We start from the raw sequence: 54339 nt of genomic DNA on the forward strand, positions 1-54339 counted from the left end.
TAGACCATCGGGGTGTACACCGGGCCGGGGGCGATGCAGTTGACGCGGATGCCGTCGCGGCCGTGATCCACCGCCATGGCCCGGCTGAGCGCGATCACCGCGCCCTTGGAGGCGGAGTAGGTGGTGAGGCCGCGCGGGCGCAGGGCCGAGATCGACGAGATGTTCACGATGGCTCCGCCCTTGGCGGTGCGGATCATCTCGGGGATCACGGCCCTGGAGGCGAGGAACATGGTCTCGACGTTGACCTGCATCACCCGCCGCCAGGTCTCGGGCTTCTCCTCGACCACGCTGCCCTTGCTGCCGATGCCCACGTTGTTGACCAGGAAGTCGACGCGGCCGTAGCGGCTCGCCGCCTCGCGGGCCATGGCCGCGCACTGCGCCTCGTCGGTGACGTCGCCCGCGAGAGCCGACGCGGTGCCGCCCTCCGCGGCGATCATCTCGGCGGTGCGCGTGGCGAGGCCCTCGTCGCGATCGACGACGAGCACGCGGGTGCCGCTGCGGGCGAGGAGGATGCAGGCCGCGCGTCCGTTGCCGATGCCGTCGCCCGCGGCGCCGCCGCCGGTGACGATGGCCACCCGTCCCGCCAGCTCCGGATCGTCTTCGGGCCGCGTGGCGGCCGGGGCTGCGCTCATGTCGTCCGCCTTTCGTCGTGGGCTCGCCGGTGGCTCGCGGCGACTCCGGGCGCGGCGCTCCCGCTCACGCGCGCCTCCGGCTCAGATGACGGGTGCGGGGGCGTGCGGGGTGGCCTGCCACTGCGCGGGATCGTGCCCGTAGAACACGGTGGCGCCCGCCTGATCGCGCAGCCGTCGCAGCGTGGCCAGCGACTCGCGCATGATCGGCGCGCTCCACAGGACGCGCGGCAGCACGTCGCGGTCCATGTTCTCCCGCGTATAGCAGGCGTCGGCCGCGCAGACCAGGTCCGGGCCCTTCCCGGCGCGCACGCGCAGCGACTGGTGCCCCGGCGTGTGGCCGAAGGTGGGGAACAGGAGCACGGTGCCATCGCCGAAGACGTCGTGCTCGCCGTCGACGAGCCGGTAGTCCAGGGGATGGTCGAAATCGAGCGGGCTCGGATTGTAGCCGGGGGCGAAGCCAGGCCGCCGCGCCGCGTCCATCTCCGCCTTCTGCACGAGGAAGGTGGAGCGGGGGAAGAACTCGTTGCCGCCGCAGTGGTCGAAGTGCAGGTGCGAGTTGGCCACGTAGCGCACGTCGTCGGGGGCGAGGCCGAGGAGCGCCAGCTGCGGCACGATGTCCTCGCCCGCCTTCGACCGGTCGGTCAGGCGCTTGGCCCGCTCCGGGCCCATGCGCGAGATCGGATCGACGCGGACCTGGCAGTGCACGCCGGTGTCGAAGAGCAGGCGGCCCTTCGGATGCGCGACGAGGACGCTCATCACCGGCACCGTCCACGGCTGGCCGGCCGGGAGATCGTCGAGCATGCTGGCGCGGTCCAGCTCGAGCGCGCCGCTGCAGAGCGCGAACACGGAGATCACGGCGGCTACCATAAACCGTCCCACGCCGGTTGTCAGGTGGAAATCGCCCCTCTCCGAATTTACCCCCGGTAGTTCTCGTTCGGCCGCTTCATCTCGAAGATGTCGTGGATGTAGGCGTACTGGTGCCCGGCGAGACGGCCGACCGGCTTCAGGCGTCCCACGTCGATGCGCCCGGTGCCCGCGTCGTAGACGTCCTCGCGCACGTGGAAGTAGACGATCTCGCCCAGGACCAGCTGGTGGGGGCCGTGGCCCACCGGGATGATCTGGGCCACGCGGCACTCGAGGCTGACCGGAGCCTGCAGCACGCGCGGGGCGCGCACCCGCACGCCCGGCGCGGCGGTGAGCCCGGTCAGCGCGAACTCGTCCACCTCGGGCGGGTACTCCCCCGAGCTCAGGTTCATCTGCTCGGCGCGGTCGTCGTCCACGATGTTCACCACGAAGTCGCCCGTGTGCTCGGCGTTGCGCACGGTGTCCTTGCGGTCAGTCGCGCGCGGGCCCGAGGAGAACGCGATGGTGGGCGGGTCCCCGCAGACGCCCATGAAGAAGCTGAACGGGGCGAGGTTGTGGACGCCGTCGGCGCTCACCGTGGAGACCCAGGCGATCGGCCGCGGCACCACGCAGCCGATCAGCAGCTTGTAGGTGGCCTCCGACTTCATCGTGCGCGGATCGAGCTGCATGCGAGGCTCCTCTCTCTCGGGGACGACGGGGTCAGGTGCCGCTGCCGCCGCTGATGCCGGGAGCGGGCCGGCGGATGCCGATGCGCTCGCCGATGCGGCCCCAGCCCGCGGCGGTGCGCAACCGCCAGCGCTCCAGGAACAGGTAGATCACGGGGGTCGTGTAGAGCGTCAGCAGCTGGCTCAGCAGCAGCCCGCCCACGATGGACACGCCGAGGGGCCGCCGCAGCTCCGATCCGATGCCGGCGCCCAGGGCCAGGGGCAGAGCGCCGAGCAGCGCGGCCATCGTGGTCATCAGGATGGGCCGGAGCCGCTGCAGGCACGCGTGGTAGATCGCGTCGTGGGGGGCGCGGCCCTCGCGCCGCTCGAGGTCGAGCGCGACGTCGATGACCAGGATCGCGTTCTTCTTCACGATGCCGATGAGCAGGATGATGCCGATCAGCGCGATGATCGACAGCTCCATGTCGAAGGCCATGAGCGCGAGCAGCGCGCCCACGCCCGCCGACGGCAGGGTGGACAGGATGGTGAGCGGGTGCACGTAGCTCTCGTAGAGGACGCCCAGCACCACGTACACCGTCAGCAGCGCGGCCAGGATCAGCAGGGGCTGGGTGGCCAGCGAATCCTGGAAGGCCTGGGCCACTCCCGCGAACTTGCCCTGGATGCTCGCGGGCAGCCCGATGCGGCGGGCCGCGCCCTCGACCGCGGTCACCGCGTCGCCCAGCGCCACCCCGGGGGCCAGGTTGAAGGAGATGGTCACCGCCGGGAAGAGGCCCTGGTGGTTGACCTGCAGCGGCGCCGCGCTCGGCTCGAACCGGGTCAGCGCGGTGAGCGGCACCTGGGTGCCGGCGGTGGAGCGGACGTAGATGCCGCGCAGGGCGTCGGGGCTCTGCCAGAACTCGGGGGCCACCTCCATCACCACGTGGTACTGGTTCAGCGACGTGTAGATGGTGGACACCTGCCGCTGGCCGAAGGCGCTGTAGAGCGTCTCGTCGATCAGGCGCGTGCTCACGCCCAGGCGGGCCGCGGTGGCCCGGTCGATGGTGAGCGGCACCTGCAGGCCCGCGTCCTGCTGGTCGCTCGACACGTCACGCAGCTGGGGCAGATCGCGCAGGGCCGCCAGCATGCGCGGCGCCCACTCGCTCAAATCGCGAAGGCTGTCGGCCTGGAAGGAGTACTGGTACTGCGCGTTGCCGCGGCGGCCGCCCAGCCGGATGTCCTGCACCGCCTGCAGGTAGAGGGTCGCGCCGGCCACCCGCGCGAGCTTGGGCCGCAGGCGCGTGATGATCTGGTCCGCGCTCGCGTCGCGCTGGTGGCGCGGCTTGAGCGCCACGAACATGCGCGCGGTGTTCACGGTGGTGCCGCGTCCGCCGCCGCCGCCGGTGTAGGTGGTGGCGGTGGCCACCCCCGGATCGGCCTGCACGATCGCGGCGAGCCGGGTCACCTTGTCGCGCATGGCCTGAAAGGAAATGTCCTGCGAGGCCACGATCGAGCCGGTGAGCCGGCCGTTGTCCTGCTGGGGGAAGAAGCCCTTGGGGATCACCACGAAGAGGTACGCGGTCAGCCCCAGGGTGACGGTCGCGATGAGCAGCACGGTGCGCCGGTAGCGCAGGGACCAGCTCAGGCTCCTCGCGTAGCCGCCCTGGATCCGGTCGAACACCCACTCGCCGGCCCGGTAGAGGCGGCCGCGGGGCCGGTCGGCGTGCGAGCGGAGCAGGCGCGCGCACATCATCGGGGTGGCGGTGAGCGAGATCACCAGCGAGACCAGCACCGCGACCGAGAGCACCACCGCGAACTCGCGGAACAGCCGGCCGATCAGGCCGCCCATCAACAAGATCGGGATGAACACCGCGACCAGCGAGATCGACATGGAGAGCACGGTGAAGCCGATCTCGCGCGCGCCGGTGACCGCGGCCTCCAGGGTCGACATGCCCGCCTCGAGGTGGCGCGTGACGTTCTCGACCACCACGATCGCGTCGTCCACCACGAAGCCGGTGGCCACCGTCAGGGCCATCAGCGACAGGTTGTCGATGGAGTAGCCGATCAGGTACATGAACGCGAAGGTGCCGACCAGCGACACCGGCACCACCACGCCGGGGATCGCGGTGGCCCGCCAGTCGCGCAGGAACAGGAACACCACCAGCACCACCAGGGCCACCGAGATCATCAGGGCGTGCTCGACGTCTCCCACCGAGGCGCGGATGGTGACGGTCTGATCGAGCACCGGGGTCAGCGTCACGTCGGCGGGCAGGAGCGCGTGCAGCTCGGGGTCGGCCTCGCGGATCCGGTCCACCGTCTCGATGATGTTGGCGCCGGGCTGGCGGAAGATGATGATCAGGGCGGCGGGCTTGCCGTTGGCGATGCCGACCGCGCGCAGGTCCTCGACGGAATCCACCACCTCGGCCACGTCGGACAGCCGCACCGCCGCCCCGTTGCGCCAGGCCACCAGCAGTGGCCGGTACTCGCTGGCGTGGCGGAGCTGATCGCTGGTGCGCAGCTCCCACGCCCGCTGCGTCCCGTGGATCTGACCCTTCGGGCGGTTGACGTTGGCGCTGGCCAGAACCGCGCGCACGTCCTCCAGGCCGATGTTGTAGCGGGCCAGCGCGTGCGGGTTCAGCTCCACCCGCACCGCGGGCAGCGAGCTGCCGCCCACGAAGACCTGGCCGACGCCGTCGATCTGGGCCAGCTTCTGCTGGAGGATCGTCGAGGCCATGTCGTAGAGCTGCCCGGTGCTCGCGGTGGCCGAGGTCAGCGCGAGGATCATGATCGGCGCGTCGGCCGGATTGACCTTCCGGTAGGTGGGATTGCTCGGCAGGTTCGACGGCAGCTGGCCGCTCGCCGCATTGATGGCCGACTGCACGTCGCGCGCCGCGCCGTTGATGTCGCGCGAGAGATCGAACTGCAGGGCCACGCTCGTCGAGCCGAGGAAGCTCGTCGAGGTCATCTCGTTCACCGCGGCGATGCGCGAGAACTGGCGCTCGAGCGGGGTGGCCACCGCCGAGGCCATCGTCTCCGGGCTCGCCCCGGGAAGACCGGCCGAGACGCTGATGGTCGGGAAGTCCACCTGGGGCAGCGGCGCCACCGGCAAGAGCCGGAAGCCGATGGTCCCGGCCAAGACCAGCGCGAGCGTGAGCAGCGTGGTGCCGACGGGCCGCCGGATGAACGGGCCGGAGAGGTTCACGGCCGCGAGGGCTCGACGGGCGCGCCGGCGGGGACCGCGCGCCGGCGGACCGCGGGCGAGACGAGGCGGTCGAAGGCCAGGTAGATGACCGGCGTGGTGTAGAGCGTGAGGAGCTGGCTCATGATGAGCCCGCCCACGATCGCCACCCCGAGCGGCTGGCGCAGCTCGGAGCCCACGCCCTGGCCCAGCGCGAGGGGCACGCCACCCAGGAGCGCGGCCATGGTGGTCATGACGATGGGGCGGAAGCGGAGCAGGCACGCCTGGTAGATCGCCTCGGGGGCCGGCTTGCCCTCGGTGCGCTGGGCGTCCAGCGCGAAGTCGATCATCATGATCGCGTTCTTCATCACGATGCCGATCAGCAAGATGATGCCGATCAGCGCGATCACGCTGAGGTCCAGACGGGCCGCGAGCAGGGCGAGCAGCGCGCCCACCCCCGCCGAGGGCAGCGTGGACAGGATCGTGACCGGGTGGATCCAGCTCTCGTACAGCACGCCCAGCACGATGTAGACGCACACCACCGCGGCCAGGATCAGGAGCGGCTCGTTGGCGAGCGAGGCCTGGAAGGCGCGAGCCGCGCCCTGGAAGCTGGCCTCGATCGAGGCGGGCATCCGGATGTCGCGCCGGGCCTGCTCGATGGCGTCGACCGCCTCGCCGAGCGAGGTGCCGGGGGCGAGATTGAACGAGACGGTCACCGCCGGGAACTGGCCCTGGTGGCTCACCAGCAGCGGGCTGGCCCGCTCCTCGAAGGTCGTGAAGGTGGAGAGCGGCACCTGCCCGCCGGTGCTCGAGCGCAGGTAGATCTGGTTGAGGGCCGCGGGATCCTGCCGGAACTCGGGCTTGACCTCCAGCACCACCCGGTACTGGTTCAGCTGGGTGAAGATCGTGGAGATCTGGCGCTGGCCGAACGCGTTGTAGAGCGCGTCGTCGATCATCTGCGGGGTGATGCCGAGGCGCGCGGCGGTATTGCGGTCGATGCGCACCGAGGTCTCGAGCCCCTGGTCCTGCTGATCGCTCGCGACGTCTCGGAGCTCGGGCCGGCCGCGCAGGCGCTCGACGAGGCGGGGCGCCCACGTGTTCAGCTCGGCCAGGCTCGGCGTCTCCAGGCTGTACTGGTACTGGGTGCGGCTGACCCGGTCCTCCACCGTGAGGTCCTGCACGGGCTGCAGATAGAGCGTGATGCCCGGCACCTGGGCCAGGCGCGGGCGCAGCCGCTCGATGACGTCGCGCGCGCCCACCCGGCGCTCGTCGAGCGGCTTGAGCGTGATCAGGATGCGCCCGCTGTTGAGCGTCACGTTGGTGCCGTCCACGCCGATGAACCCGGAGAGCGTCTGCACCGCCGGGTCGTCCAGGATGGCCCGGGCGAGGGCCTGCTGGCGCTGGGCCATCGCGGGGAACGACACCGACTGCGGCGCCTCCGAGATGCCGAGGATCACCCCGGTGTCCTGCACCGGAAACAGGCCCTTCGGCACCACGGTGTAGAGCACGAGGGTGAGCCCGAGGGTCGCCACCGCCACGACCAGGGTCAGGGGCTGGTGATTCAGGACGGCGCGAAGCGTGCGCGCGTAGAGCGCGAGCACGCGACTGAAGACGGCCTGCGAGGCGCGGGCCACGCGCCCGGCCTCCTGCGCCGGGCGATGGTGCAGCAGCTTCGCGCAGAGCATGGGGGTCAGGGTCAACGACACCGCGGCCGACACCAGGATCGCCGCGCTCAGGGTGATCGCGAACTCGCGGAAGAGGCGGCCCACGATGTCGCCCATGAACAGCAGCGGGATGAGCACCGCGATCAGGGACACGGTCAGGGAGAGGATGGTGAAGCCGATCTGCGCGGACCCCTTGAGCGCGGCCCGCAGCGGCGGGTCGCCGGCCTCGATGTAGCGCGCGATGTTCTCGATCATCACCACCGCGTCGTCCACCACGAAGCCGGTGGCGATGGTCAGCGCCATCAGGGAGAGGTTGTTCAGGCTGAAGCCCAGCGCGTACATGACCGCGAAGGTGCCGATGATCGACACCGGCACCGCGATCGACGGGATGAACGTGGCCGCGGGGCTGCCCAGGAACAGGAAGATCACCAGCACCACCAGGATCACCGCGAGGGTCAGCTCGATCTGCACGTCGTGGACCGAAGCCCGGATGGTGATGGTGCGGTCGGTCAGGACCGACACCGTCACCGCCGAGGGCAGGGTGGACTCGAGCGTGGGCAGGAGCCGCTTCACCCGGTCCACCACCTGGATCAGGTTGGCGCCCGGCTGGCGCTGGATGTTGACGATCACCGCCGGCTCGGTGCCCATCCACGCGGCCTGGCGCACGTTCTCCGCGTCGTCGATGGTGTCGGCCACGTCGGAGAGATGCACCGGCGCGCCGTTGCGATAGGCGATGACCAGGTTGCGGTACTGCTCGCTCGAGACGAGCTGATCGTTGGCCCCGATGGTGAAGGCCTGGCGCGGGCCGTCCAGGCTGCCCTTGGCCTGGTTGACGCTGGCGCTGGCCACCGCGGCGCGCAGGTCCTCGAGGGTGAGCGAGTTGGCGGCGAGCCGCGCCGGGTTCGCCTGGATGCGGATGGCCGGCTTCTGCCCGCCGCTGAGCGACACGAGCCCGACCCCGGGCAGCTGGGAGATCTTGGGCAGGAGCCGCGTGTCGGCCAGGTCCTGCACGGTGGTGAGGGGCAGCGCCTTCGAGGTGAGCCCGAGGGTGAGGATGGGCGCGTCCGCCGGGTTCACCTTGCTGTAGATCGGCGGATTGGGCAGATCGGGGGGCAGGAACGAGGTCGCCGCGTTGATGGCCGCCTGCACCTGCTGCTCGGCGATGTCGAGCGCCAGGTTCAGGTCGAACTGCAGCGTGATGATCGACGCGGTGCCCGAGCTGGTCGAGGTCATCTGCTTCAGCCCGGGCATCTGGCCGAACTGGCGCTCGAGCGGGGCGGTGACCGCGGAGGCCATCACGTCGGGACTGGCGCCCGGATAGAACGTCTGCACCTGCATGGTCGGGTAGTCGACCTGGGGCAGGGCCGAGACGGAGAGGAGCCGGTACGCGACGAGACCGGCCAGGACGATCGCGGCAGTGAGGAGAGAGGTGGCGACCGGCCGCAGGATGAACGGCCGCGACGGGTTCATTTCGCCGGGCGCGCCCCCGCCGGGCGCTCGCGCACGGTCGGCTCCACGCGCGAGCGCTCTTGCACCTTGTCGACGCCGTCGACGATGAGGGCGTCGCCCGCGGCCACGCCCTCGCGGACCGCGGTCACGTTGCCCTCGGTGGGGCCGAGCGAGACCTTCCGCAGCTCCACCGTCTTGTCCGGCTTCGCCACGTACACGAACGGGCCCTGGGCTCCGCGCTGGACGGCGTCGTTCGGCACCAGCACCGCGCCCTTGAGCACGTCGACCTGCACGCGGGCGTTGACGAACTGGTTCGGGAACAGCTCGCCCTCGCGGTTCTCGAACGAGGCCTTGAGCCGCACCGTGCCGGTCCCCACGTCGATCTGGTTGTCGATCGCCACCAGCGTGCCGGTGGCGATCTTCGTCCGCCCCTCGCGATCGTACGCGTCGACCGGCAGCGCGCCGCCCTGGCGCTGGCGCGCGAGCACCGCGGGCAGGTTGTCCTGGGGAATCGTGAAGATCACCGCGATCGGCTGCACCTGGGTCAGCACCACGAGCCCGCCCGGATCGTTGGCGTGCACCATGTTGCCGGGATCGACCAGCCGCAGTCCGGCGCGCCCGGTGATCGGGGCGAGGATCTCGGTGTAGGTGAGCTGCAGGCGGATGCTGTCGATCTGCCCCTGGTCGGACTTGATCGCGGCGGACAGCTGCGACACGGTCGACGCCTGCGTGTCGAGCTGCTGCTGCGGGATGAAGCCGCCCTTGACGAGCGAGCGATACCGCTCGAGGTCGAGCCGCGCGTTGTTCAGCGCGGCCTCGTCCTTCGCGAGCTGACCTTCCGCCTGGGTGAGCTGGGTCTCGAAGGGGCGCGGGTCGATCTCGGCCAGGAGATCGCCGGCCTTCACGCTCTGGCCTTCCTGGAACAGCGTCCGCATCAGCTGGCCGTCCACGCGGCTTCGCACCGTCACCGTGCTGAGCGGCGTGACCGAGCCGATGCCGGACAGATACACCGCGAGATCACCCGACCGCGCCGGACTGACCACCACCGGGACCGCGCGCGGCGCGGCCGGCGGGGCGGCGGACTGCGCCCGCCCGGGGACCTTGAGGGCCACGTAGGCGCCGATGCCGAGAAGCCCGGCCAGAGCCAGGCAGATGAGCCAGATCCGTCGGGAGGTCCGGCGGGTGGGGGATGACCCCTCCATCTCCGCGGTTTTGCTCGTCTCGACCGACATGCCGGGGCTTCCTCCCGTGTGGCTCCGCTTGTAGCATACTTCGACGCGGCGCTTCGCCCGATCATTCGATCGACCCGTATTCCCGGCCCGCGCGCGCTCGAGCCACGCGCTCCGAGACGCCGATGTCGCACCACGTGCACGGCGGCAGGCGCGCGACGGCCAACCGGGGCAGCGTCGACGCGAGCACGGAGCGCGAGAAGTCGGCGGCGGGAGCGAAGAGGTAGGCCTGCCGCACCGCCCACCCCTCGAACTGCGTGCCGGCGAACACGGCGAGGCGGACCAGACGGTCGTGGAGCAGCGGCACGCACGCCCGGCCGGCCTCGATCAGCGCGGCGACGCCGGCGATGAAGCTGAACGTGCTCCACAGGCCGCCGAGCGAGAAGAGGCGGCACGCCGATTCCCGGCTCGGCTTCTCGCGGAATGCCCGCACCTGGTGGACCGCGCCGCCGCCGGCCCAGCCCAGGCGCGGGCCGGGCTCGATCCAGCCGTAGTCGGGATCGGGGTCGGTGGGCGGCGCGCCGAGCAGCACGAGCCAGTCGGGATGCGCGCGCACGTAGTGGACCACCTCGGCCACCTGGCCCAGGAAGACCGACTCCGCGAGGATGACGTGATCAGCGGGGAACACCGCGACCATCGCGTGCGGGTGGCGCGCACGGATCCAGTGAGCGGGCAGCAGGACCGAGGCGGCGGTGCCGCGGTCGGATGGCTGAGTCAGGACGTGCACCGCGGGCCGGCCGGCCAGCTCGGCGCCGACGAGTCGGGCGTGGTCGGCCTGCGTGACCACGACGGTGCGATCGGGTGGCACCAGCAGGGCGACGCGCGCGAGAGTCTGGCGCAGGAGCGATCGGGAGGCCCGCCGCCGCAGGCCTTCGCCTCCGGCGAGCACGATGGCCCAGAGGTCACCGCGGGACCGCAGATCGGGAGTCGAGGTGAGGGCCGTGGTGGTCATTGGGCGGCCCTCCTCAGTTCGCCATCTCGACGACCCACTCAGCCCGGGCTGGCGGGATTCCGAACATCACGACGCTCGCGAACAGCACCGCGCAGAACTTGAGCATGGCATCCTCCTCATCTGAAACAGGGTGCGTGACGACCACGTGCGCGCCGCGCGGGTCGATGCGGGGAACGGAATCGAAGAGGCTAGCGGGTGGGCGGGGCGCGGGGCTGGGCGGTGAGGTCGGCGAGCGAGGCCGTCGCCGACTCGGCGCAGGGCACGAGGCCGAGGACCAGCGCGTGCAGCGGGCGCAGGTCGGCGGGGGGGCCCGAGGCCACGTCGCCGGCGGCCGACGTGACGCGCACGATGACGTCGTCGGAGTCGGCGTCATCGTAGACGCCCGCGATCCATGTCGAATCGGGCGGGCTCGCGTGCGCGAGGGCGGGCAGCGCGATCGCGGTCGTGAGGACCACCGCCAGCAGCGGCGCGCGGAGAGAAGGCCACATCGCAGTCGGTGGACGGTCGGCGGGGGCCACCTATTCGCGAAGCGCCGAGCTCAGGGATGGGCCGGCTGGGTGAGCTGGCGCATCTCCTCGCGAAGCTGCTTGAGGCGCTCCCGGATCTGCGCGGCGCGGGCGAGCTGCTCCGGAGTGAGCACCGCGCGCACCTCGAGCACGGCCTGGGCGCTGTCGAGCGCCAGGTTGTCGCGCAGCTGGCTGATCCGGAGCAGCAGCGGCTGGATGTCACCGGTCTGCACCGCGCCGGGAGCGAGCAGCTTGGCACCCAGCTCCTGCTGGGCGGCGCGAAGATGCTCGATCAACGGCCGCGCGGTGGTGCGGTGGGCGGAGAGGATCGCGCGCACCTTGGCCTGCTGCTCCGGGGTGAGGCTCGCCGAGCGGATCATCAGCCACAGCTCGCCGTCCGGGCGGCCGATGCCCCCGTGCATGCCGGGCTCGTGGCCGGGCGGCGGGCCCGGCGCCTGGGCGAGGGCGGGCCCGCTCGCCGCCGCGGTCAGGACGAGGCCGCCGAGCAGTCCGATCAGCGCGTCGCGAATCGCGCGCGCGCGGGTCGTCATGGCTCACCGCCCATGAGCGTGCTGTCGAGCTCCTGCGCCATCGCCTCGAGCGTGAGCGGCTGGTCGTCCGGCCCGTCCACCGCGGGCAGCGTCGGCGCGGCGCCGACGGGGCCGCCGGTCAGCGAGAACAGCGACGCGGAGACGTCGGCGAGGATGGCCCCAACCTCCTGCGGCTGCATGGTGGGCGGGACCGGAGTGACCGCGCGCCACACCGCCACCTCGATCCAGAGCAGCAGGACCAGCGCGGCGGCCGAGAGCCCGACCGCGGCGGGCAGCCAGCGGCGGCGCAGCACCGCCGCGCGCGGCCGGGGCTCCGGGGTATCGTGGAGCACGGCGGCGATCGTCGTGAGATCGTGGCGCACCCGGCGCGCGCGACGCGCGCACGCGGCGCAGGAGGCCGCGTGGGCCCGCTCGGCGTCGGTGGCCAGCTCGGCCACCACGCGGGTGAGCGCGTCGTCCGACAGGCAGCGGCTCATGCCGGCGCCCCCAGCGCGCGCCGGAGGTGACGGATCGCGCGATAGAGATGACGCTTGACGCTGCCCGCGGTCAGGCCGAGGGCGGCGGCGACCTCCTGCGTGGATTGCTCCTCGACGTAGCGCAGGGCGAACACCTCCTGCTGACGCCGGGGCAGCGCGCGAAAGGCCTCCCAGATCCGCCGCCGCGTCTCCGCCCCGACCGCGGCGTCGCCGGGACCGAGCATGTCCGCGGCCAGCGCGGTGTCCTCGACCGGCGTGCTCCAGAACCGGAAGCGCATCCAGCCGCCGGCCCGCCGTCGGTCGTGACAGGCATTCACCGCGACCCGGGTGAGCCACGCGCCCCAGTCCATCGGAGGCCGCCCGAACCGCGCCGCCTCGTGGGCTTTCAGGAACACGTCCTGCACCACGTCCTCGGCCTCCTCCGGATCGCCCAGCAGCACGCGACAGAGTCGGCGCAGCCGCCCGTAGTGGGCGTCGACGAGTGACTCGGGGCTCCTCGAGGCTTCCACGCCGCTCTGACGGTTGTCCCATGCCGGTTCATTTACTTTCCCTGTTCGTTCGACGAACCAGGCCGCCGGCCGGTTGACCCCGGTCAACCGTGACTGCCGATCGACGCGCTTCCTACGAGTGAGCAACTGCTTCCAAAACCGCGCCACCTCTGCTAAATTGACGTCGTGGGCCGCCAGTCCGGGCCCCGAAAGGTCGAGGTCAGGGCGTGGCGGGCAAGGGCATCCAGGATCTGGTCGGGCAAGTGATGATCGACAAGGAGTTCCTCGCCGATCTGGTGCAGGACCCCGCGCGAGTTCTGGCCGGTTTCGATCTGACCGGCGACGAGAGGACCGCCATCATGCACGCGCTCGGGAGCACGTCTCACGTCTCGGATCGCGAGCGGGCTCGCGCCATCCAGAACGTGATGCTCAAGCGCTGGGCCACCTGATGTCGGCGTCCCTCGGACGGAGCTGAGTGCCCAGCCTTCCCGACATCGGCTTCCTGCGGCGCGTCGTGTTGTTCAAGGACGTCGACGAGCCCGTCCTCCTTGCCCTGTGGCCGTCGTTCCGCGAGCGTCGCCTGCGCAAGGGGGACGTGCTCTTCCGCGCCGGCGACCCCGGCGAGGAGCTGTTCCTCATCAAGGACGGCAGCATCGTGGTCTCCAAGCCGGTGACCGGGCGCGTCGAGCAGGTTTTGTCGCGGCTCGGTCCGGGCGAGGTCTTCGGCGAGATGAGCGTGCTCGGCGACGAGCCACACCGGTCCGCCACGTGCCAGGCCGAGATCGACAGCGTGGTCTACAGCCTGGACCGCGACAGCCTGAACCGGTTCATCACGGGGAGCCCGCTCGCCGCCGCGAAGTTCTTCCAGCACATGGCCCAGGTGGCCTTCAAGCGCCTGCGCGATTCCTCCGACCTGGTCGCCGAGGTCACCCGCTGGGGGCTCGAGGCCACCGGCCTCGACATCGAGCACAAGTAGCGCCGCGGAGTCAGCGTGGGCGAGGCCTCGGACAAGACCGCGGAGAGCCGGCCGAAGCGCACGCGCATCGAGCTGCTCGTCCGCCAGAGCGACGGCGAGGGCTTCGAGACCCGCGAGATCGCGAGCGCGGTCGCCTACCTGCACAGCCGCCCGCAGCGCATCCCGGACGCCGACTGGGAGATGGCCCGACTGCCCTTCGCTCCGCAGGGCGTGGTGACCTACGCGCTCAAGAACCGCCGTACCGAGCAGATCATCCAGATCAGCGAGACCGAGAAGTTCCTGTGGGAGCAGATGGACGGCCGCGCCTCGCTGCAGGAGATCGGGACGTCGTACCTGCTGCACTACGGCTCGTTCGACTTCGAGGTCATCCCGACCCTCATCGTCAAGCTGCTCCGCGCGGACCTGCTCACCATGCGCCCGGTCTCCCGCCTGCGCGCGGTGCTCGCGCGTAACCGGCGCAACCCGGCCGCGCGGGCGATGGAGGGCACGCTCCACGCGCTGGAGCGGTTGACCGTGACCAGCCGGCGCTCCCACGTCTTCTTCGAGCGCGTGTACCGCTACGGCGGCTTCCTCCTCTTCACCCCGTGGGCCCTGATCGTGCTGGCGATCATGGTGGTGGTGGGCGGGCGCAGCGCCATCACGATCTGGCACGACCTCTCCGAGGTGACCCACGGGCTGGCCAGCCACCCGCTCATCGCGATCCTCCTCGTGAAGATCGTGTTCTGGCTCACCGTGGTCAATCACCAGATCATCCACGCGCTCGCCTGCGTCCACTACAAGCGGCGGGTGCGCGAATTCGGTTTCACGATCCTGCACGGCTTCATCCCGACGTTCTACGCCGACGTGACCGACATCTTCATGGCCACCCGGCGGGCCCGCGTGGTCAACGCGATCGCGGGGCCGCTGTTCCATCTCTTCCTGGGCTTCTTCTGCTTCTGGATCGCCGCGCAGCTTTCGCCCGGGCTCATGCAGGGCTTCCTGGCCGCCTCGGCCCTGCTGCAGATGCAGTCCTTCCTGATCAGCCTCTACCCGTTCTGGTTCCTCGAGATGGACGGCTACCACATCCTGGTCGAATGGGTCGGCGTGCCGACCCTCAACCACGATTCGGTCCGCTTCGTGCGCGAATCCCTCTGGCGGCGCATCCGCACCGCCACGTGGCTCACCCGCCAGGAGGCGATCTGCCTCGCCTACTTCACGCTCTCGCTGGCGTCGGTGGCCGGCTTCATCCTCTTCAACGTCTGGCTCTTCAGCTCCGCCGGCAAGTCGTAGGCGGGCTGGGGGTTCGGACTGCGCGCTTGGGCTGACACCGGGGAATTCTCTTCATCTGCGGGGGCCCAGAAATGGCCCCCGCACTCCCCCAGGCGGCGGACGCCCCGTGAGACAGGCGGCGGACAACCCGTGACACGTGAACCGCCCGCTACCCGCCGCCGCGAATCACGAGGCTGATCAGCCGGCCCACCGATTCGCCCACCGCTTCCGGCGGCTCCGGCACATTTTCCAGGATGCGGCGCTGCTCTTCCTCGCCGAGCGATTCGAGGTGGGCTTGGGCGCGCGCGCGCACCTCGGGGCCGAGCAGGCGCGCGATTTCCAGCACGAAGCGCAGCGCCTGCTCGGCGCGCTCCTGAGGTGACGCCGCACCACCCAGCGCCGCTTCCGCCGCCTCCCGCAGCCGGCGATTGAGCCGGATCCGCTGCCCGTGCGCGCGGAGGAGATCGCCGGGCACCGGTCCCCACTCGAGATCGAGCATCGCGGTGACGTCCGCGATGGAGGAGGCCAGGGCCGGGGCGCTCTCTCGGGCGATCAGGTCGCCGAGGGCGGCCCGCCACACCGGCGGCAGCGGAGACGGCGCGGTCGAGTCCGGCGGGGAGGCGGGCGTGTCCAGCACCTCGCCCCGGCGATCGAGCACGAGGCGGTCCTCGACCGAGCCGCCGAGGGCCCACAGCGAGCACACGAGGCGATCGCCGTCGTCGCGGATGACGCGGGGCTCCCGGCGGCGGATCTCCTGCCACTGCGCGCGGTAGAACATGACGCCGTCCAGCGTCACCTTCTCGACCTCGTGCCGGAGATGCACGACCACGCCCGGCGCCACGTGGTGCGTCTCGAACGGGGCCGGGTGCCAGTCGAGCGCGCCATCGGCCAGGAAACGCTCGAGCGGGAGGGCCTCGCGCGCGTCGTAGCGGAAGCACTCCAGCAGCGCGGTGAACAGCTGCTCGGTGGGATAGGGCCCGCGATACCGCACGGTGGCCACGCCGTGGTCCTTCATGAGCCCGGCGACGAGGTTCAGGAGCGCGGTGCCGCCGCCGGGCGGCAGCCGTCGCGGCTCGAGCAGCGGCGGAATGAAGTCGGGCCGGCGGTAGTCGAGCGCCTGGAAGAGCGTGATCGGCTCGCGCGGCGCCCATGGGGCGTCGGGCTCCAGGAGCCACACCTGATCCGAGGCGCCCCAGGCCGGGTGCGACGCCGCGGCCGGCTCGATGCCGAGCCAGCGCTCGTCGGCGAGCCGGCACTTGGCCCACGCGAGCGCGCCGTCCGATCGCCAGCGGCAGGCCGCGACCAGGTGGCCCAGACGATCGAACTGCGCGAGGCGCCGACGGGGGGAGCCGGGCCGATAGCCCACCAGCGTGCCGCCGCGTCCCACCGTGACCGGCGGGTCGTCCGCCGCGAGGGCGGCGCGCAGTGCCGCGACCCCGGCGGGATCGAGCGCGGCCACGTCCGGGCGCGCGAGCCACGCGGCGAGTCGCGCCCGAGCCGTCTCATGCATGGCCACGATGATACCGTCGCGGCCCGCCCGCGGTGGCGGGGAGAAGGGCGGGAGGTGAGTGTTACAATCCCGCGCGTGAGACCGAGTGCGATCGTGGCCGGCGCGGCGCTGTGGCTGCAGGCGTGTGCGTCCGCGGTGAACCCGATGCCGTTTCAGCCGTTTCCCGACCTGCCGACGCCCGCGGAGTGGACGCCGTACTCCGACGACTGGGCGATCATCCGCTCGCCCAAGGTCACCGCGGCGCGCCTCATCTACTTCAGCATGGGCAGCCTGGAGACGACGCTGGCCGACGGACGACGGCTGCTCGCCCGCGCGGGGTGGAGTGAGACGCAGAGCGAGCGCTTCGTCAACGCCGAGAACTTCCCGGGAGTGTGGGCCGAGTTCGGCAAGGGCGACGATCTGTGCCGCCTGACCATCATCGAGGGCAAGGGAGCGACTCACGTGGAATACACCGTCGCCCGCATCAACCCGGCCACGTGATGGCCGCCCCGGACCTCGTCTGGCTCCCCGCGCAGGAGGTGGCCGGCCTCATCCGCGCGAAGAAGGTCTCGCCGGTCGAGGTGGTGGACGCGGTGCTGGCCCGCATCGAGCGCCTGAATCCCGCGCTCAACTGCTTCGCGACGGTCACCGCCGAGGAGGCGCGCGACGCCGCCGTCGCGGCCGAGGTGGCGGTGATGACCGGCGAGACGCTCGGCCCGCTGCACGGGGTGCCGGTGTCGATCAAGGATCTGCTGTTCACCCGTCGGGTGTTGACCACCGGCGGCTCGCGTCTGTTCGCGGACCACGTGCCCGAGGAGGACGCAGTCGCGGTGGAGCGCCTCAAGGGGGCGGGCGCGATCATTGTCGGCAAGACCACGACCCCGGAGTTCGGCCACAAGGCGGTGACCGAGAGCCCGCTGCTCGGGATCACCCGCAATCCGTGGAATCCCGCCCTCACCTCCGGCGGCTCCAGCGGCGGGGCCGCGGTCGCGGTGGCGACTGGCCTCGGGCCGCTCGCGGTCGGCACCGACGGCGGCGGCTCGATCCGGGTGCCCGCCTCGTTCTGCGGGATCTACGGGCTGAAGCCGTCCTTCGGCCGCGTGCCGCAGGCACCGGGCTTCCCGGGCTGGGAGAACATCTCCCACACCGGCCCCATGACCCGCACCGTGCGCGACGCGGCCCTGATGCTCGACGTCATCGCGGGTCCCGACGACCGCGATCGCTACTCGCTACCCGCGACCGACCGGTCGTTCCTCGCCGCGTGCGGGGAGGGGATCGCGGGGTTGAGTGTGGCCTGGTCGCCCGACCTGGGATATGCGCGCGTCGATCCCGAGGTGGCCGATCTCTGCGCGGCGGCGGCGGAGCGCTTCGAGAGCTTCGGCGGCCACGTCGAGGTGGTGTCGCCTTCGTGGGAGGATCCGGAGGAGATGTTCCGGGTCACGGTGGGCGCCGAGACGTGGAGCGCGTGGGGCGACCGGCTCGAGTCCGACGGCGACAAGATGGACCGCTCGTTCCGCGCCTTCCTGAAGTTCGGGTCCACGATCACCAGCCCGCAGCTGCTCCGCGCCCTGCGCGGGCGCCACGAGCTCTGGACCGAGGTGCAGCGCTTCCTGGCCCGCTTCGACCTGCTGATCACGCCGACGGTGGCGGTGCCGCCCTTCGAGGTGGGGAAGCCGGGTCTCAACGAGATCAACGGCGCGCCGTCGTCGCCGCTCGGGTGGATGCCGTTCTGCTTCCCGTTCAACCTCACCGGTCAGCCGGCGGCGAGCGTGCCGGTCGGGTTCACGCGCGCGGGGCTGCCGGTGGGCCTGCAGATCGTCGGCCGCCGTCACGCCGACCACACCGTGCTCGCGGCCTCCGCCGCCTTCGAGGCCGCGCAGCCATGGGCGGATCGCCGTCCTCCGATCGACTAGGCCGCCGGTACCCGTCGCGGGCCCGACATGACGCGTTTCGTGCTGATCTGCTGCGGCGGGGCGGTGGGCACCGGCGCCCGATACCTGCTCGGCGGCCTCGCGGTGCGGTGGCTCGGTCCCGAATTCCCCTATGGCACGCTGATCATCAACGTGCTCGGCTCCTTCCTGATCGGCGTGGTCCAGCACGTCGGCCTGAGCACGTTGTGGGTCCCGGACACGCTCCGGCTGGTGCTCGCGGTGGGCGTCATGGGGGGCTTCACGACCTACTCGTCGTTCTCCTACGAAGCCATCAAGCTCATCGAGTCCGGCTCGTGGCTGGCCGCGACCGCATACGTCGTCCTGACGACCCTGCTGTGCCTCGGCGGCTGCACCGCGGGCCTGGCCCTGGGCGGCCTGCTCGTCGAGGGGAAGGGAGGCTGGTAGCCGTGCGCAAGCTGGATGGCGAACAGGTCCTGATGCGGGTCTTCATCGGCGAGAGCGATCGGTGGGAGCATCGGCCGCTCCACGCCGCGCTGCTCGAGCTGTTCCGTCGCGAGGGCCTGGCCGGGGCCACGGTGCTCCGGGCGGTGGCCGGATTCGGGCCCGACTCGGTGGTGCACACCGCGAACATCTTGCGGCTCTCCTCGGATCTGCCCCTGGTGATCGAGGTGGTGGACTCGCAGGAGCACCTGGATCGGGTCCTGCCCTCGGTCGACCGCATGATGCAGGGCGGCCTCATCACGATGGAGAAAGTGCGCGTACGAAAGTACGCCCAGGGTGGAGAGAGCTAGCGCTTCGGCGCCCCGGCCTCCCGCCGCTTCGCGGCCTCCATGAGCCGCGAGCGGTGCTCCTGTGCCACGCTTGATGGGCAGGGCACAATGGCGGGAGGGTCAGCGATGCGGCAAACCGTTGACGTCGTGGGTACCCGCCGCTCGATCGCAAGCGCGGGCTCGATCGCCATGCTGCTGGCCCTGCTGATCGCCGGGCCGGTCGGCGCCCAGATCACCGGGCGCGCGCTGGCGCCGGACCTGCGCGTGGAGTGGAGCGCGGAAGAAGACCGACGCGGCCGCACGGTGGTCAGCGGCTACGTCTACAACGAGCGCGCGGGCTCCTACGCCACCGGGATGCGCCTGCGCGTGGAAGCCCTCGACGGGTCCGGGCAGACGGTCGGCTCGACGACCGGCTACGTCCTCGGCGACGTGCCCCCATCCAATCGCTCCTACTTCGAGGTCAAGGCTCCCGCCAAGGCCGCCGCATACCGGGTGACGGTGCAGTCGTATACCTGGCGCGGCTACGGCGCGGGTGGAGGATGACGATGCGTGTTCGCCTGCTTCTCGCGTGCCTGGGTATGCTCTCGCTCGGACTGCCGGCCTCCGCTCACGCCGCTCCGCCGCTCGACGATCCGTACCTGGCCGGGTACGCGGGCGCGGTGCTCGAGCGCGAGTTCAAGGTGAGCCCGCGGGCGGTGACCGCGGCGCACGGCGTGCTGACGATCGACGCCACCCAGATCGACCCCGCGGCTCGCGACAAGATCGTGGCCACGCTCGCCACGCTGCCGGGCGTGATGCGGGTAGACGTGCGGCAGCCGTCACCGCCGCCGGCCGGCGCCGGACCCGAGGTGACCCCGCTGGCCACCTCGACGCTGCCGACCGGCGTGCTGCCCACCGGGCATCTCTTCCAGCCGCTCCTCGCCGACCCGCGGTGGCCGCATTTCGCGGCCTCGTACCGCTACTACCTGAACAGCCACGACGACTTCAGGAACGTGGGCGCGGTGAGCTTCGGCGAGACCATTCCGCTGTTCCGGGGCGGCGCCTTCGCGGACAGCCAGTGGGAGGCCGGGATCCAGGCCGGCGTGTTCTCGATGTTCGAGCTGGACGCGCCGTCGAAGGATCTGATCAACGCCGACTACTTCGCGGCCCTCTACGGAGTGTGGCGGCGCGGGCCGTTCTCCGCGCTCGGGCGCGTGTTCCACCAGAGCTCGCACCTCGGCGACGAGTTCCTGCTGCGCACGCGGGTCGATCGGGTCAACCTGAGCTACGAGAGCCTCGACCTGAAGCTGTCCTATGATCTGCCCTACGGCTTCCGGATCTACGGCGGGGGCGGCTGGCTGTTCGACCAGGATCCGTCGGATCTCAAGCCGTGGACGACGCAGGGGGGCGTGGAGTTCCGGAGCCCGTGGACGATGGCGGGCAAGTACCTCCGCCCGGTGGCCGCGGTCGACTTACAATCGCGGCAGGAGAACAACTGGAACGTGGACGTGTCGGTGCGCGCGGGCATCCAGTTCGAGAGCGTCCGCGTGCTGGAGCGGAGCCTCCAGCTCCTCGTCGAGTACTTCAACGGGAACTCGCCGGACGGGCAGTTCTACACGAAGCGCGTGGAGTATCTGGGGCTGGGGGCGCACTTCCACTTCTAGTGGGGCTCGAGGCCGGGCCCGTCGGAAATTCGAGCGCGCGTCGGCGGCTGCGGTAGACTCGATCAATGGCTTGCTCGATCGGCGTCGCGGGAGAGCGAGGCCCATCCACCACCTCGACTGACGCCATGACCGACGGACCGTGCCGCTCGTGACGCCCGTGCGCGTCGGCCTCGTCGGCGCCGGCTACGTCAGCGAGTTCCACGTTCGCGCCCTGCGCCGGCTGCCCCAGGTGCGCATCGTCGGCATCACCGACCTGCGCGAGGCGCGGGCCCGCGCGGTGGGCGAGCAGTTCGGGCTCGCCGTGCATCCCTCGCTCGCGGCCATGGCCGCGGCGGGCCTCGACGTGGTGCACGTCCTGACCCCGCCGGAGAGCCACACCGCGGTCGCCCTGGAGGCGCTGGGCCACGGCTGTCACGTGCTCGTCGAGAAGCCGCTGGCCACCACGGTGGAGGACTGCGATCGGCTCGCCGCGGAGAGCGCGGCCCGCGGCCGGCACGTGTGCGTGAGCCATTCGATGCTGGCCGATCCCGTCTTCGTCAAAGTGCTTCAGGCGGTGCGCGACGGGGCGATCGGCGACATCCTGACCGTCGACATCCTGCGCAGCTCGATCTTTCCGCCCTACCACGGCGGCCCCTTGCCGCCGCAGTACGGCGCGGGCGGCTATCCCTTCCGCGATCTCGGGGTCCACGCCCTCTACATGATGCGCGAGCTGCTCGGTCCGATCGAGCACGTCACCGCGGAGTTCAGCAGCGCGGGCGCCCGGTCGTCGGACCCCAACATCCACTTCGACGAGTGGCGCGCCCTCGTGCGCGGCCGGAAGGGGAGCGGCCACCTCCAGCTCTCGTGGAACGTGCGGCCGCTCCAGCACCTCATCATCGTGCAGGGCACCCGGGGCACGCTGCGCGCCGACCTCTACACGATGTTCGTGACGCGGCGGCGAAACACCCCGGCCCCCAAGGCCATCGAGCGCGTGCTCAACGCGGCCCTCGAGTCCGCCGGGGCCTCGGCCCAGGTCGTCGTCGGCGCCGGCCGCTTCGCGGCGGGCAAGGTCGTGCCCTATCAGGGCCTGCACGACTTCGTGCGCCGGTTCTACGAGGCACTCGCCTCGGGTGGCCGGATGCCCGCCACCGTCGAGGACGCTCGCGACATCGTGGACTGGACCGAGCGGGTCGCGCGGCGGGCCGACGCGGCGAAGCTCCAGGCCCGCCTGCAGGTGCCCTCGACCGAGCCGGCCATCGTGGTCACGGGCGCCAACGGGCTGCTCGGCCGCGCCCTCGTGCGGCGCCTGCTCGACGACGGCGAGCGCGTGCGCCTGTTCGTCCGTCGCCCGCCCGCGCCCGACATCCTCCCGCATCCGCGGGTCGACGTCGTCCTGGGCGAGCTGGGAGATCCGGCCGCGGTCGACCAGGCGCTGCGCCACGCCACCACCGTCTTCCACTGCGGCGCCGCGATGGCCGGGCCGTGGCCGGCCCACGAGAGCGCCACCGTGACCGGCACGCGCAACGTGGTGACCGCGTGCCTGGCCCACGGCGTCCCCAAGCTCGTGCACGTCAGCTCACTCTCCGTGCTGCACGTGACCGGGCTCGCCAACGTCACGGTCACCGAGTCGTCTCCTCTCGAGCCGAGCCCGGACGAGCGCGGCTTCTACACGCGCGCCAAGCTCGAGGCCGAGCGGATCGTGCAGGACGCGGTGCGAGAGCAACACCTGCCCGCGGTGATCCTGCGCCCCGGCCACATCTGGAGCGAGGCCGGGCCGCTGCTCTCGCCGTCGGTCGGCATCCGGGGTGGCAACCGGCTCGTGATGATCGGCGATCCGTCGCTGCGACTGCCCCTCGTTCACGTGGACGACGTGGTCGGCGCGATGCTCCTCGCCGCCAAGGCTCCCGTGTCGCCCGGTGAGGTGTTCCACCTCGTCGACGACGATCCGATGACGCGCGAGGAGCTGGCGAGGCTCTACATCGCGGCCCGCGAGCCCGGGCTGCGCGTGACCCACGTGCCCCTGCCCATGGTCACCTCGGCGGCGGCGGTGGTCACCGGGCTCACGCGACGGCTCGGCCGGCCCTTCGGGCCCTCGCCGTATCGGCTGCGCTCCGGCGTCACGCCGCTCCGCTTCGACTGCGCGAAGGCGCGCGACGAGCTGGGCTGGCGTCCGGCGGTGAGGAGCCGCACCGCGCTCCGCGCGCTCCTGGGGGCCGGGCCGTCGGGCGTCGGCGCGTGAGACGGAACGAGGCCGGGCCGCGCGCAGTGCCTCGACGCTGAGCACGCGGAGTTGTAAGATACCGCCCATGCCACGCATCCGCCGGATCCTGCACGCGACCGATTTCTCCGCCGCATCGACGCCCGCGCTGCGCTGGGCGATCGAGCTGGCGCGCGCCAATCGGGCCCAGCTCCTGGTGCTGCACGTCATGACGCCGCCGGCGCTGGCGATGCCCGGCGAGGGCTACGTGTCGCCCGCCCTCTACGAAAACCTGGAGAGCTCGGCGCGGGCGCAGGCCCGCAAGCGTCTCGACGCGATCGTGGCCAAGGCCCGCAAGGCGGGCGCGCGCGCCACCGGCCTCCTCCTGGAGGGCGTGCCCCACGAGCTGATCGCCCGCGCCGCGCGATCGCGGAAGGCGGACCTCCTCGTGATCGGCACGCACGGACGCAGCGGGCTCGCCAAGCTCTTCCTGGGCAGCGTGGCCACGCGCCTGGTCTCGATGGCGCCGCGCCCGGTCCTCACGGTGCGGGGCAAGTAGCGCGATGGCGACGGCCGAGCCGGCTCCGATCACCGCGGAGTCGAAGATCAACGACGTGCTGGCCCGTCATCCCGGGACCGCGCCGGTGTTCACCCAGGGCCGCCGGCTCTACGTGGATCAGAAGCACGACCTCTACGCGCGCTTCCCCGGCCTGACCGTGGGGGACTTCGCCCGCCAGAACGGCCTCGAGCTCGAGCCCATCCTGAGCCAGCTGAACGCGCTCGCCGAATCGGGGGACGCGGCCGGCGGCGTGCAGGCCACCGATGGTCGCGGCGAGGGTCAGTTCTCTCTCACGCTCGGCTACACCGCGAGCTACCGTCCGCGCGAGGACGCGCAGCCCGACAACGTCTCGGTCGTCGCGGTGCAGTCCGCCCGCGGCCCCGAGTAGCGCGCCTGACGAGCGCAGCCGACCCGACACCGCACGATCCGCCGGCCGCCCCGCCGGCGTCCGACCGCTCGCACTGGGGCAAGCAGACCGTCACGCCGGAGGTCGTCCGCTTCCTCCAGGGCCCGCAGACGCGCATCTTCGAGCTGGGCCGGGCCATCGGCATCTTCTGCGAGTTCATGCGGGGCTTCCGCGCGCTGCACTTCGTCGGCCCGTGCGTCACCGTATTCGGCTCCGCGCGCTTCAAGGCCGACCATCCGTACTACGAGCTCGGGCGCGAGCTCGGCGCGCGGCTGGCCCGGGCCGGGTTCACGGTGATGACCGGCGGCGGCCCCGGGATCATGGAGGCGGCGAACCGGGGCGCCCGCGAGGCGGGCGGCCGCTCGATCGGCTGCAACATCGAGCTGCCCCACGAGCAGCAGCCGAACCCCTACCTCGATCGCTGGATCACCTTCCGGCACTTCTACGTGCGCAAGGTGATGCTGGTGAAATATTCCTACGCGTTCATCGCGCTGCCCGGCGGCTTCGGCACCCTCGACGAGATGTTCGAGATCGCCACCCTCGTGCAGACCGGCAAGGTGCGCGAGTTTCCCATCGTGCTCATGGGGCGCGACTTCTGGGGCCCGCTCACCGCCTTCGTGCGCAATCGGCTCCTCGTGGAGGGCACCATCGATCCGGGCGACGAGCAGCGCCTGCAGCTGACCGATTCCCCGGCGGAGGCGGTGGAATGGGTGACGTCGGTGGCGATGCGCCGCTTCGGCCTCACCTACGGTCCCCGGGCCCGGCGCCGCTGGTACCTCGGCGAGTGATCTCGGCGCCCTCCCTTGACCGCCTGATCGTCGCTTGCTAGCGTGCTGACCGCGATGGATCGCGTCGCGATCGGCCCCGTCTCGCTCGCCGTCGAGCAGTGGCCCGGCCCCGCCAACGGACCCGCGGGATCGGCCATCGTCTGCATCCACGGCCTCACCGCGAATCACGTCTGCTGGGCGAGCGTGGCCGACGTGCTGTCTCCGGGTCACCGCCTCATCGCGTACGACCTGCGGGGCCGGGGCGAGAGCGACAAGCCGGAGAAGGGCTACAGCCTGGCTCATCACTGTGACGACCTCGACGGCCTGCTCGATCACCTCGGGCTGCGCCAGGCGGTCGTGATCGGCCACTCGCTCGGCGCGCACATCGCCCTGCGCTTCGCGGCCACCCGGCCCGCGCGGGTCTCCCGGCTCGTGCTGGTGGACGGCGGCATCGACGTGCGCGCGGAGGTGCTCGACTCGCTGCGGCCCGCGATCAACCGGCTCGGCGTCGAGTTCCCGTCGCTGGACATGTTCCTCGGCTTCGTCCGCATGCTGCCCATGTTCGAGGGCCGCTGGAACGACTACCTCGAGCGGTACTTCCGCTACGACGTCGAGGTGCTGCCCGCGGGCACGGTGCGGTCGAAGGCGGCGCGGCACGCGATCGAGGAGGAGATCACCAACCTCGAGCGCGAGCGGCTCTGGGTCTACCATCATCAGGTGAAGGCGCCGACCCTGATCTTCCGCGCGCCCGACGGGCTGCTCACGCCCACCGACTGCCTGATGACCGAGGAGGAAGGACGCGCGATGACCCACGCCATCCCGCGGGCGAAGCTGGTGATGGTGCCGGGCACCAATCACTACACGGTGCTGCTGGGTCAGAACCCCAAGGTGAAGACCGCGCTCCGGGCATTCCTGCGAGAGCCATAGCGACGGCACGGCTTTCGGGTATGCTGGGCCTCGAAATGCCCGCCCGGGATTACGACGCCATCGTGGTGGGGGCCAGCTTCGCCGGCCTCGCGGTGGCCCGCCAGCTCCGTGGTCACGTCCTCCTGCTGGATCGCCACGAGGTCGGCACCGTGCAGACCTCGGCCTGCGGCACGCCCCTCTGGGTGCCGGAGGCCCTCGGCGTGCGCGACAGCGTGCTGGACGTGCACGACTGGCTCGAGATCCGCACGCCCACGCGCACCGTGCGCTACGAGCTCTCGGGCGTGCCCTTCTGCACCTTCGACTACCGGGCCTTCTGCGAGGGGCTGCTGGCCCAGTGTCGCGTGCGATTCCTCCGCACGTCGGTGTCGGGCCTCCACGACGGGTCGGTCCTGACCGGCGAGGGCCGGTTCACCGCTCCGATCATCGTGGACGCCTCGGGCTGGCGGCGCGCGGTCACCGGCGGGCCGGGCCGCCACCGTCACTCCTTCGGGCTCGAGACCCACACCGCGCTCCAGGACCGGGGCCTGGCGTTTCTGCTGGACCGCCGGCTGATCCCGCAGGGGCTCGGCTGGATCTTCCCGGTCGGGCAGGGGAGCCTGGTCGGGCTGGGCTCCTACGCCGGCCACTCCAAGCTCAAGCCGGCGATCGAGCGCTTACTGGGTGACTACGGCACGGCCGCCGAGTCGTATCACGGCACCTATTTCCCGAGCCGTCTGCTCCCGCCGACGGTGGACGGGATCTTCGCGGTCGGCGACGCGGCGGGGCAGTGCTTGCCGCTCACCGCGGAGGGCATCCGCCCCGCGCTCTACTTCGGCGGCGAGTGCGGCCGGATCGTGCAGCGCGTCCTCGAGGGCCGCCAGTCGCTCGAGGCCGGGCTCGACCGCTACCGGCATCTGGTCGCGCGCTATCACGGCCCCTACCGCGTGCTGCGCTTCGCGCAGTGGATGGCGGCCCACACCCCGACGCGCTGGTTCGCCATGGTCACCCAGCTGGCCGCGACGCGGCCGTTCCGACCCGGCTGGTGGCCGCGCTACGGCCGGTTCGGCCACCTGGGCCGGTCGAGCGTGGCGCCGGCGACCTGAGCGCCGCCGATGCCGCTCCGAGGAGCACCAGCCGGATGAGCTCGCGCGTCGGCTGGGGCATCGCCATCGGGGCCAGCGCGCTGATCATCGGCGGCGGCGCGTGGCTCGTCTGGACCGACGCCCCCCTCTATCAGTTCCTGGTGAGGCTCTACGCGGACAAGCTCTTCCTCAAGCGGACGCTGCGTGAGTGGGGCATGCTGGCGCCGGTCATCTTCATCGTCCTGCAGGCGCTGCAGGTCGTGATCTCGCCGATCCCCGGGGAGGCCACCGGCATCCTCGGCGGCTATCTCTTCGGTCAGTGGCTCGGCCTGCTCTACTCCACCATCGGTCTCACCCTGGGCTCGGTCGCCGCCTTCGGGATCGGCCGGTGGCTGGGCGTGCACTACGTGAAGAACCTGGTGAGCACCGAGACCTGGAACCGCCTCGGCTTCATCGTCGAGGCGGAGGGCGCGGTGCTCTGCTTCATCGTGTACCTCATCCCGGGCCTGCCCAAGGACATCGTCTGCTACCTCTTCGGGATCAGCCCGATGCCGATCTGGGTCTTCGCGCTCGTGTCGGGCCTCGGGCGGATTCCCGGAACCTGGGTGCTCTCCGCTCAGGGCGCCCATACCGCGGCCGGCGACTATCTGCAGGTCATCCTGATCTCCGCGGTGGCGGTCGCGGTGGCCCTGCCGCTCTACTACTACCGGCACCGGATCACGACGTGGCTCCACGGCCGCCGGGTCCCCCCGTCCGAGGCCCCGGATCAGACGCCCAACGGGAGGCTTGACAGGGAGAAGCCGGGCCCGTAGACTCGGCGCACTTTGGAGGCCATGAGTCAGGTGCACACGACGGCAGCGGGAATGGGCGGCCACGGCGCGTGGCGGTCGTATTTTTACTTTCCCAACGTCCGCCACCTGGCTCCCATGAGCTGAACTCGAGGAGCCACGGGCGGACGAACCGGCCCGTGGCGCCAGGAACACGATAGACGCCGCGGGCAACCGGCCCGCGGCGTTTTAGTTTCTACGGCCGTCTCGACAAGGAGGAACCGATGATCATCGTGCTGAAGCCGGGCGTCAGTGACGCCGACATCGAGGACGTCTCACGACGGGTGCGGGAGTTCGGGTTCAAGACCCATCTCTCGCGCGGGGAGGTGCGCACCATCATCGGGGTGGTCGGCGACGACCGCGCCAAGGAGCAATTGCTCGCGCTGCAGTCGCTCGAATCGGTGGAGAGCGTGGTTCGCATCCTGCAGCCCTTCAAGCTCGCCAGCCGCGAGGCGCATCCCGACAACACCCAGTTCAAGGTGCACGGCGTCCCGATCGGGGGCCGCCAGATCGTGGTCATGGCCGGCCCGTGCTCGGTGGAGTCGCAGCCCCAGCTCAACGCGGTGGCCGAGGGGGTCAAGGCGGCGGGCGCCCACGTGCTCCGCGGCGGGGCGTTCAAGCCGCGCACGTCGCCCTACGCCTTCCAGGGGCTCGAGGAGGACGGGCTCGCGCTGCTGAAGGAAGCGAGCAAGAGCACCGGCCTGCCGGTGGTGACCGAGGTCATGGAGCCCGACAAGGTCGAGGTGGTCGCCCAGCACGCCGACATCCTCCAGATCGGTGCGCGCAACGTGCAGAACTTCTCCCTGCTCAAGCGGGTGGCCGAGTGCGGCAAGCCGGTCCTGCTCAAGCGCGGGATGTCCACCTCGATCCAGGAGTGGCTGCTGTCCGCGGAGTACGTGCTGGCCGGCGGCAATCCCAACGTGGTCCTCTGCGAGCGCGGCATCCGCACCTTCGAGACCGCCACTCGCTACACGCTGGATCTCAACGCGATCCCGGTGGTGAAGAAGCTCTCGCACCTGCCGGTGATGGTGGACCCGAGCCACGGCACCGGACACTGGGAGTACGTCTCCGCGATGGCCAGGGCGGGGCTCGCGGCGGGCGCCGACGGGCTCATCATCGAGGTGCACAACAACCCGGCCGAGGCGCTGTCCGACGGCCCGCAATCGCTCAAGCCCACCAAGTTCGCGCAGCTCATGGCCGAGCTGCGGCCACTGGCCCAGGTGCTGGGGAGGACCCTATGATCATCGTGCTCAAGTCCGGGATCAGCGACGCCGACGTCACCGACGTGTGCCAGCGCATCACCGAGATGGGCTACGGCCCGCACGTCATCCGCGGCGAGTTCAAGACGATCGTGGCCGCGGTCGGCGAGGAGCGGGGCCGTCCCGACCTGCGCCTGCTGGAGGCGCTCGAGACCGTCGAGTCGGTCATGCCGGTGCAGCAGCCCTTCAAGCTGGCCAGCCGCGAGGTGCGCCGCGAATCCAGCGAGGTGCGCATCAACGGCGTCTCGGTCGGCGGCCGCGACGTGGTGGTGATGGCCGGCCCGTGCTCGGTCGAGTCGGAGTCGCAGGTCCTGGAGGTGGCCGACGCGGTCAAGGAGGCGGGGGCGCGGATCCTGCGGGGCGGCGCCTTCAAGCCGCGCACGTCGCCCTACGCCTTCCAGGGCCTCAAGGAGCAGGGGCTGCGCTACCTGGCCGAGGCGCGCAAGCGCACCGGGCTGCCGGTGGTGACCGAGGTGCTCGAGACGGAGAGCGTCGAGGTGGTGGCCGAGTACTCGGACATCCTGCAGATCGGCGCGCGGAACATCCAGAACTTCACGCTGCTGCGGCGGGTCGGGGAGATCGGCAAGCCGGTCCTGCTCAAGCGCGGCATGGCCACCAGCATCCAGGAATTCCTCCTGTCCGCCGAGTACATCCTCTCCGCCGGCAATCCGAACGTCATCCTGTGCGAGCGCGGCATCCGCACGTTCGAGACGGCGACCCGCTTCACCCTCGATCTCAACGCGGTGCCGGTGATCAAGAAGCTCTGCCACCTCCCGGTGGTGGTCGATCCCTCGCACGGCACCGGGCACTGGGACCTGGTGGCCCCGATGGCGAAGGGCGCGGTGGCGTGTGGCGCCGACGGCCTCATCATCGAGGTGCATCCGCGGCCGGAGGAGGCGCTCTCGGACGGCCCGCAGTCGCTCAAGCCGTCGAAGTTCGCCCAGCTGATGCGCGAGCTGCGGCCGGTGGCGGAGGCGGTGGGACGCGGTCTCTAGCCGGCTAGACTAGACCGCGGCCGGTCGGGACAGGTCGAGCGTCTCGCGGACGCGGCCGACCAGGATCGCCGGCGTGAACGGCTTCTGCAGGAAGGCGGTCCCCGCGCCGAGGACGCCGTGGCGGATGACCGCGTCGTCGGTGTAGCCCGACATGTAGAGCACGCTCAGGTCGGGGCGCAGCGGGGTCAGCCGCTCGGCCAGCTCGCGCCCGCTCATGCGCGGCATCACCACGTCGGTCAGCAGGAGATCGAGCGGCCCCTGGTGCCGCTCGGAGAGCAGGAGCGCCTCCGCGCCGTTGCGCGCCTCGATCACGGTGTAGCCGGTGGCGCGCAGGATGTCGCGGGCCAGCTCGCGCACGCCCTCCTCGTCCTCCACCAGCAGGATGGTCTCGGTGCCGCCGGCGGTGTCCGGGGGCCGGCCGACGCGCTCGGCTCCCGGCGCCGGCACGTCCACCCGCGGCAGGTAGATGCGGAAGGTGGTGCCGCGCCCCGGCTCGCTGTCGCACTCGATGTAACCGCCGCTCTGCTTGACGATGCCGTACACGGTGGCCAGCCCGAGACCGGTACCCTTCCCCGGCTCCTTGGTAGTAAAAAACGGTTCAAAGATGTGGCGCTGGATCTCGCGCGGGATGCCGACGCCGCTGTCCGAGACCGCCAGCATCACGTGGGGACCCGGGCGCGCTCCCACGTGGCGGCGCACGTACTCGGCGTCGAGATCGACGTTCTCGGTCTCGATGATGAGATGGCCGCCCTGGGGCATCGCGTCGCGCGCGTTGACCGCGAGGTTCATCACCACCTGCTCGATCTGTCCGCGATCCGCCTTCACCCGGCCCAGCTCCAGGCTCGGGCTGGTCACGAGCGCGATGTCCTCGCCGATGAGGCGGCCGAGCATGTCGCGCATGTCGGCGGCCACCGCGTTGAGGTCGAGGACGGTGGCCTCCAGCACCTGCTTGCGGCTGAAGGCGAGCAGCTGGCGGGTGAGATCGGCGGCGCGGCCGGCGGTGCGCTGGATCAGCTCGATGCCCCGCCGCATCGGGTGCTCCGGCGGCAGCGGCTGCAGCAGCATCTCGGTCCGGCCGAGGATCACGGTCAGCAGGTTGTTGAAGTCGTGGGCCACCCCGCCGGCGAGCCGGCCGATCGCGTCCATCTTCTGGGCCTGCTCGAGCTGGCCCTGGGTCTGGGCCAGCTCGTCGTAGGCGCGCCGCGACTCGTGCAGCAGTCGGCTGTTCTCCAGCGCGATCGCGGCGTGCGAGGCGAACGCGGTGGCGATGGCCAGGTCCTCCACCGAGAATCCCTGCTCGCGGCGGGTGAGGAAGCTCAGCACGCCCACCACCCGATCCCCGATCTTCGCGGGCACCACGAGCACTCCCCGGTGACCCAGCCGGCGGACCGCTTCGGCGTGCTCGGGAATCACGCCGGGATGGTTGGCCGGATCGCGGAGCAGCAGCGGCTTGCCGGTGCGGGCGACCAGCCCGGCGAGGCTCTCCCCGATCTTGATCCGCGGCTTGAGCGAGAGGTGCGAGCCGGTCTCGAGCGTGCCCGCCACCACCAGCTCGTCTCCCTCCACGAGGCGAAACCCCACCCAGTCGGTGTTGACGAGGCGCCCGCACGCGTCCGCGATGCGGCCCAGCAGCGTGTCGATGTGCTGGATGCGCGACAGCTCGCCGCTGATCTCGACGAGGCTCTGCATGCGCGCCTCGCGGTGGCGGGCCTCGTGCAGCGAGTGCTCCAGACTGGCCGCCATCGAGTTGAAGGCCCGCACGGTGGGCCACATCTCGGTCAGGCGCGTCTCCGGCATGCGGGCGGTGAGGTCGCCGTGGCCGAGCCGGGTGGCGCTCTCCGCGAGCGCGCGCACCGGGCGCAGGCCGACCACGAGGATCACGTGGATCAGCCCGAGCAGGCTGATCAGCAGGACCCCGGTGACCGCGATCATGGTGCGGATCTCCGACCACAGCTCGGTCTCGAGGCTCTGCAGCGACGGGGTCACCCCGAGCACCCCGTAGACGACCGGCGCGGCCGCGATGGCCACGCGATGCTCCTCCAGTGGCACCGGGATCAGCTGCTTGAGCCAGCGCGGGGCGTCCGAGCGGCGCAGGTTGGTGGGGGAGGCGTCGAAGATGAGGCGGCGCCCGTCGCTCTCGTAGAGGGCGATGCGGCTCCACACCGACTCGCCGTTGAGATTGCGAAGGGTCTGCTCGGCCCGGGCCAGATCGCCGACCACCAGCGAGTCCAGCAGCAGCGGCGCCGCCGCGGTGGCCAGCCGCTCGGTCTGCTCGCCCAGCCGCACGCGGGCCGCGGTCGAGCGGTCACGGAGGTTGACCGCGAGGCCGCCGAGCGTCACCGCGACGATCGCGACGCTGCTGAGGCCCAGCAGGAGGGTGCGGAGGCTCGATCTCACTGGCCGATCAGGCGGTAGATGCGGCGGACGGCCTCGTAGTCGCGATCGCCGGCCGGGTCGAAGCCCTTGAACCTGGCGATCGCGAGCACCGGCGCCGCATGGGGGTCGCGGCCCATCGCGAGCAGGGCGCGGCGCACTCGCTCGACGGTGGCGGCGGGGACGCGGGGGTGCACGATCACCGCGAGGTCCGGAAACCCCTCGGAGACGAAGATCTCGCGGAACTGCACCTGCTCGCGCTCCGCGTACTGGGCGAGGAAGCGCGAGTTCACCGCGCCGGCTTCCACCCGCTTCGCCTTGAGCTGCGCGAGCGTGCCGTCCTGGTTGCCGCCGAACACCTGCTCGACCCGGACGCCCGCGTGCTTGAGCGCGACGAGCGGCACCGCGTAGGCCACGAAGGCGTCGGTGGAGGGGAAGGAGACGCGCTTGCCCTCGAGCTCGCGCAGATGACGGATCGGGCTGTCCGTGGGCACCGCGATGACCGCGCGAATCGGCTCGCCGGCCCAGCGCGCGATCACCTTGAAGCCCACCGCGTCGAACTCGGACTGGAAGTTGTGATTGGTGAACACGAAGTCGAACTCGCCGCGGCCCATCATCGCGTCCGTCTCCTGCACGGTGCGACCCATCTTCAGCTGCAGCGGCACGCCGCTGCCGACGCTCACGTAGTGCAGGATCGGATTCCAGCGCTCCGCGGTGAGGGCCGGACTCTGCTGGTTCAGGACCCCGAAGGAGTACGGGCCCGGCTGAGTCCCGCCGGCCCCGGCCACGAGCACGAGGGTGGCGAGCGCGAGGAGAGCTTTGATCAGGAGTCTCATGGGGTTGCCGCGCACTGTCTTCCAGTGGCGTGCCAAGTCTGCGCGCGGCTAAATCCGTGAAACGACGAGGAGGCGATTCCGCCCGACCCGGGTCGGGAGCGGGGCCGAGCCCACGGATGTCATCGCCGGGACGGATTTCGTCAGAGAAGCGGCCGGACGGAGGGCTCGTTCCCCGCCGGCCCCGGGATGACGGGCCGTGCCATAATTGACCGCGTGAAGTGGAGGATTCCGCTTCCCGAGGACCGCACCCAGCGCACGTTGGTGCTCGCCATCGTGACGTCGCTCCTCTTCCACCTCTTCGTCCTGGTTCCGTTCGTCGTCGTGCCGGGGCTCTTCCAGTCGTCGCCCTACGTGAAGCGAGGCGAGCCCCTCCTCGTGGACATCGCGCCCGAGCGGCCGGAGGAGAAGGCCCCGCTCGGTAACCCGTCGCGCCCGGCCGCGCCGCCGGAGAGCGTGGCGCGCGAGGCGCCGCCGGCGCCGCGGACACCGCCCGCCCCGCGGATGCCGCCGGCCCCGCCGCGGGTGGCCCCGGCGCCCCGGTTCGCGCCGGTCCAGCCGCCCGCGCCGCCCCGGGCCGTGGCGAAGTCGGAGCCGGCACCGCAGCCGATGGTGAAGACGCCCGAGCCGACGCCGCCCGCGCCCGAAACGGCGCCCGCGGAGACCGCGCAGGGTGCGCCGGCCCCCACGGCGCCCAGTCAGCCGCAGGTGGCGGCCGCACGGCCGCCCAGCATCTGGCGGCAGCCCGGCGGCGGGGGCGGGCTGCAGGGCGGCGGGCGCGGGGGCGTCGACGGAGAGCCGATCCCGCTCGACACGCCGGAGCCGAAGTACCAGGACTACTTCAACAAGGTGCGAGAGCGCATCAAATCGAAGTGGGTGTATCCGCGACCGGCCGGTGAGCGAGGCATCGAGGGCGAGCTGCTGATCGAGTTCCACATCGCCAAGGACGGCCGCCTGGAGTACATCGAGCTGCGCCACTCCTCGGGCACCCAGATCCTCGACGAGGCCGCCCTCACTGCGGTGAAGCTGGCCCAGCCGTTTCCCCCGGTGCCCGACGACATCGCCAAGCGCACGCTCGCGATCAACGGACAGTTCCGGTACCAGATCGTCAGCGGCTTCGTGAATCAGTTCCTCCGGTAGAGCCGTCGACGCCTCGAACGTTCGCCGCTTCGCGGTCGCCACGCTGCTCCTCCTGTGCGCGGGCTGCGCGGAGACGCGCTGTGCCGACCGCCCGCCGGTCCGCGTGCAGCTCCTGCTCGTCAACGACGTCTACGAGCTCGAGCCCGCCCAGGGTCGCGGCGGCCTCGCGCGGGTGGCCACGCTGGTGCGCGCGCTGCGGCAGGAGAGCCCCAACACGCTGTTCGTGCTGGCCGGCGACACGCTGTCGCCCTCGCTGCTGTCGACGCTGCGGCAGGGCGCCCAGATGATCGAGGGCTGGAACGCGCTCGGCCTCGACGCGGCCACCTTCGGCAATCACGAGTTCGACTTCGGTCCCGCGGTGCTCGCGCAGCGCATCGGCGAGTCGCGCTTCCCGTGGGTGTCGAGCAACGTGCTCGACGGGGCCACCGGCGCTCCCTTCGGCGGCGCGCGGCCCTGGCTTCGCCGGGACTTCGAGGGCGTGCGGGTCGGAATGATCGGCCTCACCACGGCCGATGCGGCCAAGACCTCCAGCCCGGGGCCCGGGCTGCGCTTCGAGGCACCGCTGGCCGCGGCGCGCGCCGCGCTGGCCGCGCTCGGCCCGGTCGACCTGCGGGTGGCCCTGACGCACCTGCCGCTGCGCGAGGACCGGGTGCTGGCCGACGCCCTGCCGATCGACGCCATCCTGGGCGGCCACGATCACGACCCGATGCTGCACGAGGCGGGCCGCACCGTGATCATCAAGGCCGGGGCGGACGCGCTCAACGTGGGGCAGGTGGAGTACGAGATCCGCTGCGGCGCGGTGCTCGGCCGTCGCGAGCGCCTGATTCCCATCGACGACCGGCTGGCCGAGGCGCCGGACGTGGTCGCGCTGGTGCAGGAGCAGGCGGTGCGGCTGGCGCGCGAGCTGGACAGCGTCGTGGCCACCGCCGCGGCCCCGCTCGACGCGCGCGAGAGCGTCACGCGCCGACAGGAGACGCCGGTCGGCCGTCTCTTCGCCGACCTGATGCGCGCGCGCGTGGGCGCGCAGGTGGGCCTGCTCAACAGCGGGGCGATCCGGGGCAATCGGGTGATCCCGGCCGGGCCGATCACGAAGCGCGACGTCCGTCAGCTGCTGCCGTTCAGCAATACGGTCACGCTGCTGGAGGTCTCGGGCGAGGCTCTGCGGGCCGCGCTGGAGCGCTCGGTGGACCAGCTGCCGCGGCCGAGCGGCCACTTCCTCCAGACCGCGGGGGTGCGGTTCACCGTGGATCCGGCGAGACCTCCGGGCCGGCGCATCGGCCACGTCGAGGTCGACGGCCGCCCGCTCGTTCCGGACGGGCGCTACCGGGTCGCGGTGCCGGACTACCTGGCCCGGGGGCGCGACGGCTACCCGATGCTGGCGGCCGCCCGGGTGCTGCTGGCCCCGGAGGACGGGCCGGGCCTGACCGAGACGGTGTTGGCCGGGCTCGCGGCGGGCCGCTCCCCTTGACGGGGATCGGCCGCTCCGGTAGGGTATTCAATGCTTTTGTGGGCATAGGCTCGTAGCTCAGTGGGAGAGCGCTACCTTGACACGGTAGAGGTCGGCGGTTCGAAACCGCCCGAGCCTACCATCCATGCTCTGGGGGGTGTGCATCGTCAGCCGGTCGAGCGTGAAGTGACTGAGGGGAGTTGCGAGCATCACCGGGCGCAGCCCTGTGATGCTTTTTTGTCTCCGTGAAAGGAATGTGGTGATCGCGTGTCCGCTGATTGGGGGAGTGCGGGGGCCATTTCGGGGCCCCCGCAGATGAACATGTCTGAGGAGTCTCGCCACCTGAGCTTCGCGGGGGAATTCGACTGCCTGCCCGAGCCCCTGCCGACCCTGCGGCACTCCACCTCCCACGTGATGGCCCAGGCGGTGAAGCGGCTGTTCCCCGAGGTCAAGGTCGCGATCGGGCCGGCCATCGAGGACGGCTTCTACTACGACTTCCTCAAGGCCGAGCCGTTCTCGCCGGAGGATCTCGCGCGCATCGAGGAGACCATGCGCGAGATCGTGAAGGCCGACTACCCGTTCACGCGCGAGGAGATGCCGCGCGAGGGCGCCATCGCCTTCTTCGAGGAGCGCGGCGAGCCGTTCAAGGTGGAGATCCTGCGCGGCATCGACGCGCCGGTGGTGTCCATCTACCGGCAGGGCGACTTCCTCGATCTCTGCCGGGGCCCGCACGTGGCGTCCACCGGTCAGCTGAAGGCATTCAAGCTGCTCTCGTCCTCCGGCGCCTACTGGCGCGGCGACGAGAAGAACCCGATGCTGCAGCGGATCTACGGCACCGCCTGGCTCACCCAGGAGGAGCTCGACAAGCACCTCTGGCGGCTCGAGGAGGCGAAGAAGCGCGATCACCGCAAGCTCGGGCGCGAGCTCGACCTGTTCGACTTCTACGACATCGCCCCCGGCGCGCCGTTCTGGCTGCCGGGCGGCATGGTGCTGGTGCGCGAGCTGGAGAAGTACGCCCGCGAGTCCCTCGATCAGCGGGGCTACCAGGAGATCTCGACCCCGCTGCTGGTGAACAAGAAGCTGTGGGTGCAGTCCGGGCACTGGGACCTCTACCAGGACAACATGTTCAAGTTCGAGGTCGAGGACGAGGTCTTCAGCCTCAAGCCGATGAACTGCCCCGAGTCGACCTTCGTGTACAAGCGTGCGCTCCGCTCCTACCGCGATCTGCCCCTGCGCTACTCGGAGATGGGCCGCTGCCACCGCAACGAGCGGTCGGGTGCCCTGTCCGGGCTGGTGCGGGTGCGCCAGTTCACGCAGGACGACGCCCATCTCTACTGCCGGCCGGAGCAGGTCCAGTCCGAGATCACCGACCTGCTCGAGCTGGTCCGGGAGTGGTACGGCACCTTCAACCTGCAGCCGTCGTACCGGCTGGCCACGCGGCCGCCCGACAAGCTCGGCAGCGAGCAGCAGTGGGACCAGGCGGAGGACGCGCTCCACCAGGCGCTACGGGCGAACGGGCTGACCTGCGACCTGGACAAGGGCGGCGGCGCCTTCTACGGCCCCAAGATCGACATCGACGTGGAGGACGCGCTGGGCCGCCAGTGGCAGCTCGCCACCATCCAGGTGGATCTGACGATGCTGCCCGAGCGCATGCAGTGCGAGTACATCGACGCGGACGGCCAGCCCAAGCGCCCGGTCGTGATCCATCGCGCGATCTTCGGCTCCTACGAGCGCTTCGTGGCGATCCTCACCGAGCACTTCGCCGGCGCGTTCCCGACGTGGCTGGCGCCGGTGCAGGCGCGGGTCCTGCCGATCAGCGAGAAGCACGCCGAGTACGGCCGGCGCGTGTTCGCGGCGTTGCGGGCCGCGCGCATCCGCGCCGAGCTGGACGACCGCAACGAGAAGCTGGGCTACCGCGTGCGCGACGCCCAGATCCGGAAGGTCCCCTACGTGCTGGTCGTGGGAGAGCGGGAGGCCCAGGCCGGCACCGCCAGCCTGCGCCGCCGCGGCGGCGAGGACGTGGGCGCGGTGCCGCTGGAGCGCATCGTGGCCGAGCTCACCGCGGAGATCGCCGGCCGTTCCGCCACCCTCACCGTGGGCCGCGCGGTCTAGCGCGCGCTCGCACCCAAGGAGCGCGCGCCATCCAGTCAAAGGACATCCGGATCAATGAAGGCATTCGGGTGAGGGAAGTGCGGGTCGTGAGCGCCGACGGCGAGCAGCTGGGGGTCATGCCGATCCAGCAGGCGCTCGATCTGGCGCGGCAGCGGGACATGGATCTGGTCGAGGTGGCCGCCGAGGCACAGCCCCCGGTGTGCCGGATCATGGACTTCGGCAAGTACAAGTACATGCAGTCGCGGCGGCAGAAGGACGCGCGGAAGAAGCAGACCACGATCCAGGTCAAGGAAGTCAAGCTCGGACCCAAGACCGACACGCACGACTTCGACTTCAAGGCCAAGCACGTGCGGCGCTTCCTGGAGGAAGGCAACAAGGCCAAGGTGACGGTGCGCTTCAAGGGCCGCGAGATGGCCCACACCGAGCTGGGCTGGAAGATGCTGAACAAGATGATGGAAGGCATGTCCGACATCGCGGTCATCGAGAATCATCCGCGGATGGAAGGCCGGATGCTGAGCATGATCCTGTCGCCCAAGCCGCACTAGCCGGAGACACGCATATGCCGAAGATCAAGACGAAGCGGGCCGCCGCGAAGCGGCTCAAGGCCACCGGGACGGGCAAGCTGAAGCGCAGTCGCGGCTGGAAGCGGCACAAACTCGAGGGCAAGGGGCCGAAGCGCAAGCGCCGCCTCCGCAAGCCGACGCTGGTCTCGAAGGCGGACCAGCCGCGTCTGAAGGCCCTCGTTCCGTACCTCTAACCGAAGGGGAGCGCACGTCATGCCACGGGCAAAGGGCGGGGCCAAGACCCGCCAGCGCAGGAAGAAGATCCTCAAGCAGGCGAAAGGCTACTTCGGCGGTCGCCGCAAGCTGTACCGTCCGGCCGCGGAGACGGTGCTGCGCGCCGGCGCCTTCGCCTACAAGGGACGCAAGCAGAAGAAGCGGCGCGCCCGCGCGCTCTGGATCATCCGGGTGAACGCGGCGTGCCGACAGCTCGGGCTGTCGTACTCCGTCTTCATGGCCGGGCTCAAGAAGGCCGGCATCGCGCTGGATCGCAAGATCCTGGCCGAGCTGGCGGTGTCCGACCCCACGGCGTTCGCCAAGCTGGCCGAGACGGCTCGCGCCCAGCGCGCCTGAGCGTGGCGGAGGACCCGCGGGTCCAGGAGGTCCTCGAGCGGGCCCTGGCGGAGGTCGCCGGGGCCCGCTCCACGTCCGACCTCGAGCAGGTGCGGGTGCGCGTGCTCGGGCGGGCGGGTCAGCTCACCGCCGTGCTGCGCTCGCTCGGCGGCATCCCGGCGGCCGAGCGGCCGAAGGTCGGCGAGCAGGCCAACCGGGCCAAGACCGAGATCGAGGCCGCCATCGCGGCGCGCCTCGAGTCGCTGAGGGCGGAGGAGCATCGCCGCACGCTCGAGATCGACCGGCCCGATCTCACGCTGCCCGGGCGGGGGCCCATCCCGGGGCCGGTCCATCCGATCACCCGGGTGACCGAGGAGATCATCGAGGTGTTCGAGGGGCTCGGCTTCTCGGTCGCGGAAGGCCCCGAGGTCGAGTCGGACTACTACAACTTCGCCGCGCTCAACTTCCCCGTCGACCATCCCGCGCGCGACATGCAGGACACCTTTCACCTCTCCGCGGACACGCTGCTGCGTACGCACACCTCGCCGGTGCAGATCCGCACCATGAAGGCACAGCGGCCGCCGGTGCGGGTGATCTGCCTGGGCAAGGTCTACCGGCGCGACATCCTGGACGCCACCCACTCGCCGATGTTCCACCAGGTCGAGGGGCTCGCGGTGGATCGGCACATCACCATGGCCGATCTGAAGGCCACGCTGCAGCTCTTCGCGCGCGAGATGTTCGGGCCGCGCTCGGCGGTGCGCTTCCGGCCGTCGTTCTTTCCGTTCACCGAGCCCTCCGCCGAGGTGGACGTGCGCTGCTTCAAGTGCGGCGGCGACGGGTGCCGCTTCTGCAGGGAATCGGGCTGGCTCGAGATCCTGGGCTCCGGGATGGTGCACCCCAACGTGCTCCGCAACGTCGGCTACGACCCGGAAGAGGTCACCGGCTGGGCCTTCGGCATGGGGATCGATCGCATCGCCCTGCTCAAGTACGAGATCGACGACATCCGGCTCTTCTTCGACAACGATCTGCGCTTCCTGCAGCAGTTCGCGGGGCTGCCCGGCCGGTGAAGATCACCTACCGGTGGCTTCAGGAGTTCGTCGAGACCGATCTCGACGCGCGCGCGGTGGCCGACCGCCTCACCAACGCGGGCATCGGCGTCGAGCAGGTGGCCCCGGTGGTGGAGGGCCTGTCCGGAGTGGTGGTCGGCGAGATCGAGGCGATCGAGCGCGATCTCGGGGTGAGCGCGGCCGGTCATCACAATCGGCTCGTGCGCGTGGCGCTGCCCGACCGCCACTTCTCGGTGGTGTGCGGCGCGCCCAACGCCGCGGTCGGCGGGCGGGCCGCCTTCGCGCCGCCCGGGGCGCGGCTGCCCGGCCTGGGCGAGGTGAAAGCGGCGAGGATCCGCGGCGTCGTCTCGGAGGGCATCCTGTGCTCCGAGAAGGAGCTCGGGGTCAGCGACGACCACAGCGGCATCCTGCTGCTGCCCGCCGAGGCCCCGCGGGGCGCGGATCTCTCGACCTACCTCGGGCTCGACGACTGGATCCTCGACATCGAGATCACGCCCAACCGCCCGGACGCGCTCTCGGTGGTGGGCGTGGCCCGCGAGGTGGCGGCCCTGACCGGGGCGCCGTTCCGCTTCCCCAAGGTCGCGGTCGCGGAGGGGGAGACCGAGGCGTCCGCGCTGGCCGCCCTGGACATCGAGGCCACCGACCTGTGTCCGCGGTTCTGCGCCCGCGTGATCACCGGCCTCACCGTGAAGCCGTCGCCGCCGTGGCTGGCCCAGCGCCTGCGCGCGGTGGGTCTGCGCCCGATCAACAACCTGGTCGACGTGACCAACTACATCATGTGGGAGATGGGCCAGCCGCTGCACGCGTTCGACCTCGACGCGCTGGCCCAGCACACCGTGGTGGTGCGCCGGGCCCGCCCGGGCGAGCGGATCAAGACCCTGGACGGCCAGGAGCGCGCGCTCGGCCCCGACATGGCGATGGTGTGCGATCCCGAGCGCGCGGTTGGCATCGGCGGGGTGATGGGCGGGGCCGATAGCGAGGTGACCGCGTCGACCACCCGCGTGCTCCTCGAAGCCGCGTACTGGGATCCGGGCTCGATCCGTCGGACGTCGAGGGCGCTCGGGCTCTCCACCGATGCCGCGTATCGATTCGAGCGCGGCGGCGATGTCGAGGCGCCGCCCGACGTGCTGGCCCGCGCCGCGCAGCTCATGGTCGATCTGGGCGGCGGCGCGGTCGCGCGCGGCGTGCTCGACGCCTATCCGGCGCCGCGGCCGCACCGTCGCCTCGGGCTCCGTCTGGCTCGGGTGGAGCGGGTCATCGGCGCGAGCCCCTCGCGCGAGGAGGCGGTGCGGATCCTGCAGGCCCTGGGCTTCGCGGTCGACGACTCGGGCGAGGAGCTGCAGGTGGTGGTGCCGAGCTTCCGCCGCGACGTCCACCAGGAGGACGACCTCGTCGAGGAGATCACCCGGATCTGGGGCTACGACAAGATCCCGCTCACCCTGGCCGGGGGCGGCGAGATCATCCCGGTCAAGCGTCCGCCGGGCCTGCGGGTGGCGCGGGCGATGAGCCGGGCGCTGAACGCGGCCGGCCTCTACGAGTGCGTGAGCTGGAGCTTCGTGGACCCGGACCGGCTCGCGCGCATGGGCTGGCGCGACCCGTCGGCGCTGATCCCGCTGCAGAACCCGCTCTCGGTCGAGCGGTCGGTGCTGCGGCCCTCGCTGCTGCCCGGGCTGCTCGAGATCCTCGCCATCAACGCGAACCGGCAGACGCCCGACGCGCGCCTGTTCGAGGTGGGCCACGTCTTCGCGCCGCATCGTCCGGAGGACGGCGACCGGCCCGCCCACGAGGATCTGCGCCTCGGCATCGCGCTGACCGGTCTGCGCGCGCCGCGCGCCTGGTTCAACCCCGCGCGCGAGCGGGTCGACGTCTACGACGCCAAGGGCATGGCGCAGGCCGCGCTGGCCGCGGCCGGGGTCACCGACGCCGACACCGTGCCGTTCGCGGACGATCGCGCGCCCGCGTACCTCGAGCCCGGGCGCGCGGCCCGGCTCGTGCGCGGCGGGCAAGAGCTGGGCTACTTCGGGGAGGCGTCGCGCGCGGCGCGCGAGGCGTTCGATCTGCCCGCGCCGGTCTTCGTGGCCGAGCTGTCGGTGACGACGCTGGCCGCGCTCCCGCCCGCGACCGCGCGCTACGAGCCGCTGCCGCGCTTCCCGGCCGTCCAGCGGGATCTGGCGATCGTGGTGGGCGCCGACGTGACCGCGGGGCAGGTGGAGGCGGCGATTCGCGGCATGAACCTGCCACTGCTCACCCGCATCAGTCTCTTCGACGTGTACACTGGCGGCCAGGTCGGCGCGGGCAAGCGCAGTCTCGCCTGGAGCCTCACGTTCCAGGCACCCGATCGCACCCTCACCGACGCGGAGGTGAACCGGCTGCACGAGCGGATCGTGGCCGAGATCGCGCGGCGCTTCCAGGCCGAGGTGCGCGGCGCATGACGGAGGAGGCGATGGCCGAAGGGCTGGTGGAGCGGCTCGAGCAGCTCGAGAAGTCGGTGCGGCGGGCCGCCGAGACGATCACGCGGCTGCGCAAGGAGCGCGACGGCCTGCAGGCCAAGGTGGCCGGCCTCGAGGCCAAGCTCACCGGCGCGGACGGCGATCGTGCCGAGCTGGCGAGCCTGCGGCAGGAGCGGAAGGAAGTGCTGGCGCAGGTCGACGGCATTCTCAAGGAGCTGGACCGCCTGGACATTCAGTAAGCTGCTTGGCGAGGTGCAGCCGAGGCGAGCCGAGCGAATACACAAAGAGGTTCAACGCCATGGCCGAGAAACAGCGCGTCGACATCGAGATCCTGGGCCAGAAGTATCCGATCCGTAGCGAGGAGGCGCCCGACTACGTCCGTCAGCTCGCGTCCTTCGTCGACCGGCGGGCGCGCGAGATCCGGGGCGACGCGCCCGGCCAGGACTCGGTGCGCGTGCTCGCCCTCGCCGCGCTCGACATCACCGACGAGCTGTTCCGCCTGCGCGACGAGCGGAAGGAGCAGGATGTCGACCAGAAGGACGTGAGCGCCCGTCTCGGCGCACTGCGGCAATTGCTCGACGCCGTCGTGCCGGAGAAGTGAACGGATTCGCTTGACCCGCCCGCGGGGCCGGGAGTACACAGAAGAGGCCCTGCGCTGTTCGTGATGTCGGGGGGAAGTTTCAACCTCGTTTAAAGATTGGGAGCCGCTCACGAGGGTGGTGCGCATGCCCCTCACGAGAGGGGAAGCCTGAAGCCCTCCATTTTGGCGCCCACCTGGTACATACCAGGTTCGAAACACCGTCGGCACACGGCAGAGGCGGGGCACCTTCCTCTCGGCCACCCGGAGCGTCCGTAACCGCGGCCACGCTCTCCCCGTTCGTTGACATTGCTCTCCCGCGGCGCCTATAATTCGTCAACTTTAGCGGCTATTTGCCGCTCGCCGCCTCGAGTGCACATGATCCGGACCGGGTCATTCCCGGGATGGAGTGATCGATGAACGCCACGCTGTGGCTGGTGGTCCTGCTTCCGATCGTCGCGATCCTGGGGCTCTTCGTCGGATATTTCGGCGCGCGCAGCGCCACCGCGCGCACCCTCGGCGATGCGGAGACCCGCGCCACGCGCATCGTCGACGACGCCAAGCGCCTGGTCGACCAGGCCCGCAGCGAGGCCGACGCCAAGCTCCGCGAGGCGGACACGAAGATCCGCGCGGCCGAGCTCGAGGCCAAGGAGCTGGCGCTGCGCGTGCGCGCGGAGCTGGACCAGGAATCCCGCCACCGGCAGCGCGAGATGCAGGAGGTCGAGCGCCGCGTCGTGCAGCAGGAGGAGCAGCTCGGTCGGCGGCTCGATCAGCTCGACCGGCGGGAGACCGACTTCCAGAACCGCGACCGCGCCATGGTCGAGCGCGAGCGGAGCCTCGGGGAGAAGGAGACGCGCCTCGGCTCCGCCCTGGAGGAGCAGCGCCGCAAGCTCGAGTCCATCGCCGGGCTCACCACCGAGGAAGCCAAGCGGCAGGTGCTGGCCCAGGCCGAGCTCGACGCCCGGCGGGAGGCGCAGCTGCTGGGCATGCGTCTCGAGGAGGAAGCCCGCCAGACCGCGCACGTGAAGGCCAAGGAGGTGCTGGCCACCACCATCCAGCGCCTGGCCCCGGACTACACGGTGGAGACCGCGGTGTCCATCGTCGACCTGCCCTCCGACGACATGAAGGGCCGCATCATCGGCCGCGAGGGCCGCAACATCCGGGCGCTCGAAGGCTTCACCGGCGTGGACCTGATCGTGGACGACACCCCGGAGGCGGTGCTCATCTCCGCCTACGATCCGTACCGCCGCGAGATCGCCCGGCTGGCCCTGCAGCGGCTCATCGCCGACGGGCGGATCCATCCCGCCCGCATCGAGGAAGTGGTGGAGAAGGTCAAGAAGGAGATGGAGCAGCACCTGCGCGAGGAGGGCGACAAAGCCTGCTTCGAGGTGGGCGTGCACGGGCTCCATCCCGAGCTGATCAAGCTGGTGGGGCGCATGAAGTTCCGCACCTCCTACGGGCAGAACTGCCTGCAGCACTCCAAGGAGGTCGCGTGGCTGGCCGGCATGATGGCAGCCGAGATCGGGGCCGACGTGCAGCTGGCCAAGCGCATGGGCCTGCTCCACGACATCGGCAAGGCATTGACCCACGAGCAGGAGGGAAGCCACCCCGAGCTGTCGCTGCAGGTGCTCACCAAGTACAACGAGTCCTCGCAGGTGATCAACGCGGCCCTGTGCGGCCACGAGAACGTCGAGCCCGAGACGATCGAGGCGGTGCTCACCGAGGCGGCCGACGGCATCTCCGCCGCGCGGCCGGGCGCCCGGCGCGACGTGCTCGAGAGCTACATCAAGCGCCTGGCCAAGCTGGAAGAGATCGCCATGTCCTACAAGGGCGTGGAGCTGTGCTACGCGATCCAGGCCGGGCGCGAGCTGCGGGTGATGACCAAGGCCGAGCAGATCTCGGATCTGGACGCCCATCAGCTCGCCAAGGACATCTCCAAGCGGATCGAGGCCGAGATGCAGTACCCCGGCCACATCAAGGTGGTGGTGATCCGCGAGACGCGCGCCGTCGAGGTGGCGAAGTGACCAAGCCCCTGACGATCATCTGCGTCGGCGACGTCTTCGGCGAGCCGGGCCGGCGCGCGGTGCAGGTGCTGCTGCCGCGGCTGAAGAAGCAGCATCAGGCCGACTTCACGGTGGTCAACGTGGAGAACTCGGCCTCCGGCTTCGGGGTGACCCCGACGATCGCCCGGGCCTTCCTCGAGCAGGGCGTGGACGTGATGACCTCCGGCAATCACATCTGGGACAAGAAGGAGATCATCGAGTACATCGTCAAGGAGAACCTGCTCCTGCGCCCCGCCAACTATCCGCCGGGCACGCCGGGAGCGGGCTCCATCGTGGTGAAGGCGGGGCCTCACCGGGTGGCGGTGCTGAACCTGATGGGCCGCGTCTTCCTGCCCCAGCTCGATTGCCCGTTCCGCAAGGCCAGCGAGGAAGTCGAGCGGCTGCGCGCGGAGACGCCGATCATCGTGGTGGACATGCACGCCGAGGCCACCTCGGAGTCGCAGGCCATGGGCTGGCACCTCGACGGGCGGGTGAGCGCGGTGGTCGGCACCCACCGCCACGTGCAGACCGCGGACGAGCGCCTCATGCCCAAGGGCACCGCCTATATCACCGATCTGGGCCTCACCGGGCCGGTCGACTCGGTGATCGGCGTGGACCCCGAGCTGGCGCTGGGGCGCTTCATCAGCCAGATGCCCAATCGCTTCGAGCCCGCCAAGGGCCCGGCCATGCTCCAGGGCGTGGTGATCCGTATCGATCCCGACACCGGTCGCGGGCTGTCCATCGAGCGTCTGCGCGTTCCTCTCGCCGACTGACGGTGTCGTGCAGATACTGAGCGGCAAGGAGGTCGCGGCGAAGGTCCTGGCCGAGGTGAAGGCCGACGTCGCGGCGCTCCGAGAGACGACCGGCGTCCAGCCCACCCTCGCGGTGATCCTCGTCGGCGACGATCCCGCCTCGCAGATCTACGTGCGCAACAAGAAGCGCGCGGCGGACGACGTCGGCATCAACGCGCGCGACTATCTCTTCCCGCAGGGCTGCGCCCAGGCCGAGCTGCTCGAGACCATCGCCGGGATCAACCGCGACCCCTCCGTCCACGGCGTGCTGCTGCAGCTCCCGCTGCCCAAGGGCATGGATGAGGACCAGGCGGTCGCGGCCATCGCGCCCGAGAAGGACGCCGACGGCCTGCATCCCACCAATCTGGGCCGGCTGCTCGCGGGCAAGCCGGGCGCGATCCCGTGCACGCCGGCCGGCTGCATCGAGATCCTCGACCACTATGGCATTGCCATCGAGGGCGCCGAGGCGGTGGTGGTGGGCCGTTCGCGTCTGGTCGGCAAGCCGCTGGCCCAGCTGCTGCTCGCGCGTCACGCCACCGTGACCATGTGTCACACGCGCACGCGCGACCTGGCCGCGCATTGCCGGCGCGCCGACATCCTGTGCGTGGCCGCCGGCCGACCCGGCGTGATCACCGGGGACATGGTGCGCGACGGCGCGGTGGTCATCGACGTGGGCGTCAACCGTCTGCCCACCGGCAAGGTCACCGGCGACGTGCAGTTCGACTCGGTGAGCCCCAAGGCGCGCGCGATCACCCCGGTCCCGGGCGGCGTCGGCCCCATGACCGTCGCGATGCTCATGCGCAACACCGCCCGCGCGGCCCGCCGCCAGCTCACCCGATGACGACGCGACTTTCACCCTCTCCCCTCTGGGGAGAGGGCAGGGTGAGGGGCGCGGTCTGCGAGACCCCGCGCGACTACGCACGCGGTCTCCGTCGGAGGCAGACGGATGCGGAACGCCGGCTATGGTTCCGGCTGCGCGACCGACGCCTCTTCGGCGTGAAGTTCTCACGCCAGGTGCCCATCGGGCCGTACGTGGCCGATTTCTGCTGCCGCGAGCAGAGGCTCGTCGTCGAGTTAGACGGTGGTCAGCACGCACTCAGCGCGGCGGACGATGCCTCGCGCAGCGAAGATCTCGCGCGTCTCGGCTATCGCGTCCTTCGTTTCTGGAATCACGACGTGCTGGGCAAGGCCATTGCTCGGGCGCTCGGCCGTCTCGACAACCGCCCCTCACCCCGGCCCTCTCCCCGGGAGGGAGAGGGAGAAGAGGGGCGATGAGCGAGCGGGTCGTCTGCACGGTCAGCGAGCTCGTGCTGCGGATCAAGGAGACGCTCGAGGATCGCTTCCCCGCGGTGTGGGTGGAGGGCGAGATCAGCAATCTGCGTATCCCGTCGTCGGGGCACGTGTACTTCACCCTCAAGGACGACGGCGCCCAGCTGCGCTGCGTGCTGTTCCGCAGTCGCGGCCGCCGGGTCGCGTTCCAGCCGGAGGACGGCATGCAGGTGCTGGCCTTCGGCGGCCTCGACGTGTACGCCGCGCGGGGCGAGTACCAGCTGATCGTCGAGCTGCTGGAGCCCAAGGGCGTGGGCGCGCTGCAGCTCGCCTTCGAGCAGCTCAAGCGCAGGCTCGAGGCCGAGGGCCTCTTCGAGGCGGGGCGCAAGCGCGCGCTGCCGCCCTTCCCGCGGACGATCGGCATCGTGACCTCGCCCACCGGGGCGGCCATCCGCGACATGCTCCACGTCATCGGCCGTCGCTTCGCGGACCTGCGGGTGCTGATCACCCCGGTGCGCGTGCAGGGCGAGGAGGCGCCGGGCGAGATCGTGCGCGCGCTGCGCGACCTGCAGGAGGTCCCGGAGCTGGACGTGGTGATCGTCGGCCGCGGGGGCGGCTCGATCGAGGATCTGTGGGCCTTCAACGACGAGCGGGTGGCCCGCGCGATCTCGGCCTGCCGCGTTCCGGTGATCTCGGCGGTGGGCCACGAGACCGACTTCACCATCGCCGACTTCGTGGCCGACCTCCGGGCGCCCACGCCGTCGGCGGCCGCCGAGGTGGTGGTGCGGGAGAAGCTGCACGTGATCCGCGCCCTCTGCGACATGTACGACACGCTCAAGCAGGCGATGGCGGCGCGCCTCGCCCGCGAGCGCCAGCGGATCGACTCGCTGGGCCGGCGGCGCGTGCTGACCGATGCGGCGCGCGCGCTCCGCGATTGGCACCGCCGCCTCGACGAGCTGAGCACGCGCCTCGCCCTCGGCGCGCGCGCCAATCGCCGGCTCGGCGAGCACCGCCTGTCGCTGGCCAGAAACGCCTTGCGCTCTCTCAATCCGGTGGCTAGGATTGCCAACGGCACGGTGGTTCTCGCGCAGCTGCGCGTCCGGCTCGCGTCGGCGGGCGCAAACCGCGCGAAGACCGCGCGTCATCGATTGGACGCCGCGGTGGGACAGCTCGACAGCCTGTCGCCCCTGGCCGTGCTCGGACGGGGCTATAGCTTGACCCGGCTGCTGCCTTCCGGCGCGATCGTGCGCAGTGCCGCGCAGACGCGCCCCGGTGACGCCATCGAGATCCTGCTGCGCGAGGGCGCCCTGGACGCCCGGGTGGAGCGGCTCAAGGAACGGGATGACCGACCTCAAGTTTGAAGCGGCGCTGCAACGGCTCGAGCAGATCGTGGACCAGCTCGAGGCGGGTAATCTCTCCCTGGAGGAGTCGCTCCAGGTCTTCGAGGAAGGCGTCGGGCTGGCCCGTCGCTGCGGCAAGTATCTCGACGACGCCGAGAAGCGCATCGAGACCCTGACCCGGGACGAGACCGGCGTGCTGCGGACGGCGCCGTTCGATCTCGCCGACGACGAGCGCGCATGAGCTTCGATCTCGACGCGTACATGAAGGAGCGCCTGGCCGCGGTCGACGCCGCCCTCGACGTCTTCCTGCCCCCCGAGACCCAGCGGCCGGAGACCCTGCACAAGGCGATGCGCTACAGCGTGTTCGCGGGCGGCAAGCGGCTCCGGCCGATCCTGGTGATGGCCGGCGCGGAGGCGGTGGGCGGCGCGGCCGAGCAGGTGATACCGACGGCCTGCGCGATGGAGCTGATCCACACGTATTCGCTCGTGCACGACGACCTGCCCGCGATGGACAACGACGACTTCCGCCGCGGCGTCCCCACCAACCACAAGGTCTTCGGCGAGGCCACCGCGATCCTCGCGGGCGACGCGCTGCTGACCCTCGCCTTCCGCCTGGTCGCCGACAACGTGCGCCAGACCAACCGGAGCGCGCTGGAGGTCGTCGTGGACATCGCGGACGCGGCCGGCCACGGCGGCATGGTGGCCGGCCAGGTCGCCGACCTCGAGGCCGAAGGCCGGCAGGTCGGCGCCGAGACGGTGGATTACATCCACACCCACAAGACCGGCGCGCTCATCCGCACGTCGCTGCGCGTGGGCGCGCGGCTCTGCGGCGCGACCGCCGAGCAGGTGCACACCCTCAGCGTGGCGGGCGCCGACCTCGGGCTGGCGTTCCAGATCGTCGACGACATCCTCGACGTGGTGGCCAGCTCGGAAGAGCTGGGCAAGACCGCGGGCAAGGACCAGATCCAGCAGAAGGCGACCTATCCCGCCATCCACGGCCTCGAGGCCTCCCGGGCCCGCGCGCGGGACCTCATCGACGAGGCCGACGCGGCGCTGGCCGCGCTGGGGCCCCGGGCCGAGCCCATTCGCGCCCTCGGGCGCTTCATCCTCGAGCGGAAGGCCTGAGCCATGTCCGAGATCCGTACGACCCACGCCCGTGAAGTGCTGGACTCGCGTGGCAACCCCACCGTCGAGGTCGACATGTGGCTCGATTCGGGCGCCTTCGGGCGCGCGATCGTGCCCTCGGGAGCCTCCACCGGCAAGCGCGAGGCGGTCGAGCTGCGTGACGACGACGACAACCGCTACGGCGGCAAGGGCGTGCGCCGTGCGGTGCAGAACGTCAACGAGGTGATCGCCCCCGAGATCGAGGGGCTCGAGGCCGGCGAGCAGGCCGCGCTCGACCGGGCGCTGCTGGAGCTGGACGGCACCCCGAACAAGTCGGGCCTCGGGGCCAACGCCCTGCTCGGCATCTCGCTGGCCGCCGCGCGCGCCTCGGCCGAGGACGCGGGCCTGCCGCTCTACCAGTATCTCGGTGGCCCCGGCGCGCGGATCCTGCCGGTGCCGCTGATGAACGTGCTCAACGGCGGCGCCCACGCCGACAACGGACTCGACATCCAGGAATTCATGCTGGTGCCCGCGGGCGCCGGCTCCTTCAGCGACGCCCTCCGCATGGGCGCAGAGATCTTCCACACGCTGAAGAAGCTCCTGAAAGACAAGGGGCTGTCGACCGGCGTGGGCGACGAGGGCGGCTTCGCCCCCGCGCTGGGCGGCAACGAGCCCGCGCTCGACTTCATGCTGCGGGCGATCGAGCGCGCGGGCTACCGGCCGGGCGAGGACGTGTGGCTCGCGCTCGACACCGCGGCCAGCGAGTTCGGCGAGCACGGCCGCTATCGGCTGCGCGCGGACAAGACCGAGAAGTCGAGCCAGGAGATGATCGGCTTCTACGAGACGCTCATGGGCCGCTACCCCATCTGCTCGATCGAGGACGGCCTCGCCGAGGACGACTGGGAGGGCTGGGGCGCGCTGACCCGGCGCATCGGCGGCCGGTGCCAGCTGGTGGGCGACGACGTGTTCGTCACCAACCCGGCCATCCTGCAGGAGGGCATCCGCAAGGGCATCGCCAACGCGATCCTCATCAAGGTGAACCAGATCGGCACGCTGACCGAGACGCTCGAGGCGGTCGAGCTGGCCAAGCGCGCGGGCTACGGCACCGTGATCTCCCACCGCTCCGGCGAGACCGAGGACGCCTTCGTGGCCGATCTCGCGGTCGGGGTCAACGCGGGACAGATCAAGACCGGCTCGCTGGCCCGGGGGGAGCGCACCGCCAAGTACAACCAGCTGCTGCGCATCGAGGAGGAGCTGGGCGCGGCCGCCGTGTGGGCGGGCCGCGCCGTGTTCAGGAGCCTCGCTCAGTGAGCCCGCGCTCGCTGATCCTCGGACTGTTCGGCCTCGCGACCGTCATGATGCTGGCCTACGGCGGGCAGAGCCTGGCCCGGGTCTGGCACATGAAGACCGAGGTCGAGAGTCTCGAGCGCGAGATCTCCACGCTGCGCGCCGAGACCGGCCGGCTCACCGCGCTGGTCACGCGGCTGCGCAGCGATCCCGACTTCATCGAGCAGGTGGCCCGGGAGGACCTGGGCCTGGTGAAGCCGGGCGAGAAGGTGCTGAAGTTGCCGCCCTCTCCCGGGCAGAGGGGGCGCTAGCCCGCGTGGACCTCATCCCGTTCCTCTTCTTCATCGCGCTCTTCTTCAACATCCGCGCTTCCTTCAAGCTGGCCCTCGACTGGCGCGGCATGCTTGTCACCACCCGCTTCGTCCGCGAGGCCTACGCGCGCCTGGGCGAGCTCCCCAGCGAGGAGCGCCTCGAGCGGGAGCCGGCCGCCCCGGTGTTCCTGCACCTCGTGCCCGCATACCACGAGCCCGAGATCGCGGGCACCGTCGGCGCACTGGTGGCCTCGCGCTATCCGCACGAGCGCCTGCACGTGGTGGTGATCACGAAGGAGGAGGAGGAGCGGAACCCCCACCCGGGCATGGCCGCGAGCACCGGCGAGTTGGTGCGACGGCTGCGCGAGACGCTGCCGCCCTATCAGCAGAAGCGGCTCTTCCACGTGGCGATGCCGGGGCCCGGCCGCAAGGCCCACCAGCTCAACTGGGCGCTCCGGCCCGAGGTGCTGCGCGAGATCCTGAGCGAGGACGTCGACCCGCGACGCGTCTTCGTGGGCGTGAGCGACGCGGACTCGATCCCGGACCCCGACACCTATCGCTGTATCGCGCACCGCGAGCTGAGCGGGCAGGGAAGCCTCGCCTACCAGGGCATCCCGCTGTCGCTCGCGAACTACGACCGGCTGACCATTCGCGGGAAGATCTGCGCGATCCAGCAATCGTCGATCTTCATCCGGGTGTCGATCGCCCGGCTCCTGAACGAGGTCAAGCGCGTGCGGCTGCTCGGCCGGCTCACCGCGGCGCTGCCGCGGCTGGCCTGGCTGATCCGTCCCACGTTCGAGCTGTTCTTCCGCCGCGCGCAGATCTGCCTGGGCCACAACCAGTTCGTGCGCCTCGACCTCATGCAGGCGATCGGCGGCTTCCCGACCTCGGGCGCCACCGAGGACTCCACCCTCGGCTACGCGATCGGCCGTCGCGGCGTCCTGATGCAGGCGCTGCCGATGGTGGAGGTGACCGACCTGCCCGAGACGTCCGAGGGCGTGATCCGCCAGAACGCGCGCTGGTACACGGGGGTGATCGACGACATCCCGTACCTCTGGAACGCGTGGCGCACCGAGCCCACCGCGTTCAACTTCGCCCAGTTCGTGCGCCACCTCGGCAACAAGATGGTGGAGTGGCCGATCGCCGCCATCGTCTACCCGGCCACCGGCTGGCTCGGGTGGTACCTGGCCTACCACCACGAAGGCCACCGCTTCTGGTTCTACGTGGCCACCGGCGCGCCCACGATCTCGCTGCTGCTCACGGTGTGGGTGGGCGGGATCATGACCCAGGCCTTGATCGAGGACCTGCACCCGTACCTACCGCGCCCGGTGGACCTGCGCCGGAAGAGCCTGCAGGAGAAGTTCCTCGGCACGTTCCGCTGCCAGACCTACTGGCTGCTCGCCACGCGCGGCGCCTGGCGCGTGCTGTGGGCGCTGGCCCGCACCGGCCGCTACGAGCCGGCCAAGACCGACCGCGTCACCGGCCGGCGGCTGCGTCGCTCGCTCACGGGCTGACGTCACCGTCGATCCCCCGCCGGCCGGGCGCGGCCCCGGGTACAAGACGTCGATGGCCCAGCCCACGTCGAGCCGCTCGCCGGTCCAGCGGGCGCACGCCGTGCGCGGCTCGATGCGAATCTGTCGCGCCTCGTTCTCGGCGCGAATTGACTCGACGGGGTCAACTGGAACCACTGCCGGCGGCGGTACGTCCGGTAGCTCGCGACCATCCGGTCGCATGAGCTGAAATGCGCCGTCGGGATGGTGCACAACCCGGTATCCCTGCTCATGAACCGCTCGATGATGCCGCCGGCAGAGCGAGATCAGATTCGACAGCGTGGTCGGCCCGCCGTTCGCCCAATGCTGCACGTGGTGACCCTCCAGAATCCGCCCTCCGCAGCCCGGGAAGCGACACGCTCGATCGCGATGGTGGAGGGCGCGCCGCAACGCAGGCGGGATCGTGCGCGTGCGAGCGCCGACCTCGACGATCCGGCCATCCGCGTCGTGCCGCATCACCACGCGGCTCGCATCGCAGGCGAGACGCCGGGAAATTTCCGCGGAAATTCTTATCCCGCCTTCCAGGGCCGTTTGCCCCTCTTGCTCGGGATCCTCCAGGACCGCGGCGTCGACGTGGACCACGACCTGGTACCGCTCGCCCGGCGCACCCGGGTCCATCTCCTGGTGCAGCGCCGTCTCCGCCAGCAGCACCAGCGCGTCGGCCTGCTGCTGCGCCCGCGTCGGCGCCGTAGTGGCCGGGTCAGGCGCCGCGGTGGCCTCGGCGCGCCGGGCCCGCTGGTACAGGGCCTCGCGCGCAGCGTCGAGCGCCCGCACCAGCAGCGCGCCGGCCTCCGCGGTCAGCCGGCCGCGGATCACCACCGCGCCGTCCTCGTCGTGGCTCACGTGAAGGCCTCGGCTCGCATGCTGCCGGGCCGCCTCGCGGGCCTCGGCCCGCCGGTCCAACCGACGCCAGGCGCGGACGATCCGCTCGACGTGCGCCGCGGTATCGGCGCGGGCCACCTTCAGGAGCCGGGCCTCCGTCTCCGGAGTCGCCACGCGGGTCAGGGCGCGCACCTTGGCGTAGGACAGCTCGCCCCGGGCGAGGGCCTCGGCGAGCCGCGGCAGCGCTCCGAGCGCGTGGGCGACGCGAACGCGCTCGCGGGCGGCGCCCAGGTCCAGCCCCACGCGCCAGCTCAGCCACTCGGCGCAGGACCGGAAGCCGGTGTTCCAGCCGCCGCGGGCGTCGAAATCGCGGATGAGGGCGAGCAAGCGCGCGGTGGCGGCGTCGAGATGGGCGGACAGCTCGGCGATCTCGTCGCCGAGGCGATCCAGCTCGCGCACCCGCGGGGGATCTTCCAGCAATGCGAACGATGCGGTCGGCATGGCAGCGCCTCCTTCGGCTGCTCCGACTCTACACCGCGATACTGACGATGGCTGGGAGGCACGGCGTCGAGCGATTCACCACGGCAGAATGATTTTCGGTCGGACGCGCGATGAACGCGGTCCGGTGTGGCCGGGCGCGCGCCAGAGACCCTATCCGCCGCGCGTTGCTGCCGGCGAATCATGGTGCTTGGAAGACGCTGTCAAGTGTCTTTCGGCTCAGGCCAGCCGCCCGCGTGCGTCGCTCAGGATCGCGGCGAATTCACGGCACGCCTCAGCGAGGCCCGCGGGCGTCGAGAGATCGTGCGGTGCGGCCACCCATTGCTCCTCGTCCGCCGCCTCCGAGAGGTAGTGCGCGAGCCGGTGCGCCTGGAAGACCGGGCCGAGCTGGGCGAAGAGTCGGAGCGCCGCCTTCGAGCCACGGCTACGATGGATGCCGATCGTCCCGGCGAGGGTGGCCGGGTCGACCACGACGCCGACGTGGGCATCCCAGAACGGCTCGCCGCCCAGCGGCACGGCCACCCAGAAGAAGTGCGCGCCGCGTGCGCGGAGCCGCGGGACGGGCGGATCGTTGCCCTCCGCGAGCGCG

The 54339-nt window shown here is 71.1% G+C and carries 53 protein-coding genes, 1 tRNA gene, 1 other RNA gene and 1 pseudogene; 40 read left to right on the forward strand and 16 right to left on the reverse strand.

Annotated elements, in window-relative coordinates:
• The 11 genes from VKN16_03080 to VKN16_03130 form a co-directional block, all read right to left on the reverse strand.
• Positions 1-632: SDR family oxidoreductase (locus VKN16_03080; protein ID HME93190.1), on the reverse strand; the 632-nt coding region annotated here is incomplete at its 3' end.
• Positions 633-713: 81 nt separating this feature from the next.
• Positions 714-1487: an N-acyl homoserine lactonase family protein gene (locus VKN16_03085; GenBank protein ID HME93191.1), complete on the reverse strand. Its 774-nt coding sequence runs from the start codon at positions 1485-1487 to the stop codon at positions 714-716.
• A gap of 59 nt (positions 1488-1546) precedes the next feature.
• On the reverse strand, positions 1547-2164 hold the full coding sequence (locus VKN16_03090) for a flavin reductase family protein (protein HME93192.1): 618 nt from the start codon (positions 2162-2164) through the stop codon (positions 1547-1549).
• 31 nt (positions 2165-2195) lie between these two features.
• The gene (locus tag VKN16_03095; protein ID HME93193.1) at positions 2196-5339 is read right to left on the reverse strand and encodes a multidrug efflux RND transporter permease subunit; all 3144 of its coding nucleotides are present in this window, start codon (positions 5337-5339) and stop codon (positions 2196-2198) included.
• Positions 5336-8449 (reverse strand): multidrug efflux RND transporter permease subunit, encoded by a 3114-nt coding sequence (locus VKN16_03100; protein HME93194.1) that lies wholly within the window; start codon positions 8447-8449, stop codon positions 5336-5338. Before VKN16_03100 ends, VKN16_03095 begins: the two co-directional genes overlap by 4 nt.
• The gene (locus VKN16_03105) at positions 8446-9660 is read right to left on the reverse strand and encodes an MdtA/MuxA family multidrug efflux RND transporter periplasmic adaptor subunit (protein ID HME93195.1); all 1215 of its coding nucleotides are present in this window, start codon (positions 9658-9660) and stop codon (positions 8446-8448) included. Before VKN16_03105 ends, VKN16_03100 begins: the two co-directional genes overlap by 4 nt.
• Before the next feature lie 61 nt (positions 9661-9721).
• Complete coding sequence (locus tag VKN16_03110; protein ID HME93196.1) at positions 9722-10609, reverse strand: sugar phosphate nucleotidyltransferase; 888 nt, start codon at positions 10607-10609, stop codon at positions 9722-9724.
• A gap of 188 nt (positions 10610-10797) precedes the next feature.
• Positions 10798-11097: a hypothetical protein gene (locus VKN16_03115; protein ID HME93197.1), complete on the reverse strand. Its 300-nt coding sequence runs from the start codon at positions 11095-11097 to the stop codon at positions 10798-10800.
• Positions 11098-11147: 50 nt separating this feature from the next.
• Positions 11148-11666, reverse strand: coding sequence for a periplasmic heavy metal sensor (locus tag VKN16_03120; protein HME93198.1), 519 nt, complete (start codon positions 11664-11666; stop codon positions 11148-11150).
• Positions 11663-12142, reverse strand: a complete 480-nt coding sequence (locus VKN16_03125; protein HME93199.1) for a hypothetical protein — start codon at positions 12140-12142, stop codon at positions 11663-11665. The genes VKN16_03120 and VKN16_03125 overlap by 4 nt, the downstream gene beginning before the upstream one ends.
• Positions 12139-12651, reverse strand: a complete 513-nt coding sequence (locus VKN16_03130; GenBank protein ID HME93200.1) for a sigma-70 family RNA polymerase sigma factor — start codon at positions 12649-12651, stop codon at positions 12139-12141. The genes VKN16_03125 and VKN16_03130 overlap by 4 nt, the downstream gene beginning before the upstream one ends.
• Before the next feature lie 206 nt (positions 12652-12857).
• Between VKN16_03130 and VKN16_03135 the strand changes: the two genes are divergently transcribed.
• The 3 genes from VKN16_03135 to VKN16_03145 are packed head-to-tail and all read left to right on the forward strand — an operon-like array spanning position 12858 to position 14875.
• Positions 12858-13079, forward strand: a complete 222-nt coding sequence (locus VKN16_03135; GenBank protein HME93201.1) for a hypothetical protein — start codon at positions 12858-12860, stop codon at positions 13077-13079.
• Positions 13080-13105: 26 nt separating this feature from the next.
• Positions 13106-13606 carry a cyclic nucleotide-binding domain-containing protein gene (locus VKN16_03140; GenBank protein ID HME93202.1) on the forward strand — a complete coding sequence of 167 codons (501 nt, stop codon included), beginning with the start codon at positions 13106-13108 and terminating at the stop codon, positions 13604-13606.
• 15 nt (positions 13607-13621) lie between these two features.
• Positions 13622-14875 (forward strand): hypothetical protein, encoded by a 1254-nt coding sequence (locus tag VKN16_03145; protein ID HME93203.1) that lies wholly within the window; start codon positions 13622-13624, stop codon positions 14873-14875.
• Positions 14876-15023: 148 nt separating this feature from the next.
• On the opposite strand, the gene VKN16_03150 is transcribed toward VKN16_03145, so the two are convergent.
• Positions 15024-16364 (reverse strand): hypothetical protein, encoded by a 1341-nt coding sequence (locus VKN16_03150; protein ID HME93204.1) that lies wholly within the window; start codon positions 16362-16364, stop codon positions 15024-15026.
• Between the two features lie 75 nt (positions 16365-16439).
• Here VKN16_03150 and VKN16_03155 point away from each other — a divergent pair, with 75 nt between their 5' ends.
• The 15 genes from VKN16_03155 (at position 16440) to aroF (VKN16_03225) (ending at position 29625) form a co-directional block, all read left to right on the forward strand.
• Entirely contained in the window at positions 16440-16844 is a 405-nt protein-coding gene (locus VKN16_03155; GenBank protein HME93205.1) for a hypothetical protein, read from the forward strand.
• Entirely contained in the window at positions 16844-18256 is a 1413-nt protein-coding gene (locus VKN16_03160; protein HME93206.1) for an amidase, read from the forward strand. The genes VKN16_03155 and VKN16_03160 overlap by 1 nt, the downstream gene beginning before the upstream one ends.
• Before the next feature lie 27 nt (positions 18257-18283).
• A complete protein-coding gene (crcB, locus tag VKN16_03165; GenBank protein ID HME93207.1) occupies positions 18284-18679 on the forward strand; it encodes a fluoride efflux transporter CrcB in 396 nt (131 codons plus the stop codon).
• Positions 18680-18681: 2 nt separating this feature from the next.
• Positions 18682-19026, forward strand: coding sequence for a DUF190 domain-containing protein (locus VKN16_03170; protein HME93208.1), 345 nt, complete (start codon positions 18682-18684; stop codon positions 19024-19026).
• Between the two features lie 105 nt (positions 19027-19131).
• Positions 19132-19548, forward strand: coding sequence for an FxLYD domain-containing protein (locus tag VKN16_03175; GenBank protein HME93209.1), 417 nt, complete (start codon positions 19132-19134; stop codon positions 19546-19548).
• Positions 19549-19550: 2 nt separating this feature from the next.
• Positions 19551-20648, forward strand: a complete 1098-nt coding sequence (locus VKN16_03180; protein HME93210.1) for a DUF1207 domain-containing protein — start codon at positions 19551-19553, stop codon at positions 20646-20648.
• 139 nt (positions 20649-20787) lie between these two features.
• Positions 20788-22866 carry an NAD-dependent epimerase/dehydratase family protein gene (locus VKN16_03185; GenBank protein ID HME93211.1) on the forward strand — a complete coding sequence of 693 codons (2079 nt, stop codon included), beginning with the start codon at positions 20788-20790 and terminating at the stop codon, positions 22864-22866.
• Between the two features lie 67 nt (positions 22867-22933).
• Positions 22934-23383: a universal stress protein gene (locus VKN16_03190; protein HME93212.1), complete on the forward strand. Its 450-nt coding sequence runs from the start codon at positions 22934-22936 to the stop codon at positions 23381-23383.
• 4 nt (positions 23384-23387) lie between these two features.
• Positions 23388-23771 carry a hypothetical protein gene (locus tag VKN16_03195; protein HME93213.1) on the forward strand — a complete coding sequence of 128 codons (384 nt, stop codon included), beginning with the start codon at positions 23388-23390 and terminating at the stop codon, positions 23769-23771.
• A 176-nt stretch (positions 23772-23947) separates the two neighbouring features.
• On the forward strand, positions 23948-24577 hold the full coding sequence (locus VKN16_03200) for a TIGR00730 family Rossman fold protein (protein HME93214.1): 630 nt from the start codon (positions 23948-23950) through the stop codon (positions 24575-24577).
• A 54-nt stretch (positions 24578-24631) separates the two neighbouring features.
• The gene (locus tag VKN16_03205; GenBank protein HME93215.1) at positions 24632-25483 is read left to right on the forward strand and encodes an alpha/beta hydrolase; all 852 of its coding nucleotides are present in this window, start codon (positions 24632-24634) and stop codon (positions 25481-25483) included.
• 35 nt (positions 25484-25518) lie between these two features.
• Positions 25519-26565 (forward strand): NAD(P)/FAD-dependent oxidoreductase, encoded by a 1047-nt coding sequence (locus VKN16_03210; protein HME93216.1) that lies wholly within the window; start codon positions 25519-25521, stop codon positions 26563-26565.
• Positions 26566-26600: 35 nt separating this feature from the next.
• The gene (locus tag VKN16_03215) at positions 26601-27356 is read left to right on the forward strand and encodes a TVP38/TMEM64 family protein (GenBank protein ID HME93217.1); all 756 of its coding nucleotides are present in this window, start codon (positions 26601-26603) and stop codon (positions 27354-27356) included.
• A gap of 239 nt (positions 27357-27595) precedes the next feature.
• Positions 27596-28612 carry a 3-deoxy-7-phosphoheptulonate synthase gene (gene aroF, locus VKN16_03220; protein ID HME93218.1) on the forward strand — a complete coding sequence of 339 codons (1017 nt, stop codon included), beginning with the start codon at positions 27596-27598 and terminating at the stop codon, positions 28610-28612.
• A complete protein-coding gene (aroF, locus tag VKN16_03225) occupies positions 28609-29625 on the forward strand; it encodes a 3-deoxy-7-phosphoheptulonate synthase (protein HME93219.1) in 1017 nt (338 codons plus the stop codon). Before aroF (VKN16_03220) ends, aroF (VKN16_03225) begins: the two co-directional genes overlap by 4 nt.
• Positions 29626-29634: 9 nt before the next feature.
• On the opposite strand, the gene VKN16_03230 is transcribed toward aroF (VKN16_03225), so the two are convergent.
• Together VKN16_03230 and VKN16_03235 are read right to left on the reverse strand one after the other, a co-directional pair.
• On the reverse strand, positions 29635-32022 hold the full coding sequence (locus tag VKN16_03230; protein HME93220.1) for an ATP-binding protein: 2388 nt from the start codon (positions 32020-32022) through the stop codon (positions 29635-29637).
• Positions 32019-32834, reverse strand: a complete 816-nt coding sequence (locus VKN16_03235; GenBank protein ID HME93221.1) for a phosphate/phosphite/phosphonate ABC transporter substrate-binding protein — start codon at positions 32832-32834, stop codon at positions 32019-32021. Before VKN16_03235 ends, VKN16_03230 begins: the two co-directional genes overlap by 4 nt.
• Positions 32835-33047: 213 nt before the next feature.
• On the opposite strand from VKN16_03235, the gene VKN16_03240 reads away from it, so the two are divergent.
• The 22 genes and pseudogenes from VKN16_03240 to VKN16_03345 all read left to right on the forward strand — a co-directional run bounded on the left by VKN16_03240 (position 33048) and on the right by VKN16_03345 (position 51896).
• Complete coding sequence (locus VKN16_03240) at positions 33048-33971, forward strand: TonB family protein (protein HME93222.1); 924 nt, start codon at positions 33048-33050, stop codon at positions 33969-33971.
• 103 nt (positions 33972-34074) lie between these two features.
• The gene (locus VKN16_03245) at positions 34075-35439 is read left to right on the forward strand and encodes a 5'-nucleotidase C-terminal domain-containing protein (GenBank protein HME93223.1); all 1365 of its coding nucleotides are present in this window, start codon (positions 34075-34077) and stop codon (positions 35437-35439) included.
• A gap of 46 nt (positions 35440-35485) precedes the next feature.
• Positions 35486-35560, forward strand: a tRNA-Val gene (locus tag VKN16_03250).
• Between the two features lie 179 nt (positions 35561-35739).
• Complete coding sequence (thrS, locus tag VKN16_03255; GenBank protein HME93224.1) at positions 35740-37530, forward strand: threonine--tRNA ligase; 1791 nt, start codon at positions 35740-35742, stop codon at positions 37528-37530.
• Positions 37531-37574: 44 nt separating this feature from the next.
• Positions 37575-38075, forward strand: coding sequence for a translation initiation factor IF-3 (infC, locus tag VKN16_03260; protein ID HME93225.1), 501 nt, complete (start codon positions 37575-37577; stop codon positions 38073-38075).
• A 14-nt stretch (positions 38076-38089) separates the two neighbouring features.
• A complete protein-coding gene (gene rpmI / locus VKN16_03265) occupies positions 38090-38287 on the forward strand; it encodes a 50S ribosomal protein L35 (GenBank protein HME93226.1) in 198 nt (65 codons plus the stop codon).
• A 19-nt stretch (positions 38288-38306) separates the two neighbouring features.
• Positions 38307-38663, forward strand: coding sequence for a 50S ribosomal protein L20 (gene rplT, locus VKN16_03270; protein HME93227.1), 357 nt, complete (start codon positions 38307-38309; stop codon positions 38661-38663).
• A 2-nt stretch (positions 38664-38665) separates the two neighbouring features.
• Complete coding sequence (pheS, locus tag VKN16_03275) at positions 38666-39709, forward strand: phenylalanine--tRNA ligase subunit alpha (GenBank protein ID HME93228.1); 1044 nt, start codon at positions 38666-38668, stop codon at positions 39707-39709.
• Complete coding sequence (gene pheT, locus VKN16_03280; GenBank protein HME93229.1) at positions 39706-42141, forward strand: phenylalanine--tRNA ligase subunit beta; 2436 nt, start codon at positions 39706-39708, stop codon at positions 42139-42141. The genes pheS and pheT overlap by 4 nt, the downstream gene beginning before the upstream one ends.
• 11 nt (positions 42142-42152) lie before the next feature.
• Complete coding sequence (zapB, locus tag VKN16_03285) at positions 42153-42398, forward strand: cell division protein ZapB (GenBank protein HME93230.1); 246 nt, start codon at positions 42153-42155, stop codon at positions 42396-42398.
• A 59-nt stretch (positions 42399-42457) separates the two neighbouring features.
• Entirely contained in the window at positions 42458-42760 is a 303-nt protein-coding gene (locus VKN16_03290) for a cell division protein ZapA (GenBank protein ID HME93231.1), read from the forward strand.
• 43 nt (positions 42761-42803) lie between these two features.
• Positions 42804-42987, forward strand: a non-coding RNA gene (ssrS, locus tag VKN16_03295) — 6S RNA.
• A gap of 165 nt (positions 42988-43152) precedes the next feature.
• On the forward strand, positions 43153-44760 hold the full coding sequence (gene rny, locus VKN16_03300; GenBank protein HME93232.1) for a ribonuclease Y: 1608 nt from the start codon (positions 43153-43155) through the stop codon (positions 44758-44760).
• An 8-nt stretch (positions 44761-44768) separates the two neighbouring features.
• Positions 44769-45551 carry a TIGR00282 family metallophosphoesterase gene (locus VKN16_03305; protein ID HME93233.1) on the forward strand — a complete coding sequence of 261 codons (783 nt, stop codon included), beginning with the start codon at positions 44769-44771 and terminating at the stop codon, positions 45549-45551.
• Between the two features lie 7 nt (positions 45552-45558).
• Complete coding sequence (gene folD / locus VKN16_03310; protein HME93234.1) at positions 45559-46410, forward strand: bifunctional methylenetetrahydrofolate dehydrogenase/methenyltetrahydrofolate cyclohydrolase FolD; 852 nt, start codon at positions 45559-45561, stop codon at positions 46408-46410.
• Positions 46411-46451: 41 nt separating this feature from the next.
• Positions 46452-46844 carry an endonuclease domain-containing protein gene (locus tag VKN16_03315; GenBank protein HME93235.1) on the forward strand — a complete coding sequence of 131 codons (393 nt, stop codon included), beginning with the start codon at positions 46452-46454 and terminating at the stop codon, positions 46842-46844.
• Positions 46841-48199 carry an exodeoxyribonuclease VII large subunit gene (gene xseA / locus VKN16_03320; protein ID HME93236.1) on the forward strand — a complete coding sequence of 453 codons (1359 nt, stop codon included), beginning with the start codon at positions 46841-46843 and terminating at the stop codon, positions 48197-48199. Before VKN16_03315 ends, xseA begins: the two co-directional genes overlap by 4 nt.
• Complete coding sequence (locus VKN16_03325) at positions 48180-48419, forward strand: exodeoxyribonuclease VII small subunit (protein HME93237.1); 240 nt, start codon at positions 48180-48182, stop codon at positions 48417-48419. The genes xseA and VKN16_03325 overlap by 20 nt, the downstream gene beginning before the upstream one ends.
• Positions 48416-49303 carry a farnesyl diphosphate synthase gene (locus VKN16_03330; GenBank protein ID HME93238.1) on the forward strand — a complete coding sequence of 296 codons (888 nt, stop codon included), beginning with the start codon at positions 48416-48418 and terminating at the stop codon, positions 49301-49303. The genes VKN16_03325 and VKN16_03330 overlap by 4 nt, the downstream gene beginning before the upstream one ends.
• A gap of 3 nt (positions 49304-49306) precedes the next feature.
• The gene (gene eno, locus VKN16_03335) at positions 49307-50593 is read left to right on the forward strand and encodes a phosphopyruvate hydratase (protein ID HME93239.1); all 1287 of its coding nucleotides are present in this window, start codon (positions 49307-49309) and stop codon (positions 50591-50593) included.
• Positions 50590-50880: a septum formation initiator family protein gene (locus VKN16_03340; protein ID HME93240.1), complete on the forward strand. Its 291-nt coding sequence runs from the start codon at positions 50590-50592 to the stop codon at positions 50878-50880. The genes eno and VKN16_03340 overlap by 4 nt, the downstream gene beginning before the upstream one ends.
• An 89-nt stretch (positions 50881-50969) precedes the next feature.
• Positions 50970-51896, forward strand: a pseudogene (locus VKN16_03345) (glycosyltransferase).
• 300 nt (positions 51897-52196) lie between these two features.
• On the opposite strand, the gene VKN16_03350 reads toward VKN16_03345, so the two are convergent.
• Together VKN16_03350 and VKN16_03355 are read right to left on the reverse strand one after the other, a co-directional pair.
• Entirely contained in the window at positions 52197-53753 is a 1557-nt protein-coding gene (locus tag VKN16_03350; protein ID HME93241.1) for a DUF222 domain-containing protein, read from the reverse strand.
• 216 nt (positions 53754-53969) lie between these two features.
• On the reverse strand, positions 53970-54339 hold a 370-nt coding region (locus VKN16_03355), incomplete at its 5' end, for a hypothetical protein (protein HME93242.1).

It is taken from the genome of Candidatus Methylomirabilota bacterium, from assembly GCA_035315345.1.
Classification (GTDB): Bacteria; Methylomirabilota; Methylomirabilia; order Rokubacteriales; family CSP1-6; genus CAMLFJ01.

Coding starts and splice junctions, on each gene's coding strand:
- VKN16_03090 (HME93192.1), bottom strand. CDS start 2,164: ATGCAGCTCGATCCGCGCACGATGAAGTCGGAGGCCACCTACAAGCTG.
- VKN16_03100 (HME93194.1), bottom strand. CDS start 8,449: ATGAACCCGTCGCGGCCGTTCATCCTGCGGCCGGTCGCCACCTCTCTC.
- VKN16_03105 (HME93195.1), bottom strand. CDS start 9,660: ATGTCGGTCGAGACGAGCAAAACCGCGGAGATGGAGGGGTCATCCCCC.
- VKN16_03110 (HME93196.1), bottom strand. CDS start 10,609: ATGACCACCACGGCCCTCACCTCGACTCCCGATCTGCGGTCCCGCGGT.
- VKN16_03115 (HME93197.1), bottom strand. CDS start 11,097: ATGTGGCCTTCTCTCCGCGCGCCGCTGCTGGCGGTGGTCCTCACGACC.
- VKN16_03120 (HME93198.1), bottom strand. CDS start 11,666: ATGACGACCCGCGCGCGCGCGATTCGCGACGCGCTGATCGGACTGCTC.
- VKN16_03125 (HME93199.1), bottom strand. CDS start 12,142: ATGAGCCGCTGCCTGTCGGACGACGCGCTCACCCGCGTGGTGGCCGAG.
- VKN16_03150 (HME93204.1), bottom strand. CDS start 16,364: ATGCATGAGACGGCTCGGGCGCGACTCGCCGCGTGGCTCGCGCGCCCG.
- VKN16_03160 (HME93206.1), top strand. CDS start 16,844: ATGGCCGCCCCGGACCTCGTCTGGCTCCCCGCGCAGGAGGTGGCCGGC.
- crcB (HME93207.1), top strand. CDS start 18,284: ATGACGCGTTTCGTGCTGATCTGCTGCGGCGGGGCGGTGGGCACCGGC.
- VKN16_03175 (HME93209.1), top strand. CDS start 19,132: ATGCGGCAAACCGTTGACGTCGTGGGTACCCGCCGCTCGATCGCAAGC.
- VKN16_03180 (HME93210.1), top strand. CDS start 19,551: ATGCGTGTTCGCCTGCTTCTCGCGTGCCTGGGTATGCTCTCGCTCGGA.
- VKN16_03190 (HME93212.1), top strand. CDS start 22,934: ATGCCACGCATCCGCCGGATCCTGCACGCGACCGATTTCTCCGCCGCA.
- VKN16_03195 (HME93213.1), top strand. CDS start 23,388: ATGGCGACGGCCGAGCCGGCTCCGATCACCGCGGAGTCGAAGATCAAC.
- VKN16_03200 (HME93214.1), top strand. CDS start 23,948: ATGCGGGGCTTCCGCGCGCTGCACTTCGTCGGCCCGTGCGTCACCGTA.
- VKN16_03205 (HME93215.1), top strand. CDS start 24,632: ATGGATCGCGTCGCGATCGGCCCCGTCTCGCTCGCCGTCGAGCAGTGG.
- VKN16_03210 (HME93216.1), top strand. CDS start 25,519: ATGCCCGCCCGGGATTACGACGCCATCGTGGTGGGGGCCAGCTTCGCC.
- VKN16_03215 (HME93217.1), top strand. CDS start 26,601: ATGAGCTCGCGCGTCGGCTGGGGCATCGCCATCGGGGCCAGCGCGCTG.
- aroF (HME93218.1), top strand. CDS start 27,596: ATGATCATCGTGCTGAAGCCGGGCGTCAGTGACGCCGACATCGAGGAC.
- aroF (HME93219.1), top strand. CDS start 28,609: ATGATCATCGTGCTCAAGTCCGGGATCAGCGACGCCGACGTCACCGAC.
- VKN16_03235 (HME93221.1), bottom strand. CDS start 32,834: ATGAGACTCCTGATCAAAGCTCTCCTCGCGCTCGCCACCCTCGTGCTC.
- thrS (HME93224.1), top strand. CDS start 35,740: ATGTCTGAGGAGTCTCGCCACCTGAGCTTCGCGGGGGAATTCGACTGC.
- rpmI (HME93226.1), top strand. CDS start 38,090: ATGCCGAAGATCAAGACGAAGCGGGCCGCCGCGAAGCGGCTCAAGGCC.
- rplT (HME93227.1), top strand. CDS start 38,307: ATGCCACGGGCAAAGGGCGGGGCCAAGACCCGCCAGCGCAGGAAGAAG.
- zapB (HME93230.1), top strand. CDS start 42,153: ATGGCCGAAGGGCTGGTGGAGCGGCTCGAGCAGCTCGAGAAGTCGGTG.
- VKN16_03290 (HME93231.1), top strand. CDS start 42,458: ATGGCCGAGAAACAGCGCGTCGACATCGAGATCCTGGGCCAGAAGTAT.
- rny (HME93232.1), top strand. CDS start 43,153: ATGAACGCCACGCTGTGGCTGGTGGTCCTGCTTCCGATCGTCGCGATC.
- xseA (HME93236.1), top strand. CDS start 46,841: ATGAGCGAGCGGGTCGTCTGCACGGTCAGCGAGCTCGTGCTGCGGATC.
- VKN16_03325 (HME93237.1), top strand. CDS start 48,180: ATGACCGACCTCAAGTTTGAAGCGGCGCTGCAACGGCTCGAGCAGATC.
- VKN16_03330 (HME93238.1), top strand. CDS start 48,416: ATGAGCTTCGATCTCGACGCGTACATGAAGGAGCGCCTGGCCGCGGTC.
- eno (HME93239.1), top strand. CDS start 49,307: ATGTCCGAGATCCGTACGACCCACGCCCGTGAAGTGCTGGACTCGCGT.
- VKN16_03350 (HME93241.1), bottom strand. CDS start 53,753: ATGCCGACCGCATCGTTCGCATTGCTGGAAGATCCCCCGCGGGTGCGC.